This window comes from Methylocystis silviterrae, from assembly GCF_013350005.1.
In the GTDB taxonomy this organism is placed as follows: domain Bacteria; phylum Pseudomonadota; class Alphaproteobacteria; order Rhizobiales; family Beijerinckiaceae; genus Methylocystis; species Methylocystis silviterrae.
Genome location: NZ_JABVWW010000008.1, coordinates 54941 through 111046, shown reverse-complemented (window position 1 = coordinate 111046; position 56106 = coordinate 54941). Strand labels below are relative to the sequence as shown.

Sequence of the window (56106 nt, the reverse complement as noted above, 5' to 3'; positions counted from 1 at the left end):
GGCAGCTAATTTCGACAGCGTTCAGAAGCTCGGCAAAGAGCAGTTTGAAGCCGTGTCCGCCGCTGCGGCTGCGGTGACCAAGGGCTGGCAGAGCATCGCCGCCGAGACCACCGATTATTCCAAGAAATCCTTCGAAAAGAGCCGCGTTCTGGCGGAAAAGCTGATTACGGTCAAGAAGATCGACGAAGCGTTTCAGCTTCAGTCCGATTTCGCCAAGAGCGCCTACGAGGATTTCCTTGCCGAAGCGACCAAGCTCGGCGAGCTCTACGCCTCGATCGCCAAGGAAGCGTTCAAGCCGATCGAGTCTGCGGCGAAAGCCTATAGCCCTGCCGAGTAATAGGCGCTAAACACGTTCGTCCAAAACGCGGCTAGGACACATGAGCCCCGGGGAGGCGGTCGCCTCCGCCGGGCTTTGGACCGAGCGCCGTTCGCGCAGCTTCGCGGAACGGCGGTCTTTAGCCTAGGAGTACCACATGAGTCATGGAAAGCCGGCGATCTCCGCCGGCGCCTTGTTTGGCGCGTTTCTTCTGAGCGCCGCATTGTCTCCCGCGACGGCGCAGGATGTGCGCATTGGCTGTTCCCTCGTCCAGCAATATGGCGGCGCGGAAGTGAGCGCCGTCCTTGAGCAGGTCCGCTCAACTGTTGGCGAAAGCGAGGCGAACGCCCTTCACGCCAAATATGTTGGCCTCAGGAACGACTGCAGTTCTAATCTGAGCGCGTCTCGTGTGGTTCGCCTCTCTCCCGCGATGCACAGGCTCCTCAACGAATATGGCGTGAACGTTCACCGCTTCGCCGTTTTGCAGCGTTAGTCTGCGCTCCGCCCCAAACGTGAAAACGTTGGGGCGGACGCCGCTTTTCACGCTATCTGGGGACGGCGGCGCGCGCGGAGTTCCGGGACGCGGCGCGAAATTGTAGAATTCGGCCCGAATCCGTCCGCGTCCTCAAGGCCTCCGACCATGCCTGCCGCCGAAGCCGGCTTCGTGCATCTTCACGTCCACACCGCCTATTCGCTGCGCGAGGGCGCGCTTTCGCTTGGCAAGCTGCTTGATCTCGCGGTGCGCGACCTCCAGCCCGCGCTCGCTGTCACCGACACCAATAATCTCTTCGCGGCCCTGGAATTTTCCGAGAAGGCGGCCAAGGCTGGCCTCCAACCGATCGCGGGCGCACAGCTCCGCGTCGACTTCGGCGACGGCAAGGGCGGCGCAGTCGCGGCGCGAGACGATCGTATCGCCAATATCGTGCTGCTGGCCAAGACCGAGGCCGGCTATCGCAATTTGATGCGGCTCGCCTCGCGCGCCTTTCTCGATGTCGAGCAGGGCGACGAGCCGCGTCTGACGCTCGACGCGCTGGCTGCTGACGCCGGGGAGCTGATCGCGCTGACCGGCGGGCCGGATGGCGCGTTGGACCGCGCCCTGGCGCAGGGCAGGCCGGAGCAGGCGCGTGCGCGCCTCGCAACGCTCGAGCGTCTCTACGGCGATCGGCTCTATATCGAGGTCCAGCGCCACAGTTTGCGTTCTCAACGCGACGTGGAGCCGCAGCTACTGGACCTCGCCTATCGTCGCGGCTTGCCGCTCGTGGCGACGAATGAACCCTATTTCGCTCAGCCCGCCGATTTTGAAGCGCATGACGCGCTGCTCTGTATCGCCGAAGGCGCGGTGACCAGCGTCGACGATCGGAGGCGGGTCTCGCCCGAGCACTACTTCAAGACTCGCGCCCAAATGTACGCGCTTTTCGCCGATCTCCAAGAGGCGACCGCCAACACGCTGGAGATCGCCCGTCGCGTCAGCTTCCGGCCCCAAACGCGCAAGCCGATCATGCCGCGCTTCGTCCAGGAGGCGCGCGATGGGCATGCTCTCGACGAAATCGAGGCGCAGGAGCTGCGCCGTCAAGCGATCGAAGGGCTGGAGCAGCGCCTCGCCGCGCATGGGCCGGCGCCGGGCCGAACGCGGGAAGAATACGCCGCGCGACTCGATTTTGAACTTTCCGTCATCGAGAAGATGCGCTTTCCCGGCTATTTCCTCATCGTCTCCGACTTCATCAAATTCGCCAAATCCCAGGGAATTCCGGTCGGACCGGGACGCGGCTCCGGTGCGGGTTCGCTCGTCGCCTATGCGCTGACCATCACCGATCTGGATCCGGTTCGCTTCGGACTCTTCTTCGAACGCTTCCTCAACCCTGAGCGCAATTCGATGCCGGACTTCGACATCGACTTCTGCCAGACGCGGCGCGGCGAGGTGATCGACTATGTCAGACGCCGCTATGGCGCCGACCGGGTGGCGCAGATCATCACCTTTGGCTCGTTCCTGGCGCGCGGCGTTTTGCGCAGCGTCGGTCGCGTGCTCGAAATGCCGCTCGGACAGGTCGACAAGCTCGCCAAGCTGGTGCCGCAGAATCCGGCCAAGCCCGTCACGCTCGCCGAGGCGCTGGCGAGCGAGCAGAAGTTGCGCGAGGCCGTGGAGGAGGACGAGCGCGTCAGGCGGCTCTTTAAAATCGCCGGCTCGCTCGAAGGGCTTTATTCCAACGCCTCCACCCACGCCGCGGGCGTCGTCATCGGCGACCGCCCGCTGCACGAGGTGACGCCGCTTTACCGCGATCCAAAGTCCGACATGCCGGCGACCCAGTTCAATATGAAGTGGGTCGAGCCGGCGGGATTGATCAAATTCGATTTTCTCGGTCTGAAGACGCTGACGGTGCTCGCAACGGCGAGCAGTTTGGCGCGCCGCCGCGACCCTGGTTTCGACCTCGCCAAGGTTCCGCTCGATGATCCGGCGACTTATGCGCTGCTCGGCCGCGGCGAGACAGTCGGGATATTCCAGCTGGAAAGCGCGGGCATGCGCAAGGCGCTGGTCGAAATGCACGCGGATCGCTTCGAGGACATCATCGCGCTCGTGGCGCTGTATCGCCCGGGACCGATGGCGAATATCCCCACTTATTGCGCGGTGAAGCTCGGCGATGAGGAGGCGGATTATTACCATCCCAAGATCGAGCCCATACTGAAGGAGACCTTCGGCGTCATCATCTACCAGGAGCAGGTGATGCAGATCGCCCAGGTGCTCTCCGGCTATACGCTGGGCGAAGCCGATATGCTCCGCCGCGCCATGGGCAAAAAAATCAAGTCCGAGATGGACGCCCAGCGCGAGCGCTTCGTGAAGGGGGCGATCGAACGCGAGGTAAAGGCGGACCTCGCCAATTTCATCTTCGACCTCCTGGCGAAATTCGCCGATTATGGCTTCAACAAGAGCCATGCGGCGGCCTATGCGCTGATCGCCTATCAGACGGCCTGGTTCAAGACGCATTATCCGGCGGAGTTCCTCGCCGCCTCAATGACCTTCGACAAGAGCCAGACCGACAAGCTCGCCGAGTTCCGCGACGAGGCGCGGCGCATGGGCATCGCGGTCGAACCGCCGTCGATCAATGAGTCGGGCGTCGACTTCGACGTCGCGCAGGACGCCGAAGGCAGACTCGCGATCCGCTACGCATTTTCGGCGATCAAGGGCGTCGGAGAAGCGCAGGCCGAGTCTCTCGTGCGCTCCCGAGGGGCGCGCCAATTTGCGAGTCTCGCCGACGTCGCGAGACGGCTGAACCCGCGCGAAGTGAACAAGAAGACGCTGGAGAGCCTTACGGCCTGCGGCGCCTTCGACGAAATCGAGCCCAATCGCGCCAGGGCTTTCGCCGCGATCGAACCGATGCTCGCCGCCGCGAACAGGCACGCCGAGGACCGCAAGGCCGGACAAAATGCGCTCTTTGGCGAAGCCGAGCCTGCGGATCTCGCGGTTCCAAAGACGCCGCCCTGGCCAGCGGCCGAGACGCTGCGACGCGAATATGAAGCCGCCGGCTTTTTCCTCTCGGGCCATCCGCTCGACGCTTACGCCGGCCTCTTGCCGAAAATCCGCGTGTCGCGTTGGAGCGAATTCGCCGCCTCGGTCAAGCGCGGCGCGACCGCCGGCCGACTCGCCGCCGTGGTTCTGGACAGGACCGAGAGGCGCACCAAATCCGGGTCCAAGATGGGCATCTTGCAGCTCTCGGACGTCAGCGGACACTATGAGGCGATCCTCTTCCAGGAGGGGCTGACGCAATATCGCGACCTTTTGGAGAAGGGCGCGGCGGTGCTCGTGACCCTCTCCGCGGCTGTCGAGGGCGAGGACGTCCGGGCGCGCATCGTTGCTGTCGAACCTTTGGCCGCGGCGGCGGCGCGCGCGCAGAAGGGACTGCGCGTCGTGGTCGGCGACGAGGGGCCGCTCGACGGGATCAAGACTCGGCTCGCCGGCCGTGGCGACGGCGAGGTGTCGATTCTTCTGAAGCGCGATGCGGGACGGGAGGAAATCGAAATCCGACTGCCCGGAAGCTATCCGATCACTCCGGACGTCGCTGGCGCGCTGCGCGCCATTCCGGGCGTTCTGGAGGTCGAATATCTGTAGGCGCCAGTTCAACTTAAACTATAAGTTTAAGCTATAACTTTATGATTATTAAGTATTTAAATATCTTGGTTGTGAATCAGCTTGGCGATCGCGACGCCGCGCGCCCCGCGCAGGTGAAATCTTTCCAGCAGACGCCGGGAACAAAAGCTCGTCGAGATCGTTAATGGGCCGTTAGCTCTAGCTGCAACCTTTTCCTCACCCCGCCGGGAGGCCCTCATGGACGCGTTGCTCTCCGCCGCAGCCGCGATCGTTGGCGCGCCCAACGCGCAGTTCCTCGCCCTTCTGCTCATCGGCGGGCTTGTCGGCTGGAGCGCGACAAAGCTCTCGCATGTTCTGCACGCCGATGTTCGAGCAGGGGCTTTGCTGCTCTCGGGGGTCACGGGGGCATGGCTGGCGGCCGAACTCGCCGTTCGGGCAGGAGTGGGCCAGCGCTGCGCAGACGCGGTCCTGATCGCCGGCGCGATTGGCGCGGCGCTGTTCTGCGTCGGATGCCGGGCGCTCCCTGACGCCAATAGATCTTCCGAGGACATTGCCGTCCGCCATTGATATGCCTAGCTTGGTGAGAGAGGAGACTCTCCGCTCTTGACCGTGCTTGATCTCTTGAACGACGACCCCCGCAAGAAACGGGGGGAGCCGCCTCTCCGTCATCCTGAAAAGGCGGGCCGGCCCGACGCGCCCATTCTGCGCAAGCCGCCGTGGATTCGCGTCAAAGCGCCGGGTTCGAAGGCCTGGGCGGAAACCAGCGGCCTCTTGAAGGACGCCGGGCTCGCGACCGTGTGCCAGGAGGCGTCCTGTCCCAACATCGGCGAATGCTGGGAGAAAAAACACGCCACCTTCATGATCATGGGCGAGATCTGCACGCGCGCCTGTGCGTTCTGCAATGTCGCCACGGGCCTGCCGACGCCGCTCGACCCGACCGAGCCGGGCAGGGTCGCCAAAGCCACGCGCGCTCTCGGCCTGTCGCATGTCGTGGTGACGTCCGTCGATCGCGACGATCTCGATGACGGCGGCGCCGATCATTTCGCCGAGACCATCGTCGCCATCCGGTCGGCGTGTCCCGAAACAACGATCGAAGTGCTCACGCCGGACTTCCTCAGGAAGCCTGGCGCGCTGGAGCGGGTGGTGGCGGCGGGCCCCGACGTCTTCAATCACAATCTCGAGACCGTGCCGTCGCTCTATGTCACCGTGCGGCCGGGCGCGCGCTATTTTCATTCGCTGCGGCTGCTTCAGCGCGCCAAGGAGCTGAACCCCTCACTTTTCACCAAGTCCGGAATCATGGTCGGGCTCGGCGAAAGCCGTCTCGAAGTGATGCAGGTGATGGACGACATGCGCTCGGCGGACATCGATTTCATCACCATCGGCCAATATCTGCAGCCGACGCGCAAGCACCACGCGATCGAGCGCTTCGTGACGCCGGAGGAATTCGAGTCCTATAAGACGCTCGCCTATGCGAAGGGCTTTCTCTACGTCGCCGCCTCGCCGCTCACCCGCTCGTCGCATCATGCGGGAGAGGATTTCGCCAAGCTGCGCGCGGCGCGCCAGCGACGGCTCGCGCTCGGCGAGGCGAGCCCGATAAGTTGAGCGTCGCCGCCTTTCAGATCACACCCACGCGGGGCCTTCGACGCTGGAAGCGGCCCCTCGTCCTTCGAGACGCGTGCTGCGCACGCTCTCAGGATGAGGGGCCTTTGATTCCGTAGCCGCTCCGAGCTGATCGGAGAACGCTGCCCTCAGAAGCTGAGCGGCTAATTCCATCGTGTCTTGCCCCAGTAAGCAGTCCTCATCCTGAGGAGCCGCCAAAGGTGGCGTCTCGAAGGACGAGGACTGCGCCATTCGGAATTTGCATGACGCTTAGAACGCGACCGAGGCTGACCGAGTGGTGTGAGCGTGCTGGGCCGGGAGCGGCGCGAGGCTGCGCCGCCTGAAATAAGTCTCTTACGCGGCGCCAAGCGCCGTGGAGATTTCCGCCAGGGTGGCGCGTTCGGCGTCGGTGACCTTCACCCCGCCAAAGCCCAGAAAGCCCCCTTCGACGCCCGCTTCCGCCACCAGATTGGCGATATGGTTGAGCCAGTCCTTGAACGCCTTCGACTCATTGGGCGCCTTCGAATCGAGGATGGAGGCGGTGCGGCGCAACTCGACGAGCGCCCGATCCTTGAACTCGTCCACTTTGGCCCCGTCGACCACGCCCTTCACCCCATCGCGGGCCGCAGTGCGTCCGTCGGGCGTGAGAAGGTCCTCGACGACCGCCTTGATCAGCGCGTCGGCGTTGGGATCCGATTTTGCGGTGGCCAAAGCCTTGGCGCTCGCGAAACCCTCCTGCAGCGTTCCGATAAAGCCGCTCGGGTCGCCGGCGCTGACGGCGAAGCCGGCCAGCAGCGGCGATTCAAGCAGTTTTTTCCATTCATCAGCTGTGAAATCAGATTTGTTGGCCATTGTTTCCTCCGTAGAATATCTCAGGAGCCAGCGAGAGCTCGTCGATAGAACTGCGATGCGACGCAATTGTTCCAGCCGCGTGACGGCGCCGACTTTTGCCGCTCTCGTCAATGAACTAGAAGCTTGGCTCATGAAGAGTTTTCGCAACCGTCGCCACGTGCCGCACAGCGCAGGAGAAATGTTTGCGCTGGTGCGCGACGTTGAATCCTATCCGCAATTCGTGCCCCTCTGCGAGGCCGTTCGCATCCGGCGACGATCGGAGGTCTCGCCTGGGGTCGAGGTGTCGCTGATCGAGATGCAGGTTGGCTTCAAAGCGATCTGTGAGCGCTATGTGAGCCGCGTCTGCTGCGACTTCAACAAATTAGACATCAGGGTCGAGTGCGCCGAGGGACCGTTTCGAAAGCTCGACAATCGCTGGACGTTTCGCGACGAGCCGGCGGCGAGCGGCGGCGCGCCCCGGTCGATGATCGAGTTCTTCATCGCCTATGAATTCAAGAGCCCGGCGCTTGGCTTTGTGATGGGCGCGATGTTTGATCGCGCGTTCCACAAATATGCGGACGCCTTCGCCGCACGCGCCGACGCGGTTTACGGCCGCCGCTGAGCCGCGTCGACGGCGTCTATCATCATATCCAGCGCTTGCATGACGGAGGCGGCGCGGATCTCGGCGCGCGACAGCGGTCCATAGCGCCGCTCGACATGGTCGACGCCGCCGTCGCGCCGGGCGCAGGCGAAATGAACGAGCCCCACAGGCTTTTCGAGCGAACCGCCGCCGGGTCCGGCGACGCCCGTCACCGCGACGGCGACATCGGCCAGCGCGTGTTCGATGGCGCCCAGCGCCATGGCGCGCGCGACCTCGGCGCTGACGGCGCCATGGCGCTCGATGAGCGGCCAGGGAACGCCGAGCATGTCGCGCTTCGCCTCATTGGAATAGGTGACGAACCCGCGCTCGAACACGTCGGACGAGCCTGGGATTTCGGTGAGCGCTGCGGCGACGAGCCCGCCGGTGCAGGATTCGGCGCTCGCAAGACGCAGGCCTTTGGCGCGGGCTCTGTCGAGAAGCGCGTTAGCTTTTACGTATGTCGTATGTTCACTCATTACGTATCTCGTAAATTCGTATTACGTATCTCATATGAAATCCTTGGAACGGCTCAAGTGTCATTCCCGACGCGCGCAACGCGCGCGATCGGGAATCCAGAGCAAAACCGGCGTTCTTGGATCAGCCCTGGATTCCCGGTCAGGCCTTCGGCCTCCGGGAATGACACGGCCCAACAGGACGGATCAGCCGGAATCCGTATCATAACTCGTGCGTCGGCTTGCCGCGAAGCGCCTTCACGTCGCCGCGCTGCTTCTTGCCGTCGAGACGCCTCAGCTTCGAGCCGAGCGTCGGCCGGGTTTTCTTTCGCGGCGGGGGCGGCGGAGCCGCCGCGATGCGGATGAGGTCGATGAGGCGCTCGAGCGCATCCGCCCGGTTGCGCTCCTGCGTGCGATGGCGGCGCGCTTCGATGAGGATGACGCCATCCTTCGTCAACCGCCGGCCGGCGAGGCGCGCCAGCCGCGCCTTCACATCATCCACGAGGCTGGGCGAATTTCGGATGTCAAAGCGCAGCCGCACGGCGGTTTCGACCTTCTGCACATTCTGGCCGCCGGGTCCCGACGCGCGCGCAAATTCCTCCACGATTTCCCATTCGTGGAGCGCGATTCTATCGGTCACGCAGATCATGAGAGGCCTCGGCTTTGCGAACCGGCCTTATAGCAGGTCATGCGCACAATGGACGCTGCACAGCGAGCTGCTCTCTGGGCGATCGGGTAAAGGGTTTCCTCATCCTGAGGAGGCCTCGAAGAGGCCGTCTCGAAGGACGAGGAAACCCGTTTTCGCCATTCTCCTCACCCTCGTCCTTCGAGACGCCGCCTTCGATCTCGGGCCTGCCCGAGATCGACATTAAATTCGCAAGTCGGGTAAACCCGACTTGCGGGCGGCTCCTCAGGATGAGGGTGAGGAAAACCATTCGTCACTCAATCGTCCTTGGGCTGCCCTTGGTCGTCATTACGACCACGCGCGAAGCGCAGTGGGAAGCAATCGCGATTGGGAGCAGACGCAGGTTCGATCAGCCTCTCACGGCAACCTTACCGTCGCGATCGCCAGCGCCGCCATGCCTTCGCCTCTGCCGGTAAAGCCGAGTCTCTCCGTCGTCGTCGCCTTGATCGCGACGCGGCCGATCTCGACGCCCATCGTCGCCGCGAGGCTTTCGCGAATCCGCTCCCGGTGCGGGCCGATCTTCGGCGCTTCGCAAATGATGGTGGCGTCGACATTGGCGATTACGCCGCCGCGCGCGCGCACGAGTTCGCAGGCGCGCGCCAGAAAGATCGACGACGCCGCGCCCTTCCACTGCGGATCGGAGGGCGGGAAATGCGCGCCGATATCGCCCTCGGCGATGGCGCCAAGAATGGCGTCGGTGATCGCGTGGGACACAACATCGGCATCCGAATGGCCGGCAAGGCCATGCGTATGCGGAATCGCGACGCCGCCGAGCCAGACGGAATCGCCGGGTCCGAAGGCGTGGACGTCATAGCCCTGACCCATGCGGATGTCGGGCAGATCGGCGAATGCGGGTTGCTTCAACTGCTCCATGGCGCGGGCGAAGTCCTGTTGCGTCGTGAGTTTGAAATTGGCGGCGTCGCCGTCAAAAATATGCACCTTCACGCCGGCGGCCTCGGCGATCATGGCGTCGTCGGTATAGTCGCGCCCGCCCGCGGCCGCTGCGCGATGGGCGGTCATTATGAGATCGAAGCGAAAGGACTGCGGCGTCTGCACGGCGCGGAGCCTCGCGCGATCGGGCGTCGCGACGACGACGCCGGCGTCGTCGATCTGCTTTATCGTATCGGCAAGCGGCACGCCGGGGGCGGCGGCGCCATGGATCGCGGCCGCCTCGATCGCGCGCGCGATGAGCGCAGCGTCCGCGAAAGGACGCGCGGCGTCGTGAATCAGCACGATGTCCGGCGCGCCCTCGGCCGCGAGCGCCTCGAGGCCGTTTCTGACGCTTTCTTGCCGGCTCGCGCCGCCGAAGGCTGGCGGCAGAAGCCGCGCCCGATCGGAAGGGCAAAGCTCCGCTATGCTCGCGGCATAATGGTCGAGGTCGTCTTTATGGATGACGACCTTGAGCGCGGCCTGGGGCATGGCCATATGCAGCCCATGCAGCGTTCGGGCGAGCAGCGTCACGCCGGCGATCGGCCGGTATTGTTTGGGCGGGCCTTCGCCCGCGCGCGCGCCGCGCCCGCCGGCGACGATCAGGATGGCGATGGATGGATTGACGTGAGCGGCGCCCATGGCCGCTCTCTGTCGGTTTTCGCCAACGCCGTCAAATGCCAACGGGCGGGAGAAATGCTATGTTGCAAGTGCGAAGGGAAATGCTTATGATGTGGGCAAGATGGCTACTGCCAAAAAACTAGGCGTTGGCTTTGCCCCTTCGCCTCTGAGCATTGGCGGGATCACGCTGACGGGTCGCGCGCTGCTTGCGCCGATGGCCGGCGTGACCGACCCGACCATGCGCCGCATCGCGTCGCGTCTGGGGGCGTCGGCGACGGTGAGCGAGATGGTGACCGCCGCTGGCGTCGCCCGCGGCGATCGCGAGACGGCGATGCGGCTGGAATGCGCCGGCGTCGGGCCGCGAGTCATTCAGATCGCCGCGCGCGAGCCGGAAGAAATGGCGGCCGCCGCGCGAAGCGCCGAATCCTCTGGAGCTGACTGGATCGACATCAACATGGGTTGTCCTTGCAAGCGTGTCACCGGAGGCCTCGCGGGCGCCGCGCTGATGCGCGATCTCGATCAAGCGGAGCGGCTGATCTCTGCGGCTCGCGAGGCAATATGCGTGCCGCTGAGCGTCAAGATGCGGTTGGGCTGGGATGATTCGACCCAAAACGTCGCGGAGTTGGCGCGCCGCGCGGAAGCCGAAGGCGCCGCGATGATCACTGTGCACGGGCGCACGCGCCAGCAATTTTATGCAGGCCGGGCCGACTGGCGCGCGATCGCGGCGGCGAAAGCGGCCGTGCGAATTCCGGTGATCGCCAATGGCGACTGCGCCGGCGAAGACGACGCCGTCGAGATGCTCGAGTCTTCCGGGGCCGATGGGGTCATGATCGGTCGGGCGGCCATGGGGCAGCCCTGGATCGTCGGCGATATCGCGCATTTTCTGCAGACCGGCGAGCGACGGGCGCCGCCGACGCTGGCGCAGCGCGCTGAAATCGCGCGCGAACACCTCGAAGGTCTGCTGGCGTCGATGGGCGCGTCGGCTGGGTTGAGGCACGCGCGCAAACATCTCGCCGCCTATGTCGATCGCCTCGTGGGTCGCTTGGCGGGACATGCCGCGGCCGACGCGCGTCACGCGCTGGTCACGACACAGTCGCCTGACGAGGCGGCGCGGCTGATTGAGCTGATTTTTCTGAAGGCGCAGCCGGCAGAGCAGGGGATCGCGGCATGAGCGTTTTCGACCGCCCCCGACGCAATAGCGCGCATTGCGGTAGCTATGAGCCGCTCAAGATCATCAATGACGCCGGCCGATCATGCATGCTCGAGGCTCTGCCCAATGCGATCCTGACTGTCGCCCGCGATGGCGTCATTGAGGACGCCAACGCCGCCGCGGAGGCCTTCTTTGAGCTCGGCAAGCCCCTGCTCATCGGGCAGTCGCTCGATCGGCTGCTGCCCTTCGGATCGCCGCTCACCGCGCTCATCGAGCAGGTTCGCGAACGTGGCGCGACAATCAATGAATACAAGGTCGATCTCGGTCGGCCTGGCCAGGAAGCCGACCGACGCGTCGACGTTCATTGCGCGCCGCTGCCCGAGGGCGACGGGCTTGTGCTTGTTATGCTGCAGGAGCGAACAATTGCCGATAAAATAGACAGGCAACTGACGCATCGCGGCGCTGTTCGCTCGGTTTCGGGGCTGGCCTCGATGCTGGCGCACGAAATCAAGAATCCGCTGTCCGGCATTCGCGGCGCCGCACAACTACTCGAATCCGCGCTCGGCGATCAGGACCGCGCGCTGACGCGGCTGATTTGCGACGAGACCGATCGGATTGTGCGTCTTGTCGACCGGATGGAGGTTTTTTCCGACGCGCGTCCGTTGCAGCGCGAGCAGGTGAACATCCATTCGGTGCTGGATCACGTGAAGCGCGTCGCCCAGAGCGGATTCGCCCGCAATGTTCGCTTCGTCGAGAATTACGACCCATCGCTGCCGCCGGTTTACGCCAATCGCGATCAACTGGTGCAGGCCTTCCTCAATCTCGTGAAGAACGCGGCGGAAGCCGTCGGCGAAGCCGTCGATGGGGAGATCGAACTCTCGACCGCTTTCCGGCCCGGCGTCAGCCTGCGCGCGCTTGGCGAGAAAAGCCCGATCGGCCTGCCGCTCGAATTTTGCGTGCGCGACAATGGCCCCGGCGTTCCGGAAGACATCGCCGCGCATCTCTTTGATCCCTTTGTGACGACCAAGTCGACAGGAACTGGCCTCGGACTTGCACTGGTTGCGAAGATCGTCAACGACCACGGCGGCATCGTGGAGTGCGAGTCCCTCCCGAGGCGCACGACCTTCCGGGTGCTGATGCCAATGTACAGGCCAAAACGGGCCGAGCAACGCGAGGAACGGCGTGCATGACATCTCGCAGAGGCGGGAGAACGAAGTAATGACGCGAGGAGAAATTCTGGTCGCCGACGACGATGCTTCTATTCGCACGGTCGTCGCGCAGGCGCTTTCGCGTGCGGGCTATGAAGTGCGCACCACCGGCGCGGCCGCGACCTTGTGGCGTTGGGTGCAGTCGGGCGAGGGCGATCTCGTCGTCACCGACGTCGTCATGCCCGACGAGAACGCTTTCGAGCTTCTGCCGCGCATCAAAAAGCTGCGTCCCGAACTCCCGATCATCGTCATGAGCGCGCAAAACACGTTCATGACGGCTATTCGGGCGTCCGAGCGTGGCGCATACGACTATCTGCCGAAACCTTTCGATCTCAAGGAGCTCGTCGGCATCGTCGGCCGCGCCATGGCCGAGCCCCGCAAACGGCCCGAAGATGACCACCACGATGAGATCGAGGGCATGCCGCTCGTCGGCCGCTCCCCGGCGATGCAGGAAATCTATCGTTCGCTCGCGCGATTGATGCAGACCGACCTGACGGTGATGATCAATGGCGAGTCTGGAACCGGCAAGGAACTCGTCGCCCGCGCCCTGCACGATTACGGAAAGCGCAAGAAGGGCCCCTTCGTCGCCGTCAATATGGCGGCGATTCCGCGCGATCTGATCGAAAGCGAACTCTTCGGCCATGAGAAGGGCGCCTTCACCGGCGCCAACCAGCGATCGGCCGGCCGCTTCGAGCAGGCCGAGGGCGGCACGCTGTTTCTCGACGAGATCGGCGACATGCCGATGGAGGCGCAGACCAGGCTGCTTCGTGTGCTGCAGCAGGGCGAATACACGACCGTTGGCGGGCGCACGCCGATCAAGACCAATGTCCGGATCATCGCCGCCACCAACAAGGATCTGCGGATCCTCATCCAGCAGGGCCTGTTCCGCGAGGATCTTTACTTCCGCCTCAACGTCGTGCCGCTTCGGCTGCCGCCGCTGCGCGAGCGCGCCGAGGACATTCCCGACCTCGTGCATCACTTCTTCAAAGTGGCGGCGAGCGAAGGACTGCCGCAGAAATACATCGATCAGGCTGCGCTCGACCGGATGAAGAAATATCGCTGGCCGGGCAATATCCGCGAACTCGAAAACCTCATCCGCAGGCTCGCCGCGCTGCACCCGCAGGAGGTCATTTCGGACCAGCTCGTCGAGGCCGAACTCGAACATGAGATTCGGCAGGCTGACCCGGGCGGCGACAAAGGCTCAGCCGCAGCCGCGTCGTCGCAAGAATTGTTTGACGGACAAACGCTTTCGAGTTCCGTCGAGCTTCATCTGGCCAAGCTCTTCCGCGACTATGGAGATCAGTTGCCGCCGCCCGGTCTCTATCACCGGATCATTCGCGAGATCGAGATCCCGCTTGTCTCCGCGGCGCTCGCGGCGACGCGCGGCAATCAGATCAAGGCGGCGGAATTGCTCGGACTGAACCGCAACACGCTGCGCAAGAAAGTGAACGATCTCGACATCCGTCTGATGCGTTCGCCGCGATAGCGACTCTTCTGGCCGTTCAATTGCAACCGGCGCGGGCGGAGCCTATACAGGCGCCATGGCCCTGACCGGAGACTCGGCTTCTCCGCTAAAGGCGAAAGGCAGAACGCCGTTTCGCAGCTGGTTCGGCCCGATCATCGTGATCGGCGCCGTCGGCTGTGCTTTGGCTACGTTCCTGGTCGTGGCCGAATTCGGCGCGATATCGCCGACGGACGACCGTTTATTGCCGTTGCTCATCGTCAACGGCGTCTTTGTCGCCGTTCTGCTCGCGATGGTGATCGTCAAGGCCTGGCGCCTCTACCGCGTCTGGCGGCGCGGCGAAGCGGCGGCGCGCCTTCATGTGCGCACGGTCGGCTTTTTCGCGGTCATTGCTTTGATCCCGGCGATTCTGCTTGCCGTAGCGGGATCGCTGACGCTGGAGCGCGTGCTCAATCCCGCCTTCATGTCGAGCGTCAAGGTCTTCGTCCACAACACGGCGGAAGCCGCGGCCGTGTTCCGCGAGAGTCAGTGCCGGGCGCTCCTGCAGGAGGCGCAGCTCACGGCCTCGGACCTCGATCGCGCGAGCATCCTTTTCAATTCCGACCGACCCTATTTTCACCAGATATTTCAGTCGCGGGCGTATTTCCTGGGCTTCTCTGTCGCGGCCCTGGTGAAATCCAACGGCGAAATTCTCGACCGCGTCGACGTGGCGCAGAACGCCGCCGCCATCATCATCGCCCCGCCGCAATCCGAGTTCGACGACGCACGGCGCGGGGAGCCGCTGTGCCTCGTTATCGATGACGGCAAGAGCTTCGTCGCTTTGCGCGCGCTCAACGCCTTTCAGGATACTTTCCTTTACGTCACCCGGCCCATCGACCCGATCGCGGTGGAGTTTCCCAAACAGGCTCAAAGCCTGATCAGCAGCTACGACGCCTTCGATTCCTATCGCGCCGCCGTGCAGCGGGCCTTCGTGCTGATGTACGCCTTCCTGACGACGATCATGCTGCTGTCGTCCATCTGGTTCGGACTGGATTTCGCCGACCGGCTGGTGACGCCGATCCGCGACCTGATCGCCGCAACCGACGAGGTGTCGGCGGGCAATCTTGACGTTCGCGTCAACGTCGACAAGCAGCATGGCGATTTGGCGCGCCTCGGCGACGTCTTCAACAATATGACGACCGAGCTCAATCTTCAGCAAAACCGGCTGATCGAGGCCAATCGGATCAATGACGAACGTCGCGAATTCACCGAGGCCGTGCTCTCCGGCGTGCCGGTCGCGGTTATGGGCGTGGACTCGGAAAGCGTCGTCACCATTCTCAACCGCTCAGCCGAGGAACTGTCGCTGGCGGACCCGACGGGGCAGGCGACCGTCGGCGCCTCGGTGGCGTCGGTCTTGCCGGAGATCGTCCCCATCCTGAAGGACGCGGCGGAAGTTTTTCCGCGCGCCGTTCAAAGCCAGATCATCATCAAGCGCGGCGTCGCCGAGCGCACCTTGAATGTGCGAGTCACCTCGGCGCGCGCCGATGCGGGACAACACAACTACGTGGTGACGCTCGACGACATCACGGACCTCGTGATGGCGCAGCGCACCTCCGCCTGGGCGGACGTCGCACGGCGCATCGCTCACGAGATTAAGAATCCTTTGACGCCGATCCAGCTTTCGGCCGAGCGGCTGCGCCGCAAATACGGCAAGGTCATCCAGGAAGATCGAGACATTTTCGACCAATGCACAGATACGATCGTACGCCAGGTCGACGACATCAAGCGTATGGTCGATGAGTTTTCGTCCTTTGCGCGTATGCCGAAGGCGCGCCCGGCGCGCGACGATCTCAACGAATGCATTCGGCAGGTCGCGTTCCTCATGCGCGTCGGCAACGCCGATCTCGACATCGTCGAAGACTTGCCCGAAACGCCCGTCATCGCGCAGTTCGATCGCCGCTTGCTGTCGCAGGCGCTCACCAATATCGTGAAGAACGCCGTCGAAGGCATCGCCGCACGCGAAGAAAAAGACGCTCTGGAAAAGGGACGAGTCGAAATCAAGTTGGATGTGCGCGATCGCATGGCGGAAATCGACGTGATCGATAATGGTAAGGGCTTCCCGGCGATGAACCGGCAGCGCTTGCTTGAGCCTTACATGACGACGCGATCGGACGGCACCGGACTGGGCCTGCCGATCGTCGCCAAGATCGTCGAGGATCACGGAGGCCGGCTGGAGCTGCTGGACGCGCCGTCGGGTCGGGGGGCCTGCGTCAGGCTCATCGTGCCCCTGGCCGCGGAGACATCCTCGAAAGAGGAGCCACGCGCGGCGGGCGCACAGGATGAAAAAGCGCCAGCGTATGCACGTGAGCCGGGACAGAGCGGGGTATAATGGCAAGCGATATTTTGATTGTCGACGATGAAGAGGACATCAGAGAGCTTGTCGCCGGAATTCTGAGCGACGAAGGGCACGGGGTCCGCACCGCCAAAGACTCCGACGAAGCGCTTGCGGCGATCGCAAGCCGCCGTCCGCATCTCGTTTTTCTCGACATCTGGCTGCAAGGGTCTAGGCTCGACGGCCTCCAGGTGCTCGAACTCGCGCAGAAGCAGCACAAGGGCTTGCCCGTCGTCATGATCTCGGGCCACGGCAATATTGAAACCGCGGTCAGCGCGATCAAGATCGGCGCATACGACTTTATTGAAAAGCCGTTTAAGGCGGATCGGCTGGTGCTCGTCGCCGAACGGGCGCTCGAAGCCTATCAGCTGCGGCGCGAACTTTCGGCGCTGCGCCAGCGGGCAGGAGCCTTCGACCGCATCGTCGGCGATTCGCCGGCGGCGCATCAGCTGCAGCAGCTCATTGGCCGCGTCGCCCCTGTGAATTCGCGCGTGCTGATCACCGGTGCCCCTGGGACAGGCAAGGAACTCGCCGCCCGCTGCATCCACGAGGCGTCGAGTCGCGCCGGGGGGCCGTTCGTCGTCATCAATTCGGCCACGATCACGCCGGAGAACATGGAAATCGAGCTGTTCGGCCGCGAAGGCGCCGACGGCGAACACAAGATCGGCGCGCTTGAGGAGGCGCATGGCGGAACGCTGTTCCTCGACGAAATCGCCGACATGCCGAAGGATTCGCAGGCGAAAATCCTGCGCGTGCTGGTCGATCAGACGTTTCAGCGGGTTGGCGGATCGAACAAGGTCGAGGTCGACGTGCGCATCATCTCGTCCTCGGCGCGCGATCTCGCGTCGGCGATCGAAGAGGGCACGCTGCGCGAGGATCTGTTTCATCGCCTCGCGGTGGTGCCAATCCGGATTCCCTCGCTGGCGGAACGGCGCGAGGATATCCCGGCGCTCATCAACTATTTCATGGAGAATATGTCGCTCGCGTCCGGCATGCCGCGCCGACGGATTTCGGAGGACGCTCTCGCGGTCCTGCAGTTGCACGACTGGCCCGGCAACATCCGCCAGTTGAGAAATAATGTCGAGCGCTTGATGATCCTCACGTCTGGCGATTCCAGCGGGACGATCACGGCCGAAATGCTTCCGGCCGATGTCGGCGAACTCGTTCCGGCGACTCCCGCGGGCGTGCGTGGCGAAAAACTGATGAGCCTACCGCTCAGAGAGGCGCGGGAAGTTTTCGAACGCGAATACCTTGTCGCCCAGCTCAATCGCTTTTCCGGGAATATTTCCCGAACAGCGGAGTTCATCGGCATGGAGCGCTCGGCCTTACACCGAAAACTTAAGTCGCTGTCGGTAGAGTCATAGAAACATTAACTTAGATGAGCTAGTTAAAGCGTTGCATTATGTTGGCGGCAAATGCAGGCGCGGAGTCAAAGCCGGACGCCTCCCATAAACTGGCGGCGGAAAGCGCTCGACTTGCGCCTTGCGCTTCGCCATTTGAAAGGTTCTAATGACCACGGCGGCGAAAAAAGAAGAACGATCCCCTGGGGGCGGCGTCATTCCGCTCGGCTCAAAAAACAGAACAGGACAGCCGATGTCGTCAGAGCGTTCGCAGAATCTGCAAGATACATTTTTGAATTTCGTCAGGAAGAATAAAGTCCCGCTCACGATCTTCCTCGTCAATGGCGTCAAGCTCCAGGGAATCGTCACCTGGTTCGATAATTTTTGCCTCTTGCTGCGGCGAGATGGGCATTCTCAGCTCGTCTACAAGCACGCCATCTCGACGATCATGCCCGGACACCCCATACAAATGTTTGAGCCGGGCGAGGACGAGGGCCAGGCCGACAAGCAACGGTAGGCGATTGAAGGCTGACAGCGGAGCAGATAACGGGACGACGCCGAATGGCGCCGGAGCCCGCGCATTGGTCATTGGGCCCTATGTGACTCAAGGCGGCGCGGAGCGTGCGCGCGACACGGCTGCGCGTCTCATGGAGGCGGTGGGGCTCGCCGAGGCGATCGACCTCGATGTCGTCGGTCAACTGCCCATATCGCTGAACGAGGTTCGACCGGCGACGTACCTAGGGAAGGGCAAGGTCGAGGAGATTGGCGAACTCGTCAAGTCGAAGGACGCCGCGCTCGTGAGCATGGACTGCCAGCTCTCGCCCGTGCAGCAGCGCAATCTCGAAAGGGCGTGGGACGCCAAGGTCATCGACAGGACCGGGCTCATTCTAGAAATCTTCGGGGAGCGCGCCCGAACCAAGGAAGGCGCGCTGCAGGTGGAGCTCGCGCATCTGGCCTATCAGAAGTCGCGGCTCGTCCGCTCCTGGACCCACCTTGAACGCCAGCGCGGCGGTTTCGGCTTTCTTGGCGGCCCGGGTGAAACGCAGATCGAGACGGACCGGCGCCTGATCGAGGAGCGGATGCGGCGCATCGAGCACGATCTTGACAAGGTGAAGCGCACGCGCGCGCTGCATCGTAAGACGCGGCGCGACGTTCCCTATCCGGTGGTCGCGCTCGTCGGCTACACAAACGCCGGAAAGTCCACGCTTTTCAACCGTCTGACCAAGGCCGAGGTGCTGGCGCAGGACATGCTGTTCGCGACCCTCGATCCAACGCTGCGCCAGATCAAACTGCCGCATGGCGCGCGCATCCTGCTCTCCGACACGGTGGGATTCATCTCCGACCTGCCCACCATGCTTGTCTCGGCCTTCCGTGCGACGCTCGAAGAAGTGACGCTCGCCGACGTGGTTCTCCATATTCGCGACGTCGCCCACGAAGATTGGGAAGCGCAGGCGAAGGACGTCGAGTCGATCCTGAGCGAGCTCGGTCTGAAAGGCGAAGCCGAAGGGCGGATTTTGGAAGTTTGGAACAAGATCGACGCGCTCGATCCGGAACGGCTTTCGGCGCTTCAGCTTGCGGTGAGCGGGATCGAGCCTCAACGCCGGCCGACGCTCGTATCCGCCTTGACCGGGCAGGGGCTCGATGAGTTGCTGGCAAGGATCGAGTCCACGCTGGCGGCGGGCCGCGTTCGTTTTGAAATGAACCTCGACGTCGCCGACGGCGAGGGGCTCGCCTGGCTTCACGCCCATACCGAAGTGCTCCAACGCGAAGCGCTGCCGGAGGGCGGCGTGCATCTCGTCGTGCGTATCGATCCTGAACGTTCCGAGGGCCTCGCGAGGCGCTTTCCGCAGGCCGAAATGATCCGCGAAGCCGGCGCGGGGCGCTAGATCACGCTGCATTTGGGCGGAATCGCCCACATGCAGATAAATTGATCGATTCCAAAGTATAGAGCGCGCTCTATGCGAAAAACCGGTTCCCACTTTTTCGCAGCGCGCTCTAACGGACGGCGCGTAATTTTCAGACGTTAGAGAGTCACCCGCGCGGCTTGCGCTCCGCGCCTTTCGCCTCGACCCACAGCGCTTCCATCTCGTCGAGAGACGCTGCTTCAGGCGAACGGCCCATCTCCGCGAGGCGGCGCTCGATGTGGTGAAACCGCCGCTCGAATTTCGTGTTGGCGCCGCGAAGCGCCTGGTCGGGATCGACCTTGGCGTGGCGCGCAAGATTGACGACGACGAACAAGAGATCGCCGATCTCCTCTTCAAGCGCCGGCGAAGCGTCGACCCCGGGACGCGCGAGTTCCGCGGCGACCTCCTCGGTTTCCTCGCGAATCTTGCCGAGAACGTGCTGTGCGTCGTCCCAATCGAAGCCGACACCGGACGCCTTCTGTTGCAGCTTGAGGGCGCGCGTCAGCGCGGGCAGGGCGAGCGGCACGCCGTCAAGCAAACTGGCCGGCGGCGCGCCCTGCTTCGCCGCTTTTTCGCGCGCTTTGATTGCGCTCCATTGTATGGTCACGCCGCCCGCGTCGAGAGGCTGGGCGTCGCCGAAAACGTGCGGATGCCGGCGAATGAGCTTGTCGCAGATCGCGTCGACGACGTCCTTGAAGGCGAAAGCCTCCTGCTCCTGCGCCATTCGGGCATGGAACACGACCTGTAAGAGGAGATCGCCTAACTCGTCTTTGAGATCGGAGAGATCGCCGCGCTCAATAGCGTCGGCGACTTCATACGCTTCTTCGATCGTATAGGGCGCGATCGAGCGGAAATCCTGCTCGAGATCCCAGGGACAACCGCTGCCGGGCGTGCGCAGCGCCGCCATGATTTCGATCAGTCTGGCGACATCGCCGTGCGGTCGTCCGGACATGAGGTCTCCCCAAAAGAAAAGCGCCGCGGCCCTCAAGGAGGATCGCGGCGCGCGGATCTACGGAGCGAGGCTCAATCCAGGATGATCGACAGCGCTTCTCTGCCTTTCGCCGTATCGACGACCTGCATCGTGACTGGCTGCCCCTCGGCGAGCCGGTTCACGCCGGATGGACTCAGAATCGAAATATGGACGAACACGTCTTTGCCGCCGTCGTTCGACTGCACGAAGCCGAAGCCCTTTGTCTCGTCGAACCATTTGACCTTGCCGGAGACCGGAACGGCGGTCGACGGATCGGGCGCCTGGCGACGGGGCCGGGGGCTGTCAAAACCGCCTCCCGCGCGCGGCGGCGGCGGCGGCGCCCGCTCAGCGGCTCCAGCCAAGTCGACTTCGAGAATGCGCGCCACTTGCTGGCCCTTCACCGAGCTCGTGACTTGCACCTGTAACTTCGCGCCGGGCGGCAGCGTGTCGTAACCGGCCGCCTGAACGGCGCCGATATGGAGGAAGGCGTCGCCGGTGCCATTGGCAAGCTCAACGAAGCCGAAGCCCTTGTCAGTTTTAAACCACTTCACAATGGCGTCGACTGCTGGCTCGTTCGACATCGGAGGCGGCGCATCCGGAAATCCGCCGCCAAAGGGTGATCGCGGCGCCCGGCTGGTTCGCTGCGAATCATAGCTATACGGAGCGTCGTCATCAAATCCGCGCTTGCGGGGGCCCCGAAAATCTCTACCTTTGCTCATGTCTACCTGCTCGTCTCCGCCAAAAACGGCAAGACCGCTATGCCAACCTTGTGCGCCCAACCGCTCCAGTTGGCGCGTCTCAAAAAACGCGCCTGCCCGGAAACGACGATGATGTGCCTCTTGAATGCCATATAGTCCCGCGCAGCGAGCCTTTTACCAGAGTTTCGCCCCCGAAAGCCAGAGAATTCCGTGGGGCGATCCAAAAATCCAAACAGTCGCCATAGTTTGACAGCTGACGTCCAAATGCTGCGCCGGCGGGAATGTTTGCGTTTGCAGGAGTTTAGATGAGCCGCGCGGGTGGACTTAACGCGCGATGCGCTGCGCCCGCGCCACATTGTCACCGTAAGGCGTCATCCGAGGAGCCGGGGCGGCGCTCCGTCCGACAAGACATCGGCGCGAAATCTCAGTTTGGCGAAAGGCAAGAGCGGACGGCGCTGGCCGGATCCCGCATCCAAGATTCGCATAATCCATATTATGGAACTAAATGATGTTGTTTGGAGATACGCGCGGCGTCAGACTTCGAGCGCCATTCCGTCAAATGCCGGCGTGACATTTTCCGGCAGCGTCGCGGCGAGCGCTTCGTAATCCAAATCAACGTGCAGATCCGTCAGAACGGCGCGCTTTGGCTTGAAATGCGCGATGAAGTCCAGCGCCTGACTGACGGACAGATGCGTGCCGTGCCGCTGATGGCGCAGCGCGTCGATGATCCAAAGATCCAGCCCTTCGAGATATTGCGCGCTCTCAGGCGGAATGGCGTGAAGATCCGGCGTATAGGCCACGTTGTCGAAGCGAAAGCCGAGTGCGTCCATGTCGCCATGGTCCAACCGAAACGGCGTGGCGACGATCGCGCCGCCGGGTCCGTCGACCGTCTCGGCGCGCCCCAGATGCAGCCGATGTTCGGTCATCAGCGGCGGATAAAAGCTGCCCGGCGGCGTCTTGAAGATGTAGTCGAACTTCGTGGCGAATGACCGCGAAGTCGGCTCGTCCATATAGGCCGGGATTCGCCGTCCGCTCAGAATGACCAAGCCGCGCACATCGTCGACGCCGTGCGTGTGGTCGGCGTGGGGATGGGTATAGAAGACCGCGTCGAGCCGCTTGACGTCGGCGTCGATGAGCTGCTCGCGCAGATCAGGCCCTGTGTCCACAAGCACTTGCGTCGCTGCGTCGGCGGGGCCGCGCGCAACGAGAATCGAGCAGCGCCGGCGCCGATTTTTCGGATTGTCCGGATCGCACTTTCCCCAGCCCTGCCCGACGCGCGGCACGCCGCCGGACGAGCCGCACCCAAGAATCCTGATTCTCAGGCTCACGCGGCGGCGTCCAGAGGCGGCATTTTGGAAAACAGCCGCAGCGCGTTTTCAGTTGTGGCGATTGCAAGTTCGGCGGCGCTGATTCCCTTGACGTCGGCGAGCACGCGCGCAGTGTCGACGACGAAGGCCGGCTCGTTGCGCTTGCCGCGATGGGGCGCCGGCGCAAGGAAGGGCGCGTCGGTTTCGACCAGCATGCGCTCCAGCGGCACGTCGCGGGCGATTTCGCGCAGATATTCGGCGTTCTTGAAGGTCACAACCCCGGAAAAAGAAATATAGAGGCCGAGCTGCAGCGCCGTTTCGGCGAGCGCGCGGCCGCTGGTGAAGCAATGGAGCAGGGCGGGGAAAGCCCCCTTCCCCATTTCGTCTTTCAGAATGGCGGCGCAGTCTTCATCGGCGTCGCGGGTATGAATGACGAGCGGCAGGCCAGTTTCCCTCGCGGCTTGGACGTGAATGCGGAAGATGCGCTGCGCCACCTCGCGGGGCGCATGATCGTAGTGATAATCGAGGCCGGCTTCGCCCAATCCGACGCATTTTGGATGCCGCGATAGACTCACCAGCGCCTCGACGGTCGGCTCGGCCTCTTCGTGCGAATGGTGCGGATGCGTCCCCACCGTGCAAAAGACCTCCGGATAAGTTTCAGCAACGGCCTTCACGCGATCGAATCGCGACAGATGCGTCGAGATCGTGATCATTCTGGCGACGCCGCGCGCCTTTGCGCGGGCGATCGTCTCCGCGAGTTCTGGCGCGAAATCGGGAAAGTCGAGGTGACAATGGGTATCGATGAGCATCAGACTCTGTCAGGAAAGAGCAACATGGCATGGCCTGGGGGCGCTCGTCCTCGGCAACTCCTAGGGGGCTTGATGACGCGCTTGGGCCAATGCGGCAATATGGCTCGGGCGGCGGAAAACACAAATATTTAGCCTGGGGCTCCTTCGCGGCTAAGACACGCGGCGCTATATTTTCTTTGCGATGCAATTCGCCTTTCTCATCGCCGACATCATTCGCGACCGTCAGGGATCAAGCTCGGGCGGGACGTTGCAAGCGCGAGGAGCAAAAACTTGACGCAATCTTCCGCGCCGGACGGCGACGGCCGCCCGCTGGCGACGATCAAGGACGTGACGGACGTCCTCGGCGACATCGACGACGCGACGCTGTCGGCGATCATGGACCTGCGGCCGACGATCGCTGACGTCGAGGAGGCGGCGGTGTGGATGTCCGGCGATCAGGACGTCTTCGGCGCGGGCGCGCCGCTCAAGGACGTGGCCGGAGAAATCGTCTCACTTGTCGCCGGCGACGACGAAGAGAATTTTCCGCCGACCATATGAGCGTCGCCGCGCCGCCGCCGAGCAACGTGGCGCCAGCCGTGCGGCTCTTCCTGTGCGGCGACGTGATGATCGGCCGAGGCGTCGATCAGATCCTGCCGTCGCCCTGCCCGCCCAAGCTCTATGAGGAATATGTTTCCTCGGCCGAAAACTATGTTCGCTTGGCCGAAGCGGCGTCAGGGCCAATTCCGCGGCCCGTCGATTATTCCTATGTCTGGGGCGTCGCGCTCGCCGAGCTTCGCGCGCAAGCGCCCGACGCGCGCATCGTCAATCTCGAAACGAGCGTGACGCGCAGCGAGACGGCCGAACCCAAGGCGATTAATTACCGTGTCAGTCCGCAGAACGCGGAATGTCTGCGCGTCGCCGGCTTCGACTGCTGCGCGCTCGCGAACAACCATGTTCTCGATTGGGGACCCTCCGGCCTCCTCGAGACGCTAGATATGCTTGAGCGTCTGGGCATCGCCGTCACGGGCGCTGGACGCGCCCTCGGCGAAGCGCAGCGGCCTGCGATTATTGAGATCCCGAGCAAGGGACGACGGGTCGTCGTGCTGTCCTTCGCCCTGCCCGACAGCGGAACGCCCTTGGAGTGGGCGGCGACGTCGTCGTCGCCCGGCGTCAATCTTCTGCGCGACCTATCTCCCGCTTGCGTTGACTTCGCCTGCAATCTGGCGCGGAACGCGGCGCAGAGCGGAGATATTCTGGTGATTTCGATCCACTGGGGCTCGAACTGGGGCTATGGCGTTTCGACGGCCCAAAGACAATTCGCCCATCGGCTGATCGAAGACGCCGGCGCGTCCGTCATCCACGGACATTCGTCACATCACGCGAAGGGATTCGAGGTCCATCGCAACCGCTTGGTTCTTTACGGCTGCGGCGATTTCCTGAACGACTATGAGGGCATCAGCGGCTACGAAAGCTTTCGCGGCGATTTATCCCTGATGTATTTCGCAGATATCGATACAAACGGCGATCTCGCGCAACTTCGATTGGTTCCGCTGCATATGCGGCGCTTGCGCCTTGAACGGGCGTCGACCGCCGACGCCGAATGGCTTGCGCAAACGCTCGATCGCGAAAGCGCGGCATTCGGCGTTCGCGTCCGGCGCCAACCAGATGGCGCGCTGTCAGCCTCCTGGTCGGGCGGCGAATAAGCGCCGCGACGCTCGTGACGGGGAGGCCACGACTCCCCATCTGAAATTCGTCGGCACAAAGGCGGAGCTTGATCGATGGCCATCATTCTCAATCACACCATCGTGCCGGCGCGGGACAATGAGGCCGCGGCGCGCTGGTTCGCACGGATTTTCGGTCTGCGCTACGACGGCGCCAAGGGCCATTTCGCGCCGGTGAAGGTCAATAGCGAGTTCACCCTGCTGTTCGACAAAGACGAGGGCTTCGAGTCCAGCCATTACGCCTTCCACGTCAGCGACAAAGAATTTGACGAAATCTTCGGGCGCGTGAAGGACGAAGGCGTCGCCTATGGCAGCGCGCCGGGTCGATTCACCGACGGCCAGCTCAACGACTGGAACGGCGGCCGCGGCGTCTATTTCAAAAGCCCCGACGGCCATGTGCTCGAGCTGATGACCATGCCCCAGTAGCGCGCGCCGCCCTACGCCGCCCTGGCTTCATAGAAAATCGCCTGCATCGGCAGGCGCATGGGGTTCTCGCCGAGTTCTTGCGCGAGCCGCTCGGCCAGCGCCTCGACAAGCGATTCCGGGCGCGCGCCGCCGCGCTCGCGGAGCTGTTCGAAGAGCGGACTACCGAAGACGAATCCTCTCGCAAAATCCATCGGGTCCCGCACATCCTTGACGCGCGGTCTCACGGAAATGGCGATGTCCGTGAAGCCGGCGTCGATCAGCGATTCTTTGATGGGATCGATCTCGGCGCAGGAAAAAGCAAGAAACTGCGGCGGATCGCCGGGAAAAAATCGTTCGATCACCTCGAGCCCCAGGCGAGGGAAAGGATTGTAGCGTGGCGCATCCCAGACGCTAAAGAGATATCGGCCGCCCGGCCGCAGAGTCCGTCGCGCCTCACGATGCGCGCGGAGCTTATCGGGAAAGAAGATCAGCCCGAACTGGCAGACGATCGCGTCGAAGGCGCCGTCGCCAAAAGGCAGGGCCGTCGCGTCGGCCGAACGGAATATCACTTGCTCGGTAGCGCCGAACTTCGTCTTCGCCACTTCGAGCATCGGCTCATTGAGGTCGGTTGCCGTTAGCTTCGCTTGTGGATCGAGAGAGTCGCGCAGCTTGCGCGTGACGATTCCCGTGCCTGCCGCCATTTCGAGCACGTCCATTGGAGCGCTCGCGGCCGTCCGATCGGCGATATCGGCGGCGTAATCCTCAAAGATCACCGGGCCGAGGCCACGGTCGTAAAAAATGGGAATGTCGCCGACGAAGCGCGCTGTTTCGCGGGTCACGGCGACATTCCTTCAACGAGCAGAGACAGGCCCCTGCCGCGCGATCCGCCCCCGTTCGTATGCTGAAACAGGGGCGGGGTCACGGGGCAACTGGCGCTTTACTGCGCAGGCTGGTCAGCCGGCTCCTCGACCGGAGCTGCGGGCTTCGGCTTGGGTTTAGCCTTGGGCTTCGGCTTGGGCTTCGGCTTAACCGGCTGCTCGACCACTGCCTCTGGGGCCGGAGCCGCCTCCGGCATCGCCATGGGCGCGGGTTCAGGCGGCGGCGGCGCTTCGGTCAACGGCGCGGGAGCGGGCGCCGGCGCCGGCGCGCTCTCCATTGGCGTCGCTTCTACGGCCGCCGGCTGCTCAGCCGGAGGCGTCTCCGGCGCTGGCGCAGCCTCTGCATCGGGTGCAGCCGTGGCGTCGGGTGCAACCGTGGCGTCCGACTCGGCTGCAGGCGCCGGGGCTTCGCCCGGCGCAGCTTCCTCGGCGGGCGCGGGTTTAAACCGGCCCTCGATCGCGGCTTTCAGATTAGCGACGCCTTCGGTCGGCGCAGCGTAGATGCCGAGGCCAAAACCGATCGCGCCGAAGATAACCGCCGTCAGAATTGTTGAAATGCCACGCGCCATTCCATGAGTTCCTCTGTAAGAAAAGAGCCGTCCGAGATACGACACAACGAAGGCGGATGTTGTTGCGCGAACGCTCGATCGAGCGGCGCGAGTTCCCTTTACAAGGAGCCCGGACGTTCATACTTGCACGCCCGCGCTTTGGCCGACAAGCCCGCAAAGACGTAGGTCATCTGCACGCCGCCGCCATTTGAAACGGCTGATTATGGTCAGCGCATGGCGACCACAAGCGGCGGCCCGCGTCAAGGTCGATCGTCGAAGCCGGCGATCGGTTCTCCCGTCCCGCTTGAGCGGGACTAAGTCGCCTCCTCCTCCAGAAACCTCGGAAACACCGGCGTCGGCGGCGGCAGCGGCGCGCCCTCCTGCAGGGCGTTCGCCGCGTCAGCGTGCGCGAAGTCCCGCTCGTCCGGACCGACGTCGAGGAGATCGAGAAGCTTGCCGGCGGACTCGGGCATAAACGGCTGCAGGGGAATCGCAAGCCGGCGCAGCGTTTCGGCGGTGACGTAAAGAATCGTCTCCATCCGCGCAGGGTCGCTCTTCTTCTTCGCCCAGGGCTCTTCACCGGCGAAATAGCGATTGGCCTCGGCGACGATGCGGAAAATTTCCGCCAGCGCGTGGTGCGGCGCGTAATCCTCCATGGCGGCGCGGGCTTTCGCCAGGACGTCGGCCGCTTGCGCGAGAATGTCTCTGTCGGCGTCCGTAAGGGCATGTTTACGTGGTACGGCGCCCATACAATTCTTGGCGATCATCGACAGCGAGCGCTGCGCGAGATTGCCGAGGTCATTGGCGAGATCGGCGTTGATGCGGTTGACGATCGCCTCGTGCGAATAGTTGCCGTCCTGGCCAAAAGGAATCTCGCGCAGGAAGAAATAACGCAGCTGGTCGACGCCATAGCGCTCGGCCAAATCGATGGGATCGACAACATTGCCGACCGACTTCGACATCTTCTCGCCTTTGGAAAACAGGAAGCCGTGCACGACGACCTGCTTGGGTAAAGGCGCGCCTGCGGACATCAGGAACGCCGGCCAGTAGATGGCGTGAAAGCGGGTGATGTCCTTGCCGATGACATGCGCGTCGGCGGGCCAGAAATGCGCCTTTTTTCCGTCTTCCGTAAGATATCCCGTAGCTGTTATGTAATTCGTAAGCGCATCGACCCAGACATACATCACATGCTTCGCGGCGGTCTGCGCGCTCGGCGGAATCTCGATGCCCCAGTCGAATGTCGTGCGCGACACCGAGAGGTCCGTAAGCCCGCGCTTCACGAAGGCGACGATCTCGTTCTTATAGTGTTCGGGCGTGATGAAATGCGGATGCGCCGCGTAATGCGCGAGCAATTTTTCGGCATAGGCCGACAATTTGAAGAACCAGCTCTCCTCCTCCACCCACTCGACCGGCGTGCCCGTGGGCGCAAATTTCTTGCCGTCCCGCTCGGTGAGTTCGTCCTCGTCGTAATAGGCCTCGTCGCGCACCGAATACCAGCCCGCGTATTTGGAGAGATAGAGGTCGCCGTTCGCCTCCATCCGCCGCCACATTTCGATCACGGTCTCTTTGTGGCGCGCCTGCGTCGTGCGCACGATGTCGTCGGCGCGGGCATTGAGCGCCTCGCCCATCCGAGCGAATTGCGCGGCCGTGCGGTCGGCGAGCGCCCCCGGCGTCAGCCCTTCCTTCTCGGCCGTGCGCTGCATCTTCTGCCCGTGCTCGTCCATGCCGGTGACAAACAGCACATCATAGCCGTCAAGCCTCTTCCATCGGGCGAAGGCGTCGGTGGCGATACGCTCATAGGCGTGGCCGATATGCGGCGCGCCATTCGCATAGGGAATGGCCGTCGAGATCATGTAAGGGGGACGTTCAGGCATGGCTCGGGTCTAGCGCGGTTTGGGGGCGCGGGGAAGCGCCCCAAAGTTATTCGAGAAATGGGGCGAGTGCGGATCGCCATTTTTCCTGCTTTTGGGCGAATGTCAGCGTTGCATGCGCGGGACTTGTCGAGGGTAGTCGGCGTGAAGCAATCGCCGCAGCGCGAACTGACAGCTTGGGCAGAACCAGCCGTTGATACAGGCTGGCCGCTTTAGCGCCATTGAAGCAAATCAGCGTGATATCCGGATGCATCTCGAAAAAGCGCTCAAAATCATTGGCTCGCACAGTCGAGAGTTCGATCCGCTGGTCGAGGCTGCCAGGCCGATGAGCGCTTGCGCAGACGTCCCAGAGGGCGACGCCGCGCACATTCAGGCTCTGGAGGCGATCAACGTAACAAGCGCCCGCATCGAAGCCAAACAGGCTGCCCATCAGCGTCCAAAACGCGTTGCGCGGCTGCGCGTAATACTGCTGGCGCTCCAGCGAGCGCTGGCCGGGAAGTGAACCAAGAATCAAGAGCCTTGCGCCGCATGTCGCCGCGGGCGGGAAGCCGACTGAATAGGTCATTGCGGATCTGCGACTCCCCTTCCCGCCTCCGATGCGCTAAATTGATCGCTCGGAGCATGAGTATGAGCGTAACCAAAAGCGCGCCGAAGGATCTTGCGCGGCGCTTCGCCGAGAAGCGGAGCGGTCACACAAATGGCTGGCGGCGTGAGACCTTCTCGCTGGAGCGCCTCGAGGCGCGGGCGAAGGCGCGCGAGTTGTTCGAGCGCTTCCCCAAGGCCGCCTATATGACCGAGATCGAGTTCTGGCGCGAGCTGGAGGATGGGCGGATCGAGTTCACGATGCGCCGCCTTCCGAGCGCTGACTAGAGCAGGTTCCGAAAAAGTTGACAGACTTTTTCGATGAGAACCTGCTCCAGCATTTTGATTTTGAGCGTTTCCTATCGATCACATGATTCCATGTGATCGGGAAGCGCTCGCCCGCCAGCCCTGGCCTATTCGGGACCGACGTCCGGCGTGCGCCAGCCCAGATGCTGGCCGCTGTCGACGGCGATCATCTGCCCCGTCACGCTTTTCGCCTGGCTGAGGTAAACGACGGCGTCGACGACGCCGGAGACGTCGGCGGCCCGCTGCAGCGGCACGCCGCGGGCTTCCATCTCGAACTCCCGCTCGCCGAGGACGGCATTTGCAAAGACCGGCCCCGGCCCGACGGCATTGACGCGAATGCGCGGCGCGAAGGCCTGCGCCATGGTGCGCGTCGCCGCCCACAGCGCCGATTTCGACAGCGTGTAGGAGAAATAGCGCGGCGTTAGACGCCAAACGCGCTGATCGAGGATGTTGACGATGGCGCCATCGTCGCTTGCCGGCAGCGCCGCCGCAAAATCGCGCGATAGCAGCAGCGGCGCGCGCAGATTGACCTGCATCTGCCGCTCATAAAGCTCGAGCGAAAAGTCCTGCGCCGCGTCGATTTCAAAAATCGAGGCGTTGTTGACGAGGAGCCGCAGCGGTCCGAAGGCATCGCTGGCCTGCTCAATGAGGCGCTGCGTCGACTCCGCGTCGGCAAGATCGGCGATCGCCGTCGCCGCGCGCCCGCCGCGTCGCCGGATCGCGTGCGCGGCAAGCTCCGCCTCCTCGGCCGAACGCGGAGAGGCGTGCAGCACGAGGGGCCTCCCCCCGCGCGCGAAGCGCTCGGCGATGGCGAGGCCGATGCGACGCGGCGCGCCGGTGACCAGCACGGGGCCGTCTGCGTCGTCGCCGCCCTCGCTCATGCGCCTACCCTATCGTTGAGCGTCCAGATTAGGCTTCGGCGTCCTCGCCTTCGCCGACGTCGCCGATATGCTCGACGGAAACGACGCGCTCGTCTTCGGCCGTGTCGAAGACAATCACGCCCTGAGCGCCGCGCCCGGCGATGCGGATGCCGTCGACGGAGCAGCGGATCAGCTGGCCGCCGTCCGTCACCAGCATGATTTCGTCGCCATGGCCGACGGGGAAGGAGGCGACGAGCTTGCCGTTTCTGGCGTTCACCGCCATTGCGACGATGCCTTTGCCGCCGCGACCTGTCGTACGATATTCGTAAGAGCTCGTACGCTTTCCGTAACCGTTCTCGGACACGGTCAGAATGATCTGCTCGGCCGCCTGCATCTCGTAAAAGCGCGTATCCGACAGCTCCACGGCGATCGCCGCCTCATCGGCCTCGGTCCCCGCCTCGGGCGAAACATCTTCGCCCATGCGCCGGCGCAGCGCGTTGGCGCGTTTCAGATAGGCGGCGCGTTCTTCGCCGGCGGCGTCGAAATGATTGAGGATGGACAGCGAGATCACCCGATCGTCGCGCCCCAGCGCCACGCCGCGCACGCCCATCGAGGTGCGGCCCTGGAAGACGCGGACCTCCGGCACCGCGAAGCGGATGCATTGGCCATCGCGTGTGGTCAGCAGCACGTCGTCGCGCTCGGTCGCGGTCGCGACGTCGACAATGGCTTCGCCGTCATCGAGCTTCATGGCGATGAGGCCGTTGCGGCGAACGTCGATGAAATCTGAGAGTTTATTGCGCCTCACCGTGCCGCGCGTCGTCGCGAAAATGACGTCGAGCGTCGCCCAGCTCCCCTCATCTTCAGGTAGCGGCATGATCGAGGTGATGCGCTCGTTTTGTTCGAGCGGCAGCAGATTGACGAGCGCCTTGCCGCGCGCCTGCGGCGCCGAGAGCGGCAATCTCCAGACTTTTTCCTTATAGGCCTTGCCGAGCGAGGAAAAGAACAGCACCGGCGTATGCGTATTGGCGACGAACAGACGATGGACGAAATCCTCCTCCTTCGTCTGCATGCCGGAGCGGCCTTTGCCGCCGCGCCTTTGCGCGCGATAGGTCGAGAGCGGCACACGCTTGATATAGCCGGCGTGCGAGACGGTGACGACCATGTCTTCGCGCGCGATCAGGTCCTCGTCCTCAACCTCGCCGTCGGACTCAAGGATTTGAGTGCGGCGCGGCGTGGCGTGGGCTTCCTTCACCGCCAGGAGTTCGTCCTTGACGATGCCGAACAGGCGTTCGCGCGAGCGCAGAATGTCGAGGTAATCGGCGATCTCGACGGCGAGTTTGTTCAGGGCTTCGGAGATTTCCTCGCGTCCGAGCGCCGTGAGCCGTTGCAGACGCAATTCGAGGATGGCGCGCGCCTGCGCCTCCGAAAGCCGGATGGCTCCATCATCGCTGAGCCTGTGCCGCGGGTCGGCGATCAACTCGACGAGGGGCGCCATGTCCTTGGCCGGCCAGTCGCGTCCCATCAGCGCTTCGCGCGCCGCGGTGGCGTCGGGCGAAGTGCGGATGAGGCGGATGACCTCGTCGATATTCGCCACCGCGATGGCGAGGCCGACCTGCAGATGGGCGCTGTCGCGCGCCTTGTTGAGGCGGAATTTGGTGCGGCGGGTGACGACCGTCTCGCGGAAATCGACGAAGGCGCGCAGCACGTCATGGAGCGTCATCAGCTCCGGGCGGCCGCCGTTCAACGCGATCATATTGACGGGAAAGCTTGTCTGCAGCGTCGTATGACGCCAAAGCTGGTTGAGAACGACGTCGGCGACGGCGTCGCGCTTCAGTTCGACGACGATGCGCATGCCGTCGCGATCGGACTCATCGCGCAGATCGGCGACGCCCTCGATCTTCTTCTCCCGCACCAGATCGGCGATGCGCTCGATCAGCGTCGCCTTGTTCACCTGATAGGGAATTTCGGTGAAGATGATCGCCTCGCGATCCTTGCGCAGAGTCTCGATCTCTGACTTGGCGCGCATAATGATCGAACCGCGGCCGGTCGTGAAGGCGTTGCGAATGCCGCCACGCCCGAGAATGCTCGCCGCAGTCGGAAAGTCCGGTCCGGGCACGATGTCCATCAGCTCAGCGATGGTGATGTCGGGCCGATCGATCATGGCGATGCAGGCGTCGATGACCTCGCCGAGATTATGCGGCGGAATGTTTGTCGCCATGCCGACGGCGATGCCGCCGGCGCCGTTGACCAGCAGATTGGGAAAACGCGCCGGCAGAACCGTCGGCTCGTGCTCCTTGCCGTCGTAATTGGCCTGGAAGTCGACGGTGCCTTCGTCAAGATCTTCGAGCAGCGCGAGCGCTGGCTTTGCGAGCCGGGACTCGGTGTAGCGCATCGCCGCCGGCGGATCGTTGTCGACCGATCCGAAATTGCCCTGCCCGTCGATGAGCGGCAGCCGCATCGAAAAGGGCTGCGCCATGCGCACAAGCGCGTCGTAGATCGCCGCGTCGCCGTGCGGATGGTATTTACCCATCACGTCGCCGACGATGCGCGCCGACTTCACATATGACTTATCGGGCGTATGGCCGTTCTCGTGCATTGAGAACAGAATGCGCCGATGCACGGGCTTCAGGCCGTCACGCACGTCCGGCAGCGCCCGCGACACGATCACGCTCATCGCGTAATCGAGATAGCTGCGCTTCATCTCGTCGGCGATCGAAACCGGCCTTATGTCAGAGCCGGGCTTGTCGGAATCGTTTTTCTTGGAGTCGTCGTCGGCCAAGTGAGCGCCAGTTCAAGGATAGCGTCGAGTTCACATGTCTATAGGCGATTCGAGCGCGCGACGCCAGCACGAGCGCCTTAAGAAGATCAATGAATTTCAAACGCTTATTGGCTTGTTAGCAGTCTTTTTCGGTAGAATATGACGCCTTGCGCCTCCCCGCGGCCGGAATCTCCCTTTTCGGGCCTGCCCGGAGCGCGGCTTCAACCGCTGACTTGGCCCACCGAACCAGTTCGTCGGCATCCTCGAACGCCTGGTCAGGGAGGCTCCAATAGGAGATCGTGATCGGTCGGTCCTTGCCTTGGTAGACGAAAGGCCGGGAGCCCGCCTCTTGAAATTGCGCGGCGCTCTGCCGATCGGCTTTCAGGTAGATTTCGCCGCCGGCTTCAATGGCGAAGAAGAGGCCATCGACGTAAACGCCGTGGCCGCCAAACATGCGCTTGACCGACACAGCGGCAAAGGGCGCGAAAAGCTCCTCGATACGCGCGCGGTCCATGGCGGCCTCGACAAGATCAGGAACTCCCAATCTGCGACGCGGCGCCGACCTTTTCCGGGTCGGCCGGCTTCAACTCGACGCTCTCGCCGCAGCCGCAGGCCGACGTCTGATTGGGGTTTTCGAACACGAAGGTCGAGGCGAACTGCGTCGTTTTCACGTCCATTGTCGTGCCGAGCAGGTAGAGCACCGCCGCGGCGTCGACGATCACGCGACCGCCCTCGACGTCGATGACCTCGTCGCCCCGCTTCGGTTCGGCGATCTCCATCTTGTAGGACATGCCGGCGCAGCCGCCCTTCTCCACGGAGACGCGCAGCCCCTTCCCTTCCGCGCCGGTCGCAAGCAGGCCGCGGACCCGCTCCGCCGCGGCGGGGCTGACGTTCATCACGCTCATCTTCTGCATGGAAGTCATCGCAAAACCATTCCTTTGGAGCGTGTCCGCTCACCACATGTCGAGCGCGACGCGCGCTTCGTCCGACATGCGACTTTGATCCCAAGGCGGATCGAATACCATGTTCACCTTCACCTCGCTGACGCCAGGCACAGCGCTCACCGCATTTTTGACCCACACCGGCATTTCGCCGGCGACCGGGCAGCCCGGCGCAGTCAGCGTCATGTCGATCTCCACGAAGCCTTCCTCGGCGATGTCGACGCGGTAAATGAGGCCAAGCTCATAAATATCGGCGGGAATTTCAGGATCGTAGACGGTTTTGAGCGCCTTAACGATGTCGTTCGTCAGCCGCTCATTTTCAATGGCCTGAGACGTCCGATCCGGCGTCGCGGAGCGTTGGGTTTCGCTCGTATTGGGAGCATCGTTCATGAACACGAAATTCTCCTCAGGCGAAAAGAGAGCGGGCCTTTTCGAGCGCTTCCGCCAGCCGGTCGATCTCCTCGCGCGTGTTGTAGAGCGCGAAGGATGCGCGACAGGTCGAGGTGACGCCCAAACGCGAAAGAAGCGGCATGGCGCAATGCGTCCCGGCGCGCACGGCTATGCCGGAACGATCGATCACCGTGGCGATGTCGTGCGCATGCGCCGCAGCCATGTCGAAGGACAGGATCGGCCCCTTATCCGGCGCCCGCCCATAAATTCTCAGCCCCTCGATCTGCGACAGCCTCTGGTGCGCATAAGCGGTCAGCCCTGCTTCATATTCGCGGATCGCGTCCCGACCGATGCGCTCCATATAATCGAGCCCCGCGCCGAGCCCGACCGCCTGCGCGATGGGCGGCGTGCCCGCTTCGAAACGGTGCGGCGGGGCGTTATAGGTGACGCCCTCGAGCGTCACCGTTTCGATCATCTCGCCGCCGCCGCAGAACGGTGGCAACGTCTCCAGCCACTTACGCTTGCCATAAAGCGCGCCGATGCCGGTCGGGGCATAAAGTTTGTGCCCGGTCACCACATAAAAGTCGACGTCGAGCGCACGCACATCGACATCGAGATGCACAGCGCCCTGCGAGCCGTCGACGACCAGCGGCACGCCATGCGCGTGAGCAATGCGCGCGACCTCGGCGATCGGGGTCGGCGCGCCGAGAACATTCGACATATGCGTGAGCGCTACGATCTTGGTGCGCTTGGTGAACAGCTTCTCGAACGCCTCCAGCTCGAAGCGGCCGTCGTCGTCAACCTCGAGCCATTTCAACACGGCGCCCTTGCGCTCGCGCAGAAAATGCCAGGGAACGATGTTGGAGTGGTGCTCCATCATCGACAGAATAATCTCGTCGCCTTCGCCGATATGCGCCTGGCCGAAGGAAGCCGCCACCAGATTCAAGGCTTCGGTCGCGCCGCGGGTGAAAATGATCTCGTCCGTCGATTCGGCGTTGAGAAAGCGGCGCACGGTCTCACGCGCGCCCTCATAGCCTTCGGTCGCGGCGTTGGCGAGATAATGCAGCCCGCGATGCACATTGGCGTATTCATGCTCGTAGAACTGCGTCAGCCGATCAATCACGGCGCGCGGCTTTTGCGCCGAGGCGGCGTTGTCGAGATAGGCAAGCGGCTTCCCATAGGGACGCTCGGAAAGAATCGGGAAATCCGCCCGAACCGCTTCGATGTCATAAGCCGTCTGAATGCGCGTAATCTCGTTCATCGGCTGATCCTTCTAGAAAGCCACGCGCTGACGCGATCGCTGAGAAACGCCTTCAACTGCTCATCCTCGATTGCGTCCATCGCCTCATTGGCGAAGCCCTCGATGAGCAAGGCTTCGGCCTCGCGGCGCGGCAGTCCGCGCGCGGTGAGATAGAACAACTGATCCTTGTCGAGCCTGCCGCACGTCGCGCCGTGGCCACATTGCACGTCGTCGGCGAAGATTTCGAGTTCCGGCTTGTTGTTCATCGCCGCCTGCTCGGAGAGCAGAAGCGCCTTCGACTGCATGACGCCGTCCGTCTTTTGCGCGCCCGGGCGGACGATGACCTTGCCCTGAAACACGCCGACGCTTTGGTCATCGAGGATATTGCGAAAAACTTCCCGGCTTTCGCCGCATGGCATTGCATGATCGATGATGAGGGTCGTGTCGGCGTGCAAGCGGCCGCGTCCCAAGGTCGCGCCGTTAAAGACCGCCTTCGCTTTCTCGCCGTCGAGGCGCGCGAAGATCTGCCTTCGATTCAACCCTTCGCCCTCGATCAGCGCGAAGGAATTGATCATGGCCCCCGCATCGAGATGCGTGAGCAGCGACGCGACGCGGATCGCCTGATCGACGCCGCCCGAGAGATGGGTGACGAGGTCGAGGCGTGCGCCCGGCGCCAATCGAAGCACGAGCGCGCTATTGTCCTGCGCCGGCGCCAACGACAGCGCTCCAAGAGTCTCGATCACTGTCGCTCGAGCGCCCGCGCCAAGCATGACGAGCGCCCGCGTATAGGTCGACTGCGCGGCTTCCGCGGACGCTAATGTCGCGAGTTCGATCGCGCGGTCGATTGCAGCGCCCGACGCGATCTGAATGACGACGCCGTCCTGCATCAGCGCCGCATTGAGCGCGAGGATCGGGTCCTGCGCGCCAATATCGGCGCTGGCGAGCGCTGACAGGACGTGCGGCTCTCCCTGCCCCAGCGCGTCGCGCAGCGATTGGACGACGACGCCATCAGGAAGCCGCGCGGCATCCGAGAGATCGGGCCGGAAAACGCCATCGAGCGTGACGAGCCGCAGAGAATCATGCGCGCGCGGCAGCGACAATGCGGCGCGAGACGCGGTGGCGAGCGGCGCCGGCCGGCCCATCGCCGTTTTCAGGTCCGTGTAATGCCATGACTCCACGCGCCTGTTTGGCACGCCAGACTCGGAGAACGCCGCCCAGCCGGCCGCGCGCAGACGCGGCGCGCCCTTGTCGCGCATCTCTTCGTAAAAGGAGGAAAGCGTCGCTTCCGCTTCGCTCGCCAGCTTGATCATCGCCTATGCCGCCTCTTGCGCGATGTAATCCTGATAGCCGCGCTCTTCCAGCTCCAGAGCAAGTTCCGGACCGCCCGACCGCATGATGCGCCCCTGCGCCATCACATGCACCGAATCTGGCCTGATATATTCAAGCAGTCGCTGATAATGGGTAATGACGATGAAGGCGCGCTCGGGCGAGCGCAGCGCGTTGACGCCGTCCGCGACGACGCGCAGCGCGTCGATGTCGAGCCCTGAATCGGTCTCATCTAGAATAGCGAGACGCGGCTGCAGAAGCGCCATCTGCAAGATTTCCATCCGCTTTTTCTCGCCGCCCGAAAAACCGGCGTTCAGCGGCCGGCGCAGCATGTCCTGCGCGATGCCGAGCGACGCCGCGGCCTCCTTGACGCGCTTCATGAACTCCGGCGTCTGCAATTCCGGCTCGCCGCGGGCTCGCCGCTGCGCGTTGAGCGCGGCCTTCAAAAAGGTCATCGTCGCGACGCCGGGAATTTCGACGGGATACTGAAAGGCGAGAAAGACGCCCTTGGCGGCGCGCTCCGACGGGTCGAGGTCGAGAATGTTCTCTCCGTTGAGCCGCACGTCGCCCGTCGTCGCCTCATAGCCTTCGCGCCCGGCGATGACGTAGGAGAGCGTCGATTTGCCAGTGCCGTTGGGACCCATGATGGCCGCGACTTCTCCGGCCTTGACGCTAAGCGTAAGGCCTTTGAGGATTTCCCGCTCGCCGACGGAGACGTGAAGATCCTTGATTTCGAGCATCAATTCAGCCCCTCGAGCCGTCGCCTCATATGCACATAGCGAACCACTTCCAGGCGGTCCTCGAGCAACTGGTACAGGATGAGATAGGCGCCGCTTATCGCGCTTCTCACACTTTTCCCGATGTCCGGTCGCTCTCGTCCGATGTGCGGATGTAAGCCCAACAATCTCGTTTTCCTTTCCAGCGCATCCAACGTCCGATCCGCCGCGGTCTCATTCTCTTTTGCGATATAAGACCAGATCTCGATTAGATCCTCTTCAGCGCGCGCCGTTCGAGCGATGCGCATGAAGAATTAGCTCTGTGAATGACGCCGGCGCGCCTCGGCTTTGATTTCATCGATCGCGCCGAAGCGCCCGGAGCCGCTTTCGACTCCTTCGCGCCAAAGCCGGCGCAATTCCTCAAGGTCTGTCCGCTCCACAAGGCGCTCGGTGCGCCATTGTGCAACTGCGGCGCGAATGGCGTCATTCTCGGACTCGAACTCGCCGGAATCGACCGCAGCAGCAAGCTCGGACTCCAATTCCTCTGGAAGAGAAATGTGTAACGTGCGCATCACCCCACGCTCCCTTCGAGCGAAATCGAAATCAGCTTTTGCGCCTCGACCGCGAACTCCATCGGCAGTTGCTGCAGCACGTCGCGCACGAAGCCGTTGACGATCAGCGCCGTCGCCTCTTCCGCCGAAAGCCCGCGCTGCATGGCGTAGAACAGCTGGTCCTCGGAAATCTTAGATGTCGTCGCTTCATGCTCGAACTGCGCGCTCGGATTTTTCGACTCGATATAGGGAACCGTATGCGCTCCGCAGTTGGGCCCGATCAGCAGACTGTCGCACTGCGTAAAATTGCGCGCGCCATCGGCCTTACGATGTGCGGAAACCTGACCGCGATAGGTGTTCTGCGAACGTCCGGCGGAAATGCCCTTGGAGATGATGCGGCTTTTGGTGTTCTTGCCGAGATGCAGCATCTTGGTGCCGCTGTCGACCTGCTGATAGCCGTTCGACACCGCGATCGAATAGAACTCGCCTTGCGAGCCATCGCCGCGCAGGATGCATGACGGATATTTCCAGGTGATCGCCGAGCCCGTCTCGACCTGCGTCCAGGAGATATGCGAGTTGCGCCCGCGGCAATCGCCGCGCTTGGTGACGAAATTGTAAATTCCGCCCCTGCCCTCGCTGTCGCCGGGATACCAGTTCTGCACCGTCGAATATTTGATTTCGGCGTCGTCGAGGGCGACGAGCTCCACGACCGCCGCATGAAGCTGGTTTTCGTCGCGCTTGGGCGCCGTGCAGCCTTCGAGGTAGCTCACATAGGAGCCTTCGTCGGCGATGATCAGCGTGCGCTCGAACTGTCCCGTATTCTGCTCATTGATGCGGAAGTAGGTCGAAAGCTCCATCGGGCAGCGCACGCCCTTCGGCACATAGACGAAGGAGCCGTCGGAGAAGACCGCGCTGTTCAGCGTCGCGTAGAAATTGTCGGTCACCGGCACGACAGAGCCGAGATATTTCCGCACCAGCTCCGGGTGCGTATGCACCGCCTCGGAAATCGGGCAGAAGATCACGCCGGCTTTGGCCAGTTCCGCCTTGAAAGTCGTCGCCACCGACACGCTGTCGAAAACCGCGTCGACGGCGACGCGGCGCGTTTCGACGCCGGCGAGAATCTCTTGCTCGCGCAGCGGAATGCCGAGCTTCTCGTAAGTGCGCAGCAGCTCGGGATCGACCTCGTCGAGCGACTTCGGGCCCGGCGTGGATTTTGGGGCCGAGTAGTAATAGAGGTCCTGGAAGTCGATGCGCGGATAGTGTACGCGCGCCCAGCGCGGCTCAGGCATCGTCAGCCAGCGCCGGTAGGCCTCGAGGCGCCAATCGGTGAGCCACTCCGGCTCGTTCTTTTTGGCCGAGATGAAACGAACGATGTCTTCATTCAGGCCCTTGGGGGCCTTTTCCGATTCGATATCGGTCGAAAACCCGTACTTATAGGCGTCGACGTCGATGGATTCGACGCGCGCAACGGTCTCCTGACGAGCCGCCATCTGTCTTTCTCCTCGTCACGACGGGTTCAAGGCCCGCCGGCCGATCGTTCCGCCTCAGCCTAGCACCTTTTGGCGTCGACTAGGCGGCGGAATGCCGGGACCTCATGCGATCCACGACACGTGCAAGAACCTTTCCAAACTCTTCTACATCCTCTTGCGTCGAAGACCAACCGAAACTGGCCCTCAGCGCCTCCCTTTCAGCCGCGCCCATCGCCGCAAGCACGTGCGATTCCGTCATTTTGCCTGATGAACAGGCTGAGCCTGCTGAAAGCGCGACATTCTCAAGGTCAAGCGCCATCAGCATTATGCGTGGGGCAAGGCCAGGGATTGAGAAAGCGCTGGCGTTTGGCGCGCGCGGCGCCCGTGATCCGTAGAATCGGGCGTCGGGCGCGACTTTCAAGACGCATCGCTCCAGCGCGTCGCGCAAATCAGCGAGTCGAGACGCCTCTACCGCCAAATCCGCGGTCGCCGCCGTCAGCGCCGCTGCAAAGCCGGCGATTCCGGCGACATTCTCGGTGCCCGCGCGGCGTCCGAATTCCTGACCGCCGCCGCGCAGCACCGGCGCCTCCAGATGCAGGCTTTCGTCGCGAAAGGCGAGCGCGCCGACGCCCATGGGGCCGCCCAGCTTATGTGAGGAAAAGAACATTATATCCGCGCCGGTCGTCGCGAATGTCGTCTTCAACCGGCCGACGGATTGCACGGCGTCGCAGACAAGGACGCCGTTCGCCGCATGGATCAACGCCGCCGCCTCGGCGACCGGCTGGATGACGCCAGTTTCATTGTTGACGGCCTGCAGCGCGAGCATCACGCGGCCGCCGGAGCGCCGCGCCAGCGCGTGTTCCAGAGCGGCGAGGGAGATGACGCCTTCGCAGGTCAGCGGAAGGGTTTCCACCGCGTCGGGCGGAAAGCGGCGCCCTTGCAGGACGCAATGGTGTTCGCCGGCGCCGATCAGCAAGACTTCTATTGGCGCTTCGTCGCCCTCTCGGCGAAGCGCCGGCGAAAGCGCGAGATTTGCCGCCTCGGTCGCGCCACTGGTGAAGACGACGCCCCGGCGCTCCGCGCCAATCGCTTGCGCGATCGCGGCGCGCGCGTCTTCGAGCAGCGCCTTGGCCGCCCTGCCCTCGGCATGGACGGAGGAAGGATTGCCGAGCGTCTCCAGCGCGTCGAACATCGCCGCGCGCGCCTGCGGGCGCAGCGGCGATGTTGCGTTGTGGTCGAGATAGACGCGTGCGGACATGGGCCTCGGTTTCGGTTGCCGCCATTCTAGCAGAGCGCGGCGGCGCAGGCGCGTTTTCGCGCCTGCGTCGCTCCTCACGAAAAGGGTTGCGCGCCGCTTACGGCCGCGCCGACTTCGCCAGCCGCGCCAGATTGACGAACTCCGCGCGGTAGCCGAACGGATCGTCGCCCTTGGCGCTCTGCGCCAGCGCGATCACATCGTCATAGCTGTAATCGCTAAGATAGGGCGCGCCTTTCAGCAGTTGCGCGAAGGCCGCGACGGCGATGGAGAAGCGCACGTCCTGCGGCGCGCGCGCGATACTTTCAATGCTTGGCGATTCGGAGATCGGCTGCATGATGAGCCGTGAGGCGTCCTCCTTCGGCAGCTTGTAGCGCAGCTTGAGGAAGCCGAGCTCGCTTTCCCCACGCGCCTGCGCCGCCGCCGGTGCGTTCTTGCCGTAACGCAAATCGTCGACCAGTTTCTTCTCCGATCCCACCGGCGTGATCTCGTAAATCGCGGTGACGCGGTGACCGGAGCCGACATCGCCTGCGTCCACCTTGTCATTGTTGAAATCCTCGCGGCGCAGCGCGCGGGTTTCATAACCGATCAGGCGATATTCGGAGACGCGGGCCGGATTCCACTCCACCTGGATTTTAACGTCCTTGGCGATAGGAAAGAGCGTCGACGACGCTTCCTCGACGAGCGCTTTGCGCGCTTCGTTTAGAGTATCGACATAGACCGCCGCGCCATTGCCGTTCTGCGCCAGCGATTGCATCAGCGCGTCGTTGTAATTGCCTTGGCCGACGCCGAGTATCGACAGGAAAACGCCCTTCTCGCGCTTCCGTTCGATCAGCCCTTTCAATTCGCTCTGGTCGGTGACGCCGACATTGAAATCGCCGTCGGTGGCGAGGATCACGCGATTGACCGCCGACCTGTCAAAATTGCTTTCGGCCAGGCGGTAGGCGTCCTGAATGCCTTGCGCGCCGGCGGTCGAGCCGCCCGCGCCGAGCGCGTCGATCGCTGCCAGAATTTTGGCCTTGTCGGCGAGTTTCGTCGGCTCCAGCGCGACGCCGGAACCCGAAGCGTAGGTGACGACCGCGACCGTATCTTCAGGCTTCAATTCGTCGACGAGCATTCGGAGCGCGTTCTTGACGAGCGGCAGCCGATCCTGCGGCGACATCGAGCCCGAAACGTCGATCAGAAAAACGAGATTGGCGCGCGGGCGCTCGGCGCTTTGCAGCGCATAGCCCTGTATCGCCACATGCACCAGGCGATTGCCGGCGCTCCACGGGCTGGGCGTCACCGTGATCGTCGGCTTGAATGGCGTCTGCGCGCTTTCCGGCTTCGGATAATCGTAGGGAAAGTAATTGACGAACTCCTCGATCCGCACCGAATCTTTCGGCGGCAGGCGCCCGGCGTTGAGCGCGCGGCGCGCGAAGGCGTAAGAGGCGGCATCGACGTCGATCGAGAAGGTCGAGACGGGCTCCGTCGCCGCTGACTTGACGGGGTTCGTCTCCTTTGACTCGAACCTGTCGCGAAACTCGCGTTCCGGCGCGACATTCGTATCAACCGACATCGGCGGCCGGACGCCTTCCGCGCCCATCGCGGCGACCGGTTTCGCGGGCCGAATAGATCCCGACAGCCGCTGCTCGGCGTCCTTTCGGACCGAACCGGCGAGGCGCGGAGGCGGCGCGGCGACGCCATCGGCTCGGCCGCCAAGCGCGCCCACCGTTTTCGCTCTCTCTTCTCGCGCGACGGGCGCCGGTTGAACCGCTGCCGGCGCCTCCATGCGCGGCGCTACGGCGATCTCGGCCGGCGGCGAGATGGGGCCGCCCGAGAGATTGGATATGCTCCCACCGCCCGGCGCAGAGTTGCGCGAAAGCATGAAGGCGGCGGGCGCGCCGATCATCAGCACGGCGATCGAGGCCGCGAGCGCGCGGTTGAAATAGAACGTCTGACGCATCTTTCTTTTCCCTTCCGTGAGAGAGGATGCGTGACTGAGACGTTGCGGCGCGGCCGATCCTTGGGCCTCGGCCGCGCCTTTCTCAAAAGCGGCCATCGCCGCGCCGAGCGCTATGCGCTTCGCCTCGCCATCGGGCGGCGGGACGGGCGCGTCTTTGAGGCGCGTAAGATCCGGCTCGATCATCGCGCGGGCTCCAAACGGTGCTTCAGACGCTTGCGCGCCTCATGCAGATGCCACGACACGGTCTTCTCCGAACAACCCATGAGCGCCGCCGCCTCGCCATGCGAAAGGTCCTGCGCATAAACGAGCAGCACGGCGTCGCGTTGCTGCTCCGGCAGGGCGCGCACCACGCGCCAAAGGTCCTGCCCCATCATCTCATCCTCTGGGGTCTCGCCGTCGGCGCCGTCCACGAGCGCCGACATTCGCGCCGGTTCCAGCGCCACAATTTTCTGCCGCGCCCGGATGTGATCGACCGCGGTCGTATAGGCGATGCGATAGGCCCAGGTCGTAAAGGCGCAGTCATTGCGAAAGGCGCTCATCGCCGTCGCCATCTTCACCATTGCGTCCTGGGCGATGTCCTGCGCCTCTGCGCGCGCGCCGCACCAGCGCCAGGCGAGCGCATACACGCGGTCGTAATGCCGCTCGGCCAGCACGGCGAACGCGGCGGCGTCGCCGGCGGCCGCCCGTCGCGCCAGTTCGCCATCGGTGTCTTCGCCCGGCAAGTCGCCCCCGCTATTCGATCCCGAGACTATTGACGGGTGTGATCGGGAATTCCTTGGGTCGGAGCGGCGAAATTTCGCCGCGGCCCGGGGGCCGCCGAATTTCCTTGCATTTTACAGTGGCCCGCGTGGTAGAAGGCGCGCCTGCCCGTTTCGCAAGGGATTCCGAATGCCCGAGGTTATTTTCACCGGTCCGGCCGGCAGGCTCGAGGGCCGGTTCCATCAGTCCGCCACGCGCGGCGCGCCGATCGCGATCATTCTGCATCCGCATCCGCAGTTCGGCGGCACGATGAACAATCAGATCGTTTATCACCTTTACTACGCCTTCGCGGAGCGTGGTTTTTCCGTGCTGCGCTTCAATTTCCGCGGCGTCGGCCGTTCGCAGGGCTCTTTCGACCACGGCTCGGGCGAGCTTTCCGATGCGGCGGCTGCGCTCGACTGGGCGCAGGCGGTCAATCCGGAAGCGCGCGCCTGCTGGATCGCGGGCGTCTCCTTCGGCTCCTGGATCGGCATGCAGCTGCTGATGCGCCGCCCTGAGATCGAAGGGTTTATCTCGATCGCGCCGCCGGCAAACCGTTTCGACTTCTCCTTCCTGGCGCCCTGCCCCTCCTCGGGCCTCTTCATCCACGGCGACCAGGACCGCGTCGCGCCGCTCAAGGAAGTGACCGGGCTGATCGAGAAGCTCAAGACGCAAAAGGGCATTCTCATCGAACATGCCGTGGTCGAGGGCGCGAACCATTTCTTCGAAAACAGGATCGAGCCGCTGATCGCGCATGTCGACGCCTATCTCGACAGGCGTCTTGGCAATCCGCCGAGGATCGCCATTCCCGCGCGGGGCGACTGACGCTTCATTGTCATTCCCGACGCGCGAAGCGCGATCGGGAATCCAGAGCATAGAGAGCATTACTGTATCTGCCCTGGATTTCCGGTCAGGCCTTCGGCCTTCCGGGAATGACACTGCGATCTATGGCGCTTACGCGCCCGCTCGCGCCAGCACGCCGCCGCACATGGCTTCGGGCGCGCCGGTCGTCGTCGGGAAGGTGATCGGCAGCCCTTCCAGCAGGCGCGCGGCGAGATAGGCGAAGGCCTGCGCCTCCATCGAATCCGCCGACCATCCAACCGCGTTGGCCGTCGTCACCTTGCACGGCAGGCGCATGACGAGTTCGCGCACCAGGATCGGATTGCGCGCGCCGCCGCCGCAGACGATCAGCAGCTGCGGCTGGGTCGGCAGATGCGGAAAAAGGCGTAGCACAGAAGACGCCGTAAAGGCGGTCAGCGTCGCGGCGGCGTCCTCGGTCGAGAGCTTGGCGACCGCATCGAGCGCGAAGGCGTTGCGGTCGAGCGATTTCGGCGGCGGCTGATCGAAGAACGGATGCGCCAGCATCTTGAGCAGCGTCGCTTCATTGACGCGGCCGCGCGCCGCCATATGGCCGTGCCGGTCGATCGGCGCGCCGGTGCGCTGAAGCATCAGATCGTCGATGAGCGCATTGCCGGGTCCCGTGTCGCAGGCGATCGGCTCCTCGCCGTCCGCGACATAAGTGACGTTGGCGACGCCGCCGATATTGAGCAGCGCCACCTCGCCCTTCATGCCGCCGGCGAGGACCAGCGCGCGATGGAACACCGGCACGATCGGCGCGCCCTCGCCGCCGGCGGCGATGTCGGCGGCGCGAAAATCATAAGCGACGTCGATGCCGAGGCGCGATGCGAGCGCCGGCCCGTCGCCGATCTGGATCGTGAGTCTTTGCTTGGGACGGTGCAGCACCGTCTGGCCATGAAAACCGACGATATTGACGCTCGCCGGGTCGATCTCATTGTCCCGCAACAGCGCCTCGACCGCCTCGGCGTGGCGGTCGGTCACCATGCGCTCGGCGAAGGCGAGAACGCCGGGCCGCGCGTCTCGATCTTCGAGCGTCGCGGCTTCCGCGAGCGCGTTGCGCAGCAGCGCGCGGTCGGCGTCGCTATAGGGGTAGTGACCCGTCGGTCCGAAGACGACGGTGGCGTCGCCATCGGTTTCGATCAACGCGACGTCGACGCCGTCCATGGACGTGCCGGACATGAGGCCAATTGAGCGGTAGGTGGGCAAGGCGAATCTCCGAGATGATGGAGATTAGCAGCAAAAAGGCGAACTCCGCGCCTCCCCTTTAACGGTCGCGTTAAACGCGAGGCCGACCGAATCGCCGGATACGATGCCGCATTTGCGTCTACCGCCGATCGGTTTGCTCAGCGCCAAAACACGGCAATGAGGGCACTTACCTTCTTCCCTCCCAGCCCCAGGCCGCCACCACAGCGCCGACCAGCGCCAGCATCGCCCATAGACCCAAACCAAGCGGCGCGATTTCGACGCCGACGAGCGTCGAGGCGCCGGTCTGTCTGATCCCGATCCAGTCCGAGCCGCCATAGCGGTTTGCGTCGCGCAATTCGACGACGCGTGGCATCGAGACCGTGTCGGCGCCGCCGTTCGATAAACGCCGCGCCGTTCCGCCGGTCGCTTCCATGAGCGGTTGCAGTTTCTCCGTCGTCGAGGCCACTTCGCGGAACTCGCGCGGATTGGGCGGACCGACATTCACAAGCGCGGTGAGGCCTTCGCTCTCGAAGCGCCACAGGCCCATTTCCTTGGCGTCGAAACGCGTACGCCACAGTCCCGGCTCGCTCTGCGCGACCGCGATTTCGTCGCGCGCGCCCGACGGCGCCGTCGCCATCACCGGCGCCGGTCGCTCCTTCATTGTCTGGCGCTCGACGCTGACCTCGCGGCCATGCGCGGAAGCGCGCAGCGCCTCCTCTTCGAGATCCGGCTCCTTCATCAGCCAATGCGCCAGGCGGCGCGTCAGATCGACATGCGGGCCGCCGCCTTCATAGCCGCGCGCCCAGAGCCAAATCTGGTCAGAGAGCAGCAGCGCCACCCTGCCCTTTCCTTCGTGCGAGAGCACCAGCAGCGGCTTGTCGCGCACGCCGGACATGATCGAGTCGCCCTTCACCACATTGGCGTCGACCTGCCTGAACCATTCGCCCCAATTCGGCGGCTCGGATTTGGCGCCGGCGAGACCACGCGTCACCGGATGCTTCTCGCCGTCCTTGCTGATGCGGGCGCGAAACGCCTGTTCAATGAGCGCGCCGTCCGGGCGCGCCGGCAGGATGTTTTCGAGCGGAGAATAATAGAGTCCGCGCAGCGTCGCGTAATCCGGGCCGACAGCCGCGAGAAAGGCGCCGCCATTCTCGACGTAATTGGCGATGTTCTCGAAATAGATCGAGGGCAGCGTCGTCTGGCTCGAATAGCGATCGAAGATGATGAGATCGAATTCGTTGATTTTCTTCCCGAAGAGATCGGCGGTCGGAAAGGCGATCAGCGACAATTCGCTCGCCGGCGTGATGTCGAGCTTCTCCGGCGGCCGCAAAATGGTGAAATGCACCAGTTCGACATTGGCGTCGGCGCGCAAGAGATTGCGCCAGTTTCGCTCGCCGGGATGCGGCTCGCCCGACACAAGCAACACCTTGAGCCGGTCGCGCACGCCTTCGATCGACAGCACGGCCTTATTGTCGAGCGGCGTCAGCTCGCCGGGCGCGGACGGAATTTCGAGTTCGACGACATTTTGTCCGCCATGTTCGATGCGCACCGGAATGCTGACGATGTCGCCCGGCACAGGGCTGAAGGTCGGCAGCGCTTCGCCGTCGCGACGCACTGAAATCGGGATGCGGGCGCCGTCGCCGCCAAGATCGACGACGCGGGCGCGGATGATCTGATCCTTGCCGACGATGCCAAAGCGCGGCGCCTCGACGAGTTCGATGCGGCGGTCGCGCTCGCCGTGATGTCCGGTTACGAGCGCTTGAACGGGCGCCTTGAAGCCGAGCGCTTCCGCCTTGGCGGGAATATCGTGAACGACGCCGTCGGTCAGAAGAATAGCCCCGCCGACGCGCTCCGACGGAACGTCTTTCAAAACTTCGGCGAGCGCGCCGAAGAGCTTGGTGCCGTCATTGCCCGAAGCATCGTTGGCGACCGTGATCGTGCGCGTCTCGACGTCGCCGAATTTTGCGAGCGCCGAGTCGAGCGCCTTGCGCGCCTCTTCCGTTTGCGCGTTTCTCGCGCCGAAATTCTGGCTGTCGCTCTTGTCGACAACCACCGCGACGACGCTCTTTTGCGGATCGCGTTTTTCGCGCACGAGCGACGGGTCGGCGAGCGCCGCAATCAGCAAGGCGAAAGCGAACGCCCGGAGCGGCGCGCCACGCTGACGTTTGGCCGCCATCAGCGCCAGCGCGCCGGCGCCCAGCACGCCAAGAAGGATCAACGCCGACCAGGGAACGAGCGGCGAAAAGGCGAGCGTGAGGTCGCTCACTGGCCCAGCCTTTCCAGCAAGTCGCGCACATGCACCTGATCGGACTTATAATTCCCGGTCAGCGTATACATCACCAGATTGATGCCGCCGCGGAGCGCGAATTCGCGCTGGCGCGCGCCGCCCGGCGTCAACGGAAACAGCGGCTGGCCGCGTTTGTCATGCGCCCAGGCGCTCGCGAGGTCGTTCGAGGTGATGACGATCGCGGAGACGCTGTCCGTTGCGCGCACCGGACGCGCGGCCTGATCTTTCGGCTCCGGCGGCAGCGCCTCGACCCAGGTCTCGCCATTGGCGTAACGGCCGACGAATCCGTCGAGCAAATAGAAGGTCTTGGTGATGACGTGATCGCGCGGCGTCACTTCCAGCGGCGGAATGTCCAGGCCTTTCGTCAGATCGCGCAGCCATTGCGCCTCTGGAGTCGGCGCGCCGCCGACGTGTTGAGACAGAGCATCGCGCGTGTCGAAGATGATTGTGCCGCCCTGCTTCATATAGGCGGTGACTTTCGCCACCGTCTTCGCGGGCGGCTGCGGAGCGCTCGCGACGATCGGCCAGTAGAGCAAGGGATAAAAGGCGAGTTCGTCCTTCGCCGGATCGACGCCGACCGGATCTCCCGGCGAGAAAGAGGTGCGCGCATTCAGCGCCTGGGTGAGCGCCTCGAGGCCCAGCCGCGAGATTTCGTCGACGCGGGCGTCGCCCGAGATCACATAGGCGAGCCGCGCCGTCAGCGCGGCGTCCTTGTCGCGCTGGGTGGCGGCGGATTTCGGCGCCGTCTCCGCCCGTGTTTCATCAAGCGTCGCCGCTACGCAAAAGAGCCCCAGAAGCGCGGCGGTCGCGGCGCCGAGGGGCCGCAGGCGCAGCTTTCCGGCAAGCGCCAGAGCGATCAGCGCATCGGCGATAAAGGCGGCGAGCGCGAAGACGAGCAGCGGTCCGCGCAACTCGAGCTGGCCGCCGGCGCGCAGCATGCTTGCGTTCAGTCCGGCGCCGGCGAAATCGAAAGCGCTGATCTCGTCCGTCGGGCGCAAGGTCTGCACCGCGACGAAAGCCTCCCCCGAGCCATACAGCCCGGGCGGATGTTCGGCGCTTGCAGGCCCATCAAAGCCGGGCGGAATGCTTTGCGCGAAAAGGCCGGGCGCGCCGAGCGCGCCAAACCCGTCGAGAAGGCGCATCGGCGCCAAAGCCGACGGATCGGCGATCGTACCGGACCGTTCGCTGCTCGAAGGCGCCGACTCTCCAGCCATGGCGCTGATCCGTTTCAGCATCTCAACGAAAAGCCCCGAGATCGGCAGATTCGACCAATTGGCGTCGGCGTTGACGTGAAACAGCACGATCAGCCCCTTACCGCGCCGTTCCGCCGTCACGAGCGGCGTGCCGTCGGACAGGCGGGCCCAGGTCTTGTCGGCAAGTCCCGGATCTGGCTCGGCGAGCACCTGCCGTTGCACAGTGACGTCCTTCGAAGCCGGCAGGCCGAAGAAGGGGCTCGTGGCGTCAAACTCGGCGAGCGCCTTTGGTTCCTCCCAGGACATGGCGCCGCCGAGCACGCGGCCGTTCCGGCGCAGGCGCACGGGCAGCAGACCATCGTCGGCGTTGGCGAGACGCGGCCCAGAGAAACGAACGAGCGTCCCGCCTTCTTCGACGAAGCGCGACAACGCCTCGAAAGTCTCGCCGGGCGCGAGCCCGACATCGGCGAGCCCCATGATATTGGGCTGTTCCGCGAGCAGCGCCTGCACGGGATCCACAACGCCGGGACGCGCGGTGCGGATTTGGGCGAAGGGCGCAAGCGCTTTTTCGAGGTAGTAGAGCGGCGAGAGCAGCGGCTGCGCCTCATCGGCGGCGCCGCCGCCGATCAGCGCCACGCGCTTCACTTTCGAGCGCGCGTCGAGAAGCGCGACGGCGCCGGCGGAATTTTCCCCTTCGATGCGCAGATGACTAACGTCGTTGCGAAGTTCGACCGGCAGTTCGATTTTCGCCCGAACGCGCGGCGCGCCGCCAAAATCCACCGTAGTTCGGCCGACCGTCCGACCTTTCGCGTCGAGCGCGTCGACGACCGCCGACGCGTCGTCGCCGATGCGCAGCACATCGACGCTCAGCGCGGCCGCATCATTTGTCGGCGCGGCGAGCGCGCGCGGCGCATGGTCTTCGACGTAAATCTCGACTCCGGCTGCGCCCGACTCTTTCAGCGCGCGCACGAAGCCTGCCGCATCGCCCTGCGCGACGCCATCGCTGATCCACACGATGCGCGCCGCCCTATGGGCGCGGGCGAAGGCGGCAGCCTGTTCGCCGATCGCCTTGCGGTCCGGCAGAAATGGCTTGGGTCGCGCCGAGCGCAATTTCTCCATCGCGCGCGGCCCGTCGCCTGGAACGGGCGCCGCAGTCTCGGATGCGAGTGCGACCGCGACCGGACCGCCGGCGCGCGCGGCGGACTCGATGATTGATGCGGCGCCAGCAAGGCGTCGTTCCCATGTCGGCGCGGCCGTCCAACCGTCGTCGAGGATGACGAGCGTCGGCGCGGATGACGCGACGCCGCCGCTCGGCGCCCAGACCGGTCCCGCCATCGCAAAGATCAACGCCGCGGCGAGCGCTAGCCGGAGCGCCATCAGCCACCATGGGGTTTTTGCCGGCGTCTCTTCATCGGGCTTGAGCTCGCGCAGAATTTTCGTCGGCGGAAAGACGATCTCGCGCGGACGCGGCGGCGTGACCCGCAGCAGCCAATAGATCATCGGCAGGCCGATGAGACCAAACAGCGCGAGCGGCGCGGCGAAAGAAAACATCAGCGCCGCTCCTCAAAGCTTGCGCCATCCGCTCCGAGCAATCCCATGGCGAGCGCCAGCGCCGCTTCGGAGGCTGGCCTGTCGGTGCGATGCTGCAGGAAGATGAAGCCGACGCGTTGCGCCGCCCGGCGCACGGCGTCGCGATGCGCCTGGAACCGCCGCGCATAGGCGGCGCGCAGACTGCGCGCGTCGCCAGCGTAGAAGGCGGGGCCGCCGTCGGTGTCGAGAAAAGTGGTTTCGCCAGAAAACGGCAAGGTTTCTTCGCTGGGATCGGTCACCATCAAGACCGCGCCGGAGGCGCCGCTGTCGGCGAAACGCCGCAGGCGCGCAGCAAGCGCGTCCGGATCGATGAGGAAGTCGGAAATCAGAATGACGCGGGCGCGGGGGCGGATCGGCGCCTGCGGCGGAAGCTCGTCGCGCGCCGCCTCCGTTGCGTTGTCCGCGAGAGCACGCGCCAGCCGGTCGATTACGTCGCGCGCCGAGATCGGCGCGGTCAGCCCCAGCGCCGCCGCCCGCTCGCCGCCGCGAACGAGCACGTCGGCGAGCGCGAGCCCCAGGGTCACGCCGCGGGACAGCTTGTCGTCGGAAGCGAGAGACGAGCCGAACGCCATCGAGGGAGAACAATCCATCCAGAGGAAATAGTCGTGCGCGGCCTCCCATTCACGCTCGCGGACATAGAGCTGATCGCCGCGCGCGGAGCGGCGCCAGTCGATGCGATGCGCCGATTCGCCCGATGCAAATGGCCGGTATTGCCAAAATGTCTCGCCGACGCCCGCGCGCTTGCGGCCATGAACGCCATAGGCGAGGCTCGCCGCGATCTCATGAGCGCGCGCCACGAGCCTTGGCATCCGGCTCGCGAGATCGGCCGCCGTAGCGCCATCTGCGGGCTTGCGCTGTGCAGGATCGTAGGCGCGCGTGGCGACGTCAGCAAACATCGTCATCTTTCTCCGTCAGAGGGAAGAGCCGAGCGAAGGCTCGTCACCCGATCCGCGCCACGAGCGTCTGAACCACGTCAGAAACGGTCATCTCGCGGCGCGCGGCGAAATTGAGCGCCATACGGTGACGCAACACCGGCGCGGCAAGTTTCGCGACGTCGTCGATCGAGGGCGCAAGCCGACCGTTGACGAGCGCCCGCGCGCGCGTCGCCAGCATCAGCGCCTGCGCAGCGCGCGGTCCCGGACCCCAGGCGACATGCGGCGCGATTTCCGCGTCGCCCTCGTCTGGACGGGCTGAACGAACGAGATCTAGGATCGCGTCGACGACCTTTTCGCCGATCGGAAGCCGGCGCACGAGCCTTTGCGTCGCCATCAGCTCTTCGGCGTCGAGCGCCTGACTCGCCTCGGCCATCGTCTCGCCAGTGGTTTCCAGCAGGACCCGCCGCTCGCTGGCGCGGTCGGGATAATGCACGTCGATCTGCATCAGGAAGCGGTCGAGCTGCGCCTCGGGCAGCGGATAGGTGCCCTCCTGCTCCAGGGGGTTTTGCGTCGCAAGCACATGGAAAGGCCGCGGCAGGTCGTGGCGCTTGCCGGCGACGCTGACATGGTGCTCCTGCATCGCCTGCAGCAGCGCCGATTGCGTGCGCGGCGAGGCGCGGTTGATCTCGTCGGCCATCAGCAGCTGGGTGAAGACCGGCCCCCTGATGAAGCGGAACGAACGCGAGCGGTCAGCGCCCTCTTCGAGCACCTCGGAGCCGAGAATATCGGCGGGCAGCAGATCCGGCGTGAACTGCACGCGCTGCTCCGCCAGGCCGAGCACGCGGCCAAGCGTCTCGACAAGCTTGGTCTTGGCGAGGCCGGGCACGCCGACGAGGAGACCGTGGCCGCCCGCGAGGATCGTCACCAGCGCCTGTTCGACGACCTCGTCCTGGCCAAAAATGACGGCGCCGATCGCGGCGCGGGCGCGACCGATATGGTCAAGGGCGCGTTCGGCGGATTGAACGACTGCTGTTTCGAGCGAGGTCGTCCTGGTGTCGAATGAGGTCATTTCAGCTTGCTCAGGCAGCCTGTCTATGAAGAGGATCGGGCGCATCGTGGCGGCGCTGCCGTGTTTCGCCGCAAGTCGATCCAAAGCCCCCGCGCCATTCGGCTCCGCATGAATTTTCAAAGGCGAAGCGGGGGGATTTAGGGCCTGGCGCAATCTTCGTCTCTCCGCCGCTGCAATTCAAGCGCAACCGGCGCGGTGGAGAGGCATTTTACCGCCAAAACCGCAATTTGGACGTGACAGTTTGTTCATGCATGCCGCATTAAACGCCCCTCGACGGACGCCATGTATATTCATCGGCGTATAGTCGTCGGATATCCTCATCACGAAAGGCGTTTCCGCCCATGTGGCGCGCAATCGTTGAAACCGCCCTGCTCTTCCTGACGCCCTTCGTCGCCTATGCGCTTTTCCATTCTTTGCAGCTTCGCTGGCCCTTCGTGCGCGAGCTCTGGCATGGCAAGATCGTGTCGCTGCTGACGATCGCGGGCCTCCTCGTCGCCATCGTCGGAGTCGTGGCGCTCGGCTTCACGCGGCTTAACCAGGGCGCTTATGTGCCGGCCCACATGGAGAACGGAAAATTGCAGCCGGGCCGCTTTGAATGAATGCGGCGCAGAGACTGCTTGACGATCCCCGGCTCGCGACGCTGTTTGCGGCTCTCTCGAAGACGGGCGCAGAGACCCGCGTGGTCGGCGGCGCCGTGCGCGACGCTCTGCTCGGTCTGCCGCCTCACGAGATTGATCTCGCCACGACCGCTTTGCCCGACGCCGTCCTTGCGGCCGCGCGCGACGCCGGACTGAAAGGCGTGCCGACCGGCATCGAACATGGCACGGTGACGATCGTCGTCGCGGGAACGCCCTTTGAAGTCACGACGCTGCGTGAGGACGTCGAGACCGACGGCCGCTTCGCCAAGGTGCGCTTTGGCGGCGATTTCGAGCAGGACGCGAAGCGGCGCGACTTCACCATCAACGCGCTGTCGCTCTCTTCCGATGGCGAGATTCACGATTACACGGACGGCCTCGCCGATATCGAGGCGCGGCGCATCCGCTTCATCGGCGACGCGGCGACGCGGATTCGCGAGGACTATCTGCGGATCCTGCGCTTCTTTCGCTTCAACGCCTCTCATGGGGAGGGACCATTCGATCGCGAGGGCCTGCACGAGTCGATCGTCGCGCGGGAAAATCTGTCGCGCCTGTCGCGCGAGCGCATCCGCGCCGAACTGATGAAGCTGCTGCTCGCGCGCCGGGCGCCGGACGTGCTGCGCGCCATGTCGCACGCCGGCGTTATCGAAGTTATTCTCGGCATCGGCTATCCCGCTCGACTGCAGCGGCTCGCCGAACGCGAAGCGGCTTTAGGCAAACCGGCGGACGCGGTGCTGCGGCTTGCCGCCTTTTCGGTGCTGACCGCCGAAGACGCCGAGCGGCTGCGCGAGCGCCTGCGGCTCTCCAACGACGAATTCGCGCGGCTTGCGGCGGCGGCGCGAACGCTCGCGTCCTTGCATGGACGCGACGCTCCGCCGCCGGCGTCGAATCTGCGCGAAATGCTGTTCCTGTGCGGCGCGCGCGCCGCGGCCGATGCGCTGGCGCTCGCGCATGCGGAAAGCGCCGCCGCGGCGGGCAATCCGGAGTGGCGGGAGGCCGCGCGCTATCTCGAGGAAACGCCCGCGCCCGCCTTCCCCATCAAGGGCGCGGATCTCATCGCGCGCGGCGTCGCGCCGGGCAAGCAATTGGGCGACGCGCTTAGAACGCTTCAAGCCGAATGGATTCGCGCCGGCTTCCCGCGCGATCCGGCGGTCGTTCTGCAGCTTCTTGAAAACGCCATGGCGAACAGCGGCCGGGAGGCGCGCTAGCGTCCGCCATTAGCCGGCTTCGGCTTTCGCGAGCCGATCGAAGATCCCCAGCACCAGCGCGCGTTTGTCGAAATTGAACACCTCGGTTTCCCTCGCGGCGTCGCGAATGGCGTCCCAGGCGCTCGCGTAGCGGGCAAGTCTCGAAGGCGCGGCGCCGGTCTGCGCGAGCGCGCGGACGCGCGAGTCGAGATGGCGCTGCGTCGCGCGCATGAAGGTCTCATAGGCCGCTTCATTGTCGCGGCCGGTGAGCTTGTCGGCCAGCATATGCGCGCCGAGCCAATCGACCTGCGGCAACCTGTCGAAAAGCCGGCGCACGGCGGCGTCGAAGGCGACGCCGTCATCGCCAAGCAGCCGCAGCGCCTCCCGCACCGAGCCTTCGGCGCGCGCGGCGGCGACGAGCAGGTCCGATTCAGGCGCCTCCGACCAGCGCGGCCCGAGACTTTTCACGGCGGCGATCGTGTCTTCCGGCGACAATGCGCCGAGCATCAGTCTGCGACAGCGCGAACGGATCGTCGGCAGCATGCGGCCCGGCTGATGCGCGACGAGCAGAAACAGCGAGCGCTGCGGGGGCTCCTCAATCAGCTTTAAAAGCGCGTTGGCGCTGGCGCGATTGAGATCGTCGGCGCAGTCGACGATGGCGATCCGCCAGCCGCCGGTTCCTGACGCCTGATGGAAGGCCTGGATAACCTTCCGCACGTCCTCGATGCGAATTTCGGTGAAATGCTTTTTGGTCTTGTCGTTCCAGGCGCGGCGCAGCAGGAAAATATCGGCGAGCGCCATTGAGGCGATCCGACGCGTTGCCGGATGGTCGGCGGGCACCGCGAGGCTCTCGGCGGACTGAACCGCCGCTGCGGCGGGTTCGAGATGCGCCAGGAGAAACCGCGCCAGGCGCCAGGCGAGCGTCGCCTTGCCGACGCCTTCCGGCCCGCCGATGATCCACGCCTGCGCCATCTTGTTGCGGCGGTAGGCGTCGAGAAATTCATGCTCCGCCGCGGCATGACCGAAAAGCCCCAGGGTCTCCCGCGGATGCGGGGCGTCGTCGTAGCGATCGCTTTCCGGGTTCGCCTCTTCGCGGCTCATTGCGCGGCTTGTGCGGCGTGCGCAAGGAAGCGGTCGTGAACGAGACGCTGCACCGCTTGCGCGACGTCGTCGATGGTCATGCCGGCGTCAATCACGCAGCAGCGTTCCGGCTCGCTCTCGGCGATGTCGAGGAAGGCCTGCCGCAGCTCCTCGTGAAAGGCCGGCGCTTCGCTTTCGAAACGATCGACCTCCTCGCCAAGCCGCCGCGACGCCGCCCGCGTGAGGCCTTCTTGCGCCGGCAGATCGAGCATGATCGTCAGATCCGGCCGCGTATCG

The 56106-nt window shown here is 64.1% G+C and carries 53 protein-coding genes (2 of these 53 only partly in view); 21 read left to right on the top strand and 32 right to left on the bottom strand.

All coding sequences use genetic code 11. The annotated features are described in order from the left end of the window. The 5 genes from HUN39_RS11260 to lipA form a co-directional block, all read left to right on the top strand. Positions 1–337, top strand: partial view of a phasin family protein gene (locus tag HUN39_RS11260; RefSeq protein ID WP_123177582.1) — the 3' portion only. Its footprint begins 2 nt before the window's first position; 337 of the gene's 339 nt are visible here — the last part of the coding sequence; only part of the start codon is in view: it crosses the left edge, with 1 base visible at position 1; the stop codon is at positions 335–337. 136 nt (positions 338–473) lie between these two features. Then, positions 474–809 (top strand): hypothetical protein, encoded by a 336-nt coding sequence (locus tag HUN39_RS11255; RefSeq protein WP_175094604.1) that lies wholly within the window; start codon positions 474–476, stop codon positions 807–809. 147 nt (positions 810–956) lie between these two features. After that, on the top strand, positions 957–4418 hold the full coding sequence (gene dnaE / locus HUN39_RS11250) for a DNA polymerase III subunit alpha (protein ID WP_175094603.1): 3462 nt from the start codon (positions 957–959) through the stop codon (positions 4416–4418). Between the two features lie 216 nt (positions 4419–4634). Beyond that, complete coding sequence (locus HUN39_RS11245) at positions 4635–4964, top strand: hypothetical protein (protein ID WP_175094602.1); 330 nt, start codon at positions 4635–4637, stop codon at positions 4962–4964. Between the two features lie 36 nt (positions 4965–5000). Further along, positions 5001–5999, top strand: coding sequence for a lipoyl synthase (gene lipA, locus HUN39_RS11240; RefSeq protein WP_175094601.1), 999 nt, complete (start codon positions 5001–5003; stop codon positions 5997–5999). Between the two features lie 351 nt (positions 6000–6350). Here lipA and HUN39_RS11235 read toward each other — a convergent pair whose 3' ends face one another. Continuing rightward, positions 6351–6848: a hypothetical protein gene (locus tag HUN39_RS11235; RefSeq protein ID WP_175094600.1), complete on the bottom strand. Its 498-nt coding sequence runs from the start codon at positions 6846–6848 to the stop codon at positions 6351–6353. 130 nt (positions 6849–6978) lie between these two features. Here HUN39_RS11235 and HUN39_RS11230 point away from each other — a divergent pair, with 130 nt between their 5' ends. Next, positions 6979–7449: a type II toxin-antitoxin system RatA family toxin gene (locus tag HUN39_RS11230; RefSeq protein ID WP_175094599.1), complete on the top strand. Its 471-nt coding sequence runs from the start codon at positions 6979–6981 to the stop codon at positions 7447–7449. On the opposite strand, the gene HUN39_RS11225 is transcribed toward HUN39_RS11230, so the two are convergent. The 3 genes from HUN39_RS11225 to HUN39_RS11215 form a co-directional block, all read right to left on the bottom strand. Continuing rightward, complete coding sequence (locus tag HUN39_RS11225) at positions 7434–7943, bottom strand: CinA family protein (RefSeq protein ID WP_175094598.1); 510 nt, start codon at positions 7941–7943, stop codon at positions 7434–7436. The genes HUN39_RS11230 and HUN39_RS11225 overlap by 16 nt on opposite strands. A 199-nt stretch (positions 7944–8142) precedes the next feature. Beyond that, on the bottom strand, positions 8143–8568 hold the full coding sequence (arfB, locus tag HUN39_RS11220) for an alternative ribosome rescue aminoacyl-tRNA hydrolase ArfB (RefSeq protein ID WP_175094597.1): 426 nt from the start codon (positions 8566–8568) through the stop codon (positions 8143–8145). Positions 8569–8961: 393 nt separating this feature from the next. Beyond that, entirely contained in the window at positions 8962–10173 is a 1212-nt protein-coding gene (locus HUN39_RS11215) for a bifunctional 2-C-methyl-D-erythritol 4-phosphate cytidylyltransferase/2-C-methyl-D-erythritol 2,4-cyclodiphosphate synthase (protein WP_175094596.1), read from the bottom strand. A gap of 100 nt (positions 10174–10273) precedes the next feature. On the opposite strand from HUN39_RS11215, the gene dusB reads away from it, so the two are divergent. From dusB to hflX, 7 genes are all read left to right on the top strand, one after another. Next, positions 10274–11323 carry a tRNA dihydrouridine synthase DusB gene (gene dusB / locus HUN39_RS11210; protein ID WP_175094595.1) on the top strand — a complete coding sequence of 350 codons (1050 nt, stop codon included), beginning with the start codon at positions 10274–10276 and terminating at the stop codon, positions 11321–11323. Next, positions 11320–12492 (top strand): two-component system sensor histidine kinase NtrB, encoded by a 1173-nt coding sequence (locus tag HUN39_RS11205; RefSeq protein WP_175094594.1) that lies wholly within the window; start codon positions 11320–11322, stop codon positions 12490–12492. The genes dusB and HUN39_RS11205 overlap by 4 nt, the downstream gene beginning before the upstream one ends. Positions 12493–12520: 28 nt before the next feature. Continuing rightward, the gene (ntrC, locus tag HUN39_RS11200; protein ID WP_175094593.1) at positions 12521–13996 is read left to right on the top strand and encodes a nitrogen regulation protein NR(I); all 1476 of its coding nucleotides are present in this window, start codon (positions 12521–12523) and stop codon (positions 13994–13996) included. A gap of 55 nt (positions 13997–14051) precedes the next feature. After that, complete coding sequence (locus HUN39_RS11195; protein WP_175094592.1) at positions 14052–16340, top strand: sensor histidine kinase NtrY-like; 2289 nt, start codon at positions 14052–14054, stop codon at positions 16338–16340. Then, positions 16340–17707 carry a nitrogen assimilation response regulator NtrX gene (ntrX, locus tag HUN39_RS11190; RefSeq protein ID WP_175094591.1) on the top strand — a complete coding sequence of 456 codons (1368 nt, stop codon included), beginning with the start codon at positions 16340–16342 and terminating at the stop codon, positions 17705–17707. The genes HUN39_RS11195 and ntrX overlap by 1 nt, the downstream gene beginning before the upstream one ends. A gap of 229 nt (positions 17708–17936) precedes the next feature. Beyond that, the gene (hfq, locus tag HUN39_RS11185; RefSeq protein WP_014889711.1) at positions 17937–18200 is read left to right on the top strand and encodes an RNA chaperone Hfq; all 264 of its coding nucleotides are present in this window, start codon (positions 17937–17939) and stop codon (positions 18198–18200) included. A gap of 4 nt (positions 18201–18204) precedes the next feature. Next, complete coding sequence (gene hflX, locus HUN39_RS11180; protein WP_175094590.1) at positions 18205–19569, top strand: GTPase HflX; 1365 nt, start codon at positions 18205–18207, stop codon at positions 19567–19569. A gap of 145 nt (positions 19570–19714) precedes the next feature. Here hflX and mazG read toward each other — a convergent pair whose 3' ends face one another. The 4 genes from mazG to HUN39_RS11160 form a co-directional block, all read right to left on the bottom strand. Beyond that, entirely contained in the window at positions 19715–20539 is an 825-nt protein-coding gene (gene mazG / locus HUN39_RS11175; RefSeq protein ID WP_175094589.1) for a nucleoside triphosphate pyrophosphohydrolase, read from the bottom strand. 71 nt (positions 20540–20610) lie between these two features. After that, a complete protein-coding gene (locus tag HUN39_RS11170) occupies positions 20611–21276 on the bottom strand; it encodes a cold-shock protein (RefSeq protein ID WP_175094588.1) in 666 nt (221 codons plus the stop codon). Between the two features lie 512 nt (positions 21277–21788). Continuing rightward, complete coding sequence (locus HUN39_RS11165; protein WP_175094587.1) at positions 21789–22583, bottom strand: MBL fold metallo-hydrolase; 795 nt, start codon at positions 22581–22583, stop codon at positions 21789–21791. Continuing rightward, the gene (locus HUN39_RS11160; RefSeq protein ID WP_175094586.1) at positions 22580–23371 is read right to left on the bottom strand and encodes a TatD family hydrolase; all 792 of its coding nucleotides are present in this window, start codon (positions 23369–23371) and stop codon (positions 22580–22582) included. The genes HUN39_RS11165 and HUN39_RS11160 overlap by 4 nt, the downstream gene beginning before the upstream one ends. Positions 23372–23641: 270 nt before the next feature. Here HUN39_RS11160 and HUN39_RS11155 point away from each other — a divergent pair, with 270 nt between their 5' ends. The 3 genes from HUN39_RS11155 to HUN39_RS11145 all read left to right on the top strand — a co-directional run bounded on the left by HUN39_RS11155 (position 23642) and on the right by HUN39_RS11145 (position 25497). Continuing rightward, positions 23642–23908, top strand: coding sequence for a hypothetical protein (locus HUN39_RS11155; RefSeq protein ID WP_175094585.1), 267 nt, complete (start codon positions 23642–23644; stop codon positions 23906–23908). Beyond that, positions 23905–25053, top strand: coding sequence for a CapA family protein (locus HUN39_RS11150; protein ID WP_175094584.1), 1149 nt, complete (start codon positions 23905–23907; stop codon positions 25051–25053). Before HUN39_RS11155 ends, HUN39_RS11150 begins: the two co-directional genes overlap by 4 nt. A gap of 75 nt (positions 25054–25128) precedes the next feature. Continuing rightward, positions 25129–25497, top strand: coding sequence for a VOC family protein (locus HUN39_RS11145; RefSeq protein ID WP_175094583.1), 369 nt, complete (start codon positions 25129–25131; stop codon positions 25495–25497). An 11-nt stretch (positions 25498–25508) separates the two neighbouring features. On the opposite strand, the gene HUN39_RS11140 is transcribed toward HUN39_RS11145, so the two are convergent. The 4 genes from HUN39_RS11140 to HUN39_RS11125 form a co-directional block, all read right to left on the bottom strand. Next, positions 25509–26315: a class I SAM-dependent methyltransferase gene (locus HUN39_RS11140; protein ID WP_175094582.1), complete on the bottom strand. Its 807-nt coding sequence runs from the start codon at positions 26313–26315 to the stop codon at positions 25509–25511. 98 nt (positions 26316–26413) lie between these two features. Next, positions 26414–26923, bottom strand: a complete 510-nt coding sequence (locus HUN39_RS11135) for a hypothetical protein (RefSeq protein ID WP_175094581.1) — start codon at positions 26921–26923, stop codon at positions 26414–26416. Positions 26924–27216: 293 nt separating this feature from the next. Continuing rightward, positions 27217–28776: a methionine--tRNA ligase gene (metG, locus tag HUN39_RS11130; protein WP_332310751.1), complete on the bottom strand. Its 1560-nt coding sequence runs from the start codon at positions 28774–28776 to the stop codon at positions 27217–27219. A 46-nt stretch (positions 28777–28822) separates the two neighbouring features. Next, positions 28823–29338 carry a DNA-deoxyinosine glycosylase gene (locus HUN39_RS11125; RefSeq protein WP_175094580.1) on the bottom strand — a complete coding sequence of 172 codons (516 nt, stop codon included), beginning with the start codon at positions 29336–29338 and terminating at the stop codon, positions 28823–28825. 62 nt (positions 29339–29400) lie between these two features. Between HUN39_RS11125 and HUN39_RS11120 the strand changes: the two genes are divergently transcribed. Beyond that, complete coding sequence (locus HUN39_RS11120) at positions 29401–29643, top strand: hypothetical protein (protein WP_175094579.1); 243 nt, start codon at positions 29401–29403, stop codon at positions 29641–29643. Between the two features lie 125 nt (positions 29644–29768). Here the strand turns inward: HUN39_RS11120 and HUN39_RS11115 are convergent, their stop codons facing one another. From HUN39_RS11115 to HUN39_RS11075, 9 genes are all read right to left on the bottom strand, one after another. Further along, on the bottom strand, positions 29769–30542 hold the full coding sequence (locus tag HUN39_RS11115) for an SDR family oxidoreductase (protein WP_175094578.1): 774 nt from the start codon (positions 30540–30542) through the stop codon (positions 29769–29771). 28 nt (positions 30543–30570) lie between these two features. Next, positions 30571–33300, bottom strand: coding sequence for a DNA gyrase subunit A (gyrA, locus tag HUN39_RS11110; protein WP_175094577.1), 2730 nt, complete (start codon positions 33298–33300; stop codon positions 30571–30573). Between the two features lie 115 nt (positions 33301–33415). After that, complete coding sequence (locus HUN39_RS11105) at positions 33416–33793, bottom strand: TfoX/Sxy family protein (RefSeq protein WP_175094576.1); 378 nt, start codon at positions 33791–33793, stop codon at positions 33416–33418. A gap of 16 nt (positions 33794–33809) precedes the next feature. Beyond that, complete coding sequence (locus HUN39_RS11100; RefSeq protein WP_175094575.1) at positions 33810–34202, bottom strand: HesB/IscA family protein; 393 nt, start codon at positions 34200–34202, stop codon at positions 33810–33812. A 30-nt stretch (positions 34203–34232) separates the two neighbouring features. After that, positions 34233–34610 carry an SUF system Fe-S cluster assembly protein gene (locus HUN39_RS11095; RefSeq protein ID WP_175094574.1) on the bottom strand — a complete coding sequence of 126 codons (378 nt, stop codon included), beginning with the start codon at positions 34608–34610 and terminating at the stop codon, positions 34233–34235. A 16-nt stretch (positions 34611–34626) separates the two neighbouring features. Then, on the bottom strand, positions 34627–35871 hold the full coding sequence (locus HUN39_RS11090) for a cysteine desulfurase (protein WP_175094573.1): 1245 nt from the start codon (positions 35869–35871) through the stop codon (positions 34627–34629). After that, the gene (locus tag HUN39_RS11085) at positions 35868–37160 is read right to left on the bottom strand and encodes a SufB/SufD family protein (protein ID WP_175094572.1); all 1293 of its coding nucleotides are present in this window, start codon (positions 37158–37160) and stop codon (positions 35868–35870) included. Before HUN39_RS11085 ends, HUN39_RS11090 begins: the two co-directional genes overlap by 4 nt. Before the next feature lie 3 nt (positions 37161–37163). Further along, positions 37164–37916 carry a Fe-S cluster assembly ATPase SufC gene (gene sufC, locus HUN39_RS11080; protein ID WP_175094571.1) on the bottom strand — a complete coding sequence of 251 codons (753 nt, stop codon included), beginning with the start codon at positions 37914–37916 and terminating at the stop codon, positions 37164–37166. Then, positions 37916–38200 carry a type II toxin-antitoxin system RelE/ParE family toxin gene (locus HUN39_RS11075; RefSeq protein ID WP_175094570.1) on the bottom strand — a complete coding sequence of 95 codons (285 nt, stop codon included), beginning with the start codon at positions 38198–38200 and terminating at the stop codon, positions 37916–37918. Before HUN39_RS11075 ends, sufC begins: the two co-directional genes overlap by 1 nt. An 18-nt stretch (positions 38201–38218) precedes the next feature. Between HUN39_RS11075 and HUN39_RS11070 the strand changes: the two genes are divergently transcribed. Then, positions 38219–38455, top strand: coding sequence for a hypothetical protein (locus HUN39_RS11070; protein ID WP_175094569.1), 237 nt, complete (start codon positions 38219–38221; stop codon positions 38453–38455). Between the two features lie 8 nt (positions 38456–38463). Here HUN39_RS11070 and sufB read toward each other — a convergent pair whose 3' ends face one another. From sufB to HUN39_RS11050, 4 genes are all read right to left on the bottom strand, one after another. Then, positions 38464–39933 carry a Fe-S cluster assembly protein SufB gene (gene sufB, locus HUN39_RS11065; protein ID WP_175094568.1) on the bottom strand — a complete coding sequence of 490 codons (1470 nt, stop codon included), beginning with the start codon at positions 39931–39933 and terminating at the stop codon, positions 38464–38466. Positions 39934–40012: 79 nt separating this feature from the next. Next, positions 40013–41170 (bottom strand): cysteine desulfurase family protein, encoded by a 1158-nt coding sequence (locus tag HUN39_RS11060; RefSeq protein ID WP_175094567.1) that lies wholly within the window; start codon positions 41168–41170, stop codon positions 40013–40015. 97 nt (positions 41171–41267) lie between these two features. Then, on the bottom strand, positions 41268–43295 hold the full coding sequence (locus HUN39_RS11055) for a vWA domain-containing protein (protein ID WP_175094566.1): 2028 nt from the start codon (positions 43293–43295) through the stop codon (positions 41268–41270). Next, positions 43292–43834 carry an RNA polymerase sigma factor gene (locus tag HUN39_RS11050; RefSeq protein ID WP_175094565.1) on the bottom strand — a complete coding sequence of 181 codons (543 nt, stop codon included), beginning with the start codon at positions 43832–43834 and terminating at the stop codon, positions 43292–43294. The genes HUN39_RS11055 and HUN39_RS11050 overlap by 4 nt, the downstream gene beginning before the upstream one ends. Positions 43835–44000: 166 nt before the next feature. On the opposite strand from HUN39_RS11050, the gene HUN39_RS11045 reads away from it, so the two are divergent. Next, entirely contained in the window at positions 44001–44675 is a 675-nt protein-coding gene (locus HUN39_RS11045; protein ID WP_175094564.1) for an alpha/beta hydrolase, read from the top strand. Positions 44676–44804: 129 nt separating this feature from the next. On the opposite strand, the gene HUN39_RS11040 is transcribed toward HUN39_RS11045, so the two are convergent. From HUN39_RS11040 to HUN39_RS11020, 5 genes are all read right to left on the bottom strand, one after another. Further along, positions 44805–45887, bottom strand: a complete 1083-nt coding sequence (locus HUN39_RS11040; protein ID WP_232366047.1) for an anhydro-N-acetylmuramic acid kinase — start codon at positions 45885–45887, stop codon at positions 44805–44807. Positions 45888–46080: 193 nt separating this feature from the next. Beyond that, entirely contained in the window at positions 46081–48159 is a 2079-nt protein-coding gene (locus HUN39_RS11035; protein ID WP_175094562.1) for a hypothetical protein, read from the bottom strand. Continuing rightward, positions 48156–50924 carry a DUF4159 domain-containing protein gene (locus HUN39_RS11030; protein ID WP_175094561.1) on the bottom strand — a complete coding sequence of 923 codons (2769 nt, stop codon included), beginning with the start codon at positions 50922–50924 and terminating at the stop codon, positions 48156–48158. The genes HUN39_RS11035 and HUN39_RS11030 overlap by 4 nt, the downstream gene beginning before the upstream one ends. Continuing rightward, positions 50924–51859 (bottom strand): DUF58 domain-containing protein, encoded by a 936-nt coding sequence (locus HUN39_RS11025; protein ID WP_175094617.1) that lies wholly within the window; start codon positions 51857–51859, stop codon positions 50924–50926. The genes HUN39_RS11030 and HUN39_RS11025 overlap by 1 nt, the downstream gene beginning before the upstream one ends. Positions 51860–51902: 43 nt before the next feature. After that, on the bottom strand, positions 51903–52907 hold the full coding sequence (locus tag HUN39_RS11020; protein ID WP_175094560.1) for an AAA family ATPase: 1005 nt from the start codon (positions 52905–52907) through the stop codon (positions 51903–51905). A 341-nt stretch (positions 52908–53248) separates the two neighbouring features. On the opposite strand from HUN39_RS11020, the gene HUN39_RS11015 reads away from it, so the two are divergent. Both HUN39_RS11015 and HUN39_RS11010 read left to right on the top strand, forming a co-directional pair. Next, positions 53249–53506 (top strand): DUF6111 family protein, encoded by a 258-nt coding sequence (locus tag HUN39_RS11015; protein WP_175094559.1) that lies wholly within the window; start codon positions 53249–53251, stop codon positions 53504–53506. Beyond that, a complete protein-coding gene (locus HUN39_RS11010) occupies positions 53503–54750 on the top strand; it encodes a CCA tRNA nucleotidyltransferase (RefSeq protein WP_175094558.1) in 1248 nt (415 codons plus the stop codon). Before HUN39_RS11015 ends, HUN39_RS11010 begins: the two co-directional genes overlap by 4 nt. Positions 54751–54759: 9 nt before the next feature. Here HUN39_RS11010 and HUN39_RS11005 read toward each other — a convergent pair whose 3' ends face one another. Both HUN39_RS11005 and tmk read right to left on the bottom strand, forming a co-directional pair. After that, a complete protein-coding gene (locus HUN39_RS11005) occupies positions 54760–55830 on the bottom strand; it encodes a DNA polymerase III subunit delta' (RefSeq protein ID WP_175094557.1) in 1071 nt (356 codons plus the stop codon). Continuing rightward, positions 55827–56106: the 3' portion of a dTMP kinase gene (gene tmk / locus HUN39_RS11000; protein WP_175094556.1), read on the bottom strand. 395 nt of this gene lie beyond the right edge of the window; 280 of the gene's 675 nt are visible here — the last part of the coding sequence; its start codon lies off the right edge, out of view — the gene reads right to left on this strand; the stop codon is at positions 55827–55829. Before tmk ends, HUN39_RS11005 begins: the two co-directional genes overlap by 4 nt.

Bases quoted from the DNA above. Each gene is read 5' to 3' on its own strand.
- HUN39_RS11255 (WP_175094604.1), top strand. From the start codon at position 474: ATGAGTCATGGAAAGCCGGCGATCTCCGCCGGCGCCTTGTTTGGCGCG.
- dnaE (WP_175094603.1), top strand. From the start codon at position 957: ATGCCTGCCGCCGAAGCCGGCTTCGTGCATCTTCACGTCCACACCGCC.
- HUN39_RS11245 (WP_175094602.1), top strand. From the start codon at position 4,635: ATGGACGCGTTGCTCTCCGCCGCAGCCGCGATCGTTGGCGCGCCCAAC.
- HUN39_RS11235 (WP_175094600.1), bottom strand. From the start codon at position 6,848: ATGGCCAACAAATCTGATTTCACAGCTGATGAATGGAAAAAACTGCTT.
- HUN39_RS11230 (WP_175094599.1), top strand. From the start codon at position 6,979: ATGAAGAGTTTTCGCAACCGTCGCCACGTGCCGCACAGCGCAGGAGAA.
- HUN39_RS11225 (WP_175094598.1), bottom strand. From the start codon at position 7,943: ATGAGTGAACATACGACATACGTAAAAGCTAACGCGCTTCTCGACAGA.
- arfB (WP_175094597.1), bottom strand. From the start codon at position 8,568: ATGATCTGCGTGACCGATAGAATCGCGCTCCACGAATGGGAAATCGTG.
- HUN39_RS11215 (WP_175094596.1), bottom strand. From the start codon at position 10,173: ATGGGCGCCGCTCACGTCAATCCATCCATCGCCATCCTGATCGTCGCC.
- dusB (WP_175094595.1), top strand. From the start codon at position 10,274: ATGGCTACTGCCAAAAAACTAGGCGTTGGCTTTGCCCCTTCGCCTCTG.
- HUN39_RS11205 (WP_175094594.1), top strand. From the start codon at position 11,320: ATGAGCGTTTTCGACCGCCCCCGACGCAATAGCGCGCATTGCGGTAGC.
- ntrC (WP_175094593.1), top strand. From the start codon at position 12,521: ATGACGCGAGGAGAAATTCTGGTCGCCGACGACGATGCTTCTATTCGC.
- HUN39_RS11195 (WP_175094592.1), top strand. From the start codon at position 14,052: ATGGCCCTGACCGGAGACTCGGCTTCTCCGCTAAAGGCGAAAGGCAGA.
- ntrX (WP_175094591.1), top strand. From the start codon at position 16,340: ATGGCAAGCGATATTTTGATTGTCGACGATGAAGAGGACATCAGAGAG.
- hfq (WP_014889711.1), top strand. From the start codon at position 17,937: ATGTCGTCAGAGCGTTCGCAGAATCTGCAAGATACATTTTTGAATTTC.
- mazG (WP_175094589.1), bottom strand. From the start codon at position 20,539: ATGTCCGGACGACCGCACGGCGATGTCGCCAGACTGATCGAAATCATG.
- HUN39_RS11170 (WP_175094588.1), bottom strand. From the start codon at position 21,276: ATGAGCAAAGGTAGAGATTTTCGGGGCCCCCGCAAGCGCGGATTTGAT.
- HUN39_RS11160 (WP_175094586.1), bottom strand. From the start codon at position 23,371: ATGCTCATCGATACCCATTGTCACCTCGACTTTCCCGATTTCGCGCCA.
- HUN39_RS11150 (WP_175094584.1), top strand. From the start codon at position 23,905: ATGAGCGTCGCCGCGCCGCCGCCGAGCAACGTGGCGCCAGCCGTGCGG.
- HUN39_RS11145 (WP_175094583.1), top strand. From the start codon at position 25,129: ATGGCCATCATTCTCAATCACACCATCGTGCCGGCGCGGGACAATGAG.
- HUN39_RS11135 (WP_175094581.1), bottom strand. From the start codon at position 26,923: ATGGCGCGTGGCATTTCAACAATTCTGACGGCGGTTATCTTCGGCGCG.
- metG (WP_332310751.1), bottom strand. From the start codon at position 28,776: ATGCCTGAACGTCCCCCTTACATGATCTCGACGGCCATTCCCTATGCG.
- HUN39_RS11125 (WP_175094580.1), bottom strand. From the start codon at position 29,338: ATGACCTATTCAGTCGGCTTCCCGCCCGCGGCGACATGCGGCGCAAGG.
- HUN39_RS11120 (WP_175094579.1), top strand. From the start codon at position 29,401: ATGAGCGTAACCAAAAGCGCGCCGAAGGATCTTGCGCGGCGCTTCGCC.
- HUN39_RS11115 (WP_175094578.1), bottom strand. From the start codon at position 30,542: ATGAGCGAGGGCGGCGACGACGCAGACGGCCCCGTGCTGGTCACCGGC.
- HUN39_RS11105 (WP_175094576.1), bottom strand. From the start codon at position 33,793: ATGGACCGCGCGCGTATCGAGGAGCTTTTCGCGCCCTTTGCCGCTGTG.
- HUN39_RS11100 (WP_175094575.1), bottom strand. From the start codon at position 34,202: ATGACTTCCATGCAGAAGATGAGCGTGATGAACGTCAGCCCCGCCGCG.
- HUN39_RS11095 (WP_175094574.1), bottom strand. From the start codon at position 34,610: ATGAACGATGCTCCCAATACGAGCGAAACCCAACGCTCCGCGACGCCG.
- HUN39_RS11090 (WP_175094573.1), bottom strand. From the start codon at position 35,871: ATGAACGAGATTACGCGCATTCAGACGGCTTATGACATCGAAGCGGTT.
- HUN39_RS11085 (WP_175094572.1), bottom strand. From the start codon at position 37,160: ATGATCAAGCTGGCGAGCGAAGCGGAAGCGACGCTTTCCTCCTTTTAC.
- sufC (WP_175094571.1), bottom strand. From the start codon at position 37,916: ATGCTCGAAATCAAGGATCTTCACGTCTCCGTCGGCGAGCGGGAAATC.
- HUN39_RS11075 (WP_175094570.1), bottom strand. From the start codon at position 38,200: ATGCGCATCGCTCGAACGGCGCGCGCTGAAGAGGATCTAATCGAGATC.
- HUN39_RS11070 (WP_175094569.1), top strand. From the start codon at position 38,219: ATGACGCCGGCGCGCCTCGGCTTTGATTTCATCGATCGCGCCGAAGCG.
- sufB (WP_175094568.1), bottom strand. From the start codon at position 39,933: ATGGCGGCTCGTCAGGAGACCGTTGCGCGCGTCGAATCCATCGACGTC.
- HUN39_RS11060 (WP_175094567.1), bottom strand. From the start codon at position 41,170: ATGTCCGCACGCGTCTATCTCGACCACAACGCAACATCGCCGCTGCGC.
- HUN39_RS11055 (WP_175094566.1), bottom strand. From the start codon at position 43,295: ATGATCGAGCCGGATCTTACGCGCCTCAAAGACGCGCCCGTCCCGCCG.
- HUN39_RS11045 (WP_175094564.1), top strand. From the start codon at position 44,001: ATGCCCGAGGTTATTTTCACCGGTCCGGCCGGCAGGCTCGAGGGCCGG.
- HUN39_RS11040 (WP_232366047.1), bottom strand. From the start codon at position 45,887: ATGTCCGGCACGTCCATGGACGGCGTCGACGTCGCGTTGATCGAAACC.
- HUN39_RS11030 (WP_175094561.1), bottom strand. From the start codon at position 50,924: ATGTTTTCTTTCGCCGCGCCGCTCGCGCTGTTTGGTCTCATCGGCCTG.
- HUN39_RS11025 (WP_175094617.1), bottom strand. From the start codon at position 51,859: ATGTTTGCTGACGTCGCCACGCGCGCCTACGATCCTGCACAGCGCAAG.
- HUN39_RS11020 (WP_175094560.1), bottom strand. From the start codon at position 52,907: ATGACCTCATTCGACACCAGGACGACCTCGCTCGAAACAGCAGTCGTT.
- HUN39_RS11015 (WP_175094559.1), top strand. From the start codon at position 53,249: ATGTGGCGCGCAATCGTTGAAACCGCCCTGCTCTTCCTGACGCCCTTC.
- HUN39_RS11010 (WP_175094558.1), top strand. From the start codon at position 53,503: ATGAATGCGGCGCAGAGACTGCTTGACGATCCCCGGCTCGCGACGCTG.
- HUN39_RS11005 (WP_175094557.1), bottom strand. From the start codon at position 55,830: ATGAGCCGCGAAGAGGCGAACCCGGAAAGCGATCGCTACGACGACGCC.